The 56,536-nt window shown below is 56.5% G+C and carries 54 protein-coding genes and 2 pseudogenes (1 of these 56 running past the window's edge); 24 read left to right on the forward strand and 32 right to left on the reverse strand.

The features are described from left to right. Together ACVWXD_RS10905 and ACVWXD_RS10910 are read left to right on the forward strand one after the other, a co-directional pair. Positions 1 to 1,173 carry the 3' end of an efflux RND transporter permease subunit gene (locus tag ACVWXD_RS10905; RefSeq protein WP_032891294.1) on the forward strand. 2,007 nt of this gene lie to the left of the window's left edge, so only the last 1,173 of its 3,180 coding nucleotides appear in the window; the start codon falls outside the window, past its left edge; its stop codon occupies positions 1,171 to 1,173. Further along, positions 1,170 to 2,585 (forward strand): efflux transporter outer membrane subunit, encoded by a 1,416-nt coding sequence (locus ACVWXD_RS10910; protein ID WP_181643931.1) that lies wholly within the window; start codon positions 1,170 to 1,172, stop codon positions 2,583 to 2,585. Before ACVWXD_RS10905 ends, ACVWXD_RS10910 begins: the two co-directional genes overlap by 4 nt. A gap of 841 nt (positions 2,586 to 3,426) precedes the next feature. Here ACVWXD_RS10910 and ACVWXD_RS10915 read toward each other — a convergent pair. Beyond that, a pseudogene (locus tag ACVWXD_RS10915) lies at positions 3,427 to 3,617 on the reverse strand (hypothetical protein); the annotation flags it as partial. Positions 3,618 to 3,806: 189 nt separating this feature from the next. Between ACVWXD_RS10915 and ACVWXD_RS10920 the strand changes: the two are divergent. Then, positions 3,807 to 4,283 (forward strand): hypothetical protein, encoded by a 477-nt coding sequence (locus ACVWXD_RS10920; RefSeq protein ID WP_457370990.1) that lies wholly within the window; start codon positions 3,807 to 3,809, stop codon positions 4,281 to 4,283. A gap of 190 nt (positions 4,284 to 4,473) precedes the next feature. Here the strand turns inward: ACVWXD_RS10920 and ACVWXD_RS10925 are convergent, their stop codons facing one another. Beyond that, a complete protein-coding gene (locus ACVWXD_RS10925) occupies positions 4,474 to 5,496 on the reverse strand; it encodes an AraC family transcriptional regulator (protein ID WP_260368134.1) in 1,023 nt (340 codons plus the stop codon). 129 nt (positions 5,497 to 5,625) lie between these two features. On the opposite strand from ACVWXD_RS10925, the gene ACVWXD_RS10930 reads away from it, so the two are divergent. The 6 genes from ACVWXD_RS10930 to efeO (ACVWXD_RS10955) all read left to right on the forward strand — a co-directional run bounded on the left by ACVWXD_RS10930 (position 5,626) and on the right by efeO (ACVWXD_RS10955) (position 12,557). Beyond that, positions 5,626 to 7,224, forward strand: a complete 1,599-nt coding sequence (locus ACVWXD_RS10930; protein ID WP_401379613.1) for a J domain-containing protein — start codon at positions 5,626 to 5,628, stop codon at positions 7,222 to 7,224. After that, on the forward strand, positions 7,221 to 8,213 hold the full coding sequence (locus ACVWXD_RS10935) for a hypothetical protein (RefSeq protein ID WP_401379615.1): 993 nt from the start codon (positions 7,221 to 7,223) through the stop codon (positions 8,211 to 8,213). Before ACVWXD_RS10930 ends, ACVWXD_RS10935 begins: the two co-directional genes overlap by 4 nt. A gap of 115 nt (positions 8,214 to 8,328) precedes the next feature. Further along, positions 8,329 to 9,174, forward strand: coding sequence for an iron uptake transporter permease EfeU (gene efeU / locus ACVWXD_RS10940; protein WP_032891284.1), 846 nt, complete (start codon positions 8,329 to 8,331; stop codon positions 9,172 to 9,174). A 10-nt stretch (positions 9,175 to 9,184) separates the two neighbouring features. Further along, positions 9,185 to 10,387 carry an iron uptake system protein EfeO gene (gene efeO, locus ACVWXD_RS10945; protein WP_260368119.1) on the forward strand — a complete coding sequence of 401 codons (1,203 nt, stop codon included), beginning with the start codon at positions 9,185 to 9,187 and terminating at the stop codon, positions 10,385 to 10,387. Between the two features lie 15 nt (positions 10,388 to 10,402). After that, positions 10,403 to 11,707 (forward strand): iron uptake transporter deferrochelatase/peroxidase subunit, encoded by a 1,305-nt coding sequence (gene efeB, locus ACVWXD_RS10950; RefSeq protein WP_181643935.1) that lies wholly within the window; start codon positions 10,403 to 10,405, stop codon positions 11,705 to 11,707. Between the two features lie 28 nt (positions 11,708 to 11,735). Beyond that, complete coding sequence (gene efeO / locus ACVWXD_RS10955; RefSeq protein WP_032891279.1) at positions 11,736 to 12,557, forward strand: iron uptake system protein EfeO; 822 nt, start codon at positions 11,736 to 11,738, stop codon at positions 12,555 to 12,557. On the opposite strand, the gene ACVWXD_RS10960 is transcribed toward efeO (ACVWXD_RS10955), so the two are convergent. Both ACVWXD_RS10960 and pssA read right to left on the reverse strand, forming a co-directional pair. Next, complete coding sequence (locus ACVWXD_RS10960; RefSeq protein ID WP_457370991.1) at positions 12,455 to 15,349, reverse strand: hypothetical protein; 2,895 nt, start codon at positions 15,347 to 15,349, stop codon at positions 12,455 to 12,457. The genes efeO (ACVWXD_RS10955) and ACVWXD_RS10960 overlap by 103 nt on opposite strands. Before the next feature lie 122 nt (positions 15,350 to 15,471). After that, positions 15,472 to 16,815, reverse strand: coding sequence for a CDP-diacylglycerol--serine O-phosphatidyltransferase (pssA, locus tag ACVWXD_RS10965; RefSeq protein ID WP_032891275.1), 1,344 nt, complete (start codon positions 16,813 to 16,815; stop codon positions 15,472 to 15,474). A gap of 123 nt (positions 16,816 to 16,938) precedes the next feature. Between pssA and ACVWXD_RS10970 the strand changes: the two genes are divergently transcribed. Beyond that, entirely contained in the window at positions 16,939 to 17,502 is a 564-nt protein-coding gene (locus ACVWXD_RS10970) for a TetR/AcrR family transcriptional regulator (protein WP_095185029.1), read from the forward strand. A 41-nt stretch (positions 17,503 to 17,543) separates the two neighbouring features. Next, positions 17,544 to 18,023, forward strand: a complete 480-nt coding sequence (locus tag ACVWXD_RS10975; protein WP_260368115.1) for a nuclear transport factor 2 family protein — start codon at positions 17,544 to 17,546, stop codon at positions 18,021 to 18,023. Positions 18,024 to 18,079: 56 nt separating this feature from the next. On the opposite strand, the gene ACVWXD_RS10980 is transcribed toward ACVWXD_RS10975, so the two are convergent. Next, the gene (locus ACVWXD_RS10980) at positions 18,080 to 19,228 is read right to left on the reverse strand and encodes a PQQ-dependent sugar dehydrogenase (protein WP_181643938.1); all 1,149 of its coding nucleotides are present in this window, start codon (positions 19,226 to 19,228) and stop codon (positions 18,080 to 18,082) included. An 11-nt stretch (positions 19,229 to 19,239) separates the two neighbouring features. Further along, on the reverse strand, positions 19,240 to 19,554 hold the full coding sequence (locus ACVWXD_RS10985) for a hypothetical protein (protein WP_032891269.1): 315 nt from the start codon (positions 19,552 to 19,554) through the stop codon (positions 19,240 to 19,242). A gap of 184 nt (positions 19,555 to 19,738) precedes the next feature. On the opposite strand from ACVWXD_RS10985, the gene ku reads away from it, so the two are divergent. Together ku and ligD are read left to right on the forward strand one after the other, a co-directional pair. After that, positions 19,739 to 20,566 (forward strand): non-homologous end joining protein Ku, encoded by an 828-nt coding sequence (gene ku / locus ACVWXD_RS10990; protein ID WP_032891268.1) that lies wholly within the window; start codon positions 19,739 to 19,741, stop codon positions 20,564 to 20,566. Between the two features lie 24 nt (positions 20,567 to 20,590). Continuing rightward, positions 20,591 to 23,053, forward strand: coding sequence for a DNA ligase D (gene ligD, locus ACVWXD_RS10995; RefSeq protein WP_181643939.1), 2,463 nt, complete (start codon positions 20,591 to 20,593; stop codon positions 23,051 to 23,053). An 18-nt stretch (positions 23,054 to 23,071) separates the two neighbouring features. On the opposite strand, the gene lpxO is transcribed toward ligD, so the two are convergent. Further along, a complete protein-coding gene (gene lpxO / locus ACVWXD_RS11000) occupies positions 23,072 to 23,971 on the reverse strand; it encodes a lipid A hydroxylase LpxO (RefSeq protein WP_122681578.1) in 900 nt (299 codons plus the stop codon). A 240-nt stretch (positions 23,972 to 24,211) separates the two neighbouring features. Between lpxO and ACVWXD_RS11005 the strand changes: the two genes are divergently transcribed. After that, entirely contained in the window at positions 24,212 to 24,598 is a 387-nt protein-coding gene (locus tag ACVWXD_RS11005) for a TIGR03067 domain-containing protein (RefSeq protein ID WP_095184893.1), read from the forward strand. Positions 24,599 to 24,735: 137 nt separating this feature from the next. Here the strand turns inward: ACVWXD_RS11005 and ACVWXD_RS11010 are convergent, their stop codons facing one another. After that, positions 24,736 to 25,548 (reverse strand): class I SAM-dependent methyltransferase, encoded by an 813-nt coding sequence (locus ACVWXD_RS11010; RefSeq protein ID WP_032891262.1) that lies wholly within the window; start codon positions 25,546 to 25,548, stop codon positions 24,736 to 24,738. Between the two features lie 157 nt (positions 25,549 to 25,705). Here ACVWXD_RS11010 and ACVWXD_RS11015 point away from each other — a divergent pair, with 157 nt between their 5' ends. Beyond that, positions 25,706 to 26,944, forward strand: a complete 1,239-nt coding sequence (locus tag ACVWXD_RS11015) for an MFS transporter (protein ID WP_099602364.1) — start codon at positions 25,706 to 25,708, stop codon at positions 26,942 to 26,944. A gap of 54 nt (positions 26,945 to 26,998) precedes the next feature. On the opposite strand, the gene ACVWXD_RS11020 is transcribed toward ACVWXD_RS11015, so the two are convergent. The 4 genes from ACVWXD_RS11020 to ACVWXD_RS11035 all read right to left on the reverse strand — a co-directional run bounded on the left by ACVWXD_RS11020 (position 26,999) and on the right by ACVWXD_RS11035 (position 29,083). Further along, positions 26,999 to 27,196, reverse strand: coding sequence for a hypothetical protein (locus ACVWXD_RS11020; RefSeq protein ID WP_095184895.1), 198 nt, complete (start codon positions 27,194 to 27,196; stop codon positions 26,999 to 27,001). A gap of 145 nt (positions 27,197 to 27,341) precedes the next feature. Continuing rightward, a complete protein-coding gene (locus ACVWXD_RS11025) occupies positions 27,342 to 27,695 on the reverse strand; it encodes a hypothetical protein (protein ID WP_032891258.1) in 354 nt (117 codons plus the stop codon). A 60-nt stretch (positions 27,696 to 27,755) separates the two neighbouring features. Then, positions 27,756 to 28,388: a hypothetical protein gene (locus ACVWXD_RS11030; RefSeq protein ID WP_163034970.1), complete on the reverse strand. Its 633-nt coding sequence runs from the start codon at positions 28,386 to 28,388 to the stop codon at positions 27,756 to 27,758. 92 nt (positions 28,389 to 28,480) lie between these two features. Continuing rightward, positions 28,481 to 29,083 (reverse strand): hypothetical protein, encoded by a 603-nt coding sequence (locus tag ACVWXD_RS11035; protein WP_457370992.1) that lies wholly within the window; start codon positions 29,081 to 29,083, stop codon positions 28,481 to 28,483. 214 nt (positions 29,084 to 29,297) lie between these two features. Here ACVWXD_RS11035 and ACVWXD_RS11040 point away from each other — a divergent pair, with 214 nt between their 5' ends. Together ACVWXD_RS11040 and ACVWXD_RS11045 are read left to right on the forward strand one after the other, a co-directional pair. Then, a complete protein-coding gene (locus ACVWXD_RS11040; RefSeq protein WP_457370993.1) occupies positions 29,298 to 29,864 on the forward strand; it encodes an isochorismatase family protein in 567 nt (188 codons plus the stop codon). A 429-nt stretch (positions 29,865 to 30,293) separates the two neighbouring features. Next, positions 30,294 to 30,854 carry a fasciclin domain-containing protein gene (locus ACVWXD_RS11045; RefSeq protein WP_122753200.1) on the forward strand — a complete coding sequence of 187 codons (561 nt, stop codon included), beginning with the start codon at positions 30,294 to 30,296 and terminating at the stop codon, positions 30,852 to 30,854. 90 nt (positions 30,855 to 30,944) lie between these two features. Here ACVWXD_RS11045 and ACVWXD_RS11050 read toward each other — a convergent pair. Next, a pseudogene (locus tag ACVWXD_RS11050) lies at positions 30,945 to 31,145 on the reverse strand (phage tail protein); the annotation flags it as partial. A gap of 68 nt (positions 31,146 to 31,213) precedes the next feature. Between ACVWXD_RS11050 and ACVWXD_RS11055 the strand changes: the two are divergent. Beyond that, positions 31,214 to 31,468 (forward strand): Pathogenicity locus, encoded by a 255-nt coding sequence (locus ACVWXD_RS11055; RefSeq protein ID WP_032891253.1) that lies wholly within the window; start codon positions 31,214 to 31,216, stop codon positions 31,466 to 31,468. Positions 31,469 to 31,504: 36 nt separating this feature from the next. Here the strand turns inward: ACVWXD_RS11055 and ACVWXD_RS11060 are convergent, their stop codons facing one another. Continuing rightward, entirely contained in the window at positions 31,505 to 31,636 is a 132-nt protein-coding gene (locus tag ACVWXD_RS11060) for a hypothetical protein (RefSeq protein ID WP_256583473.1), read from the reverse strand. Positions 31,637 to 31,754: 118 nt separating this feature from the next. Continuing rightward, complete coding sequence (locus ACVWXD_RS11065) at positions 31,755 to 32,402, reverse strand: hypothetical protein (protein ID WP_095184900.1); 648 nt, start codon at positions 32,400 to 32,402, stop codon at positions 31,755 to 31,757. 456 nt (positions 32,403 to 32,858) lie between these two features. Between ACVWXD_RS11065 and ACVWXD_RS11070 the strand changes: the two genes are divergently transcribed. Then, a complete protein-coding gene (locus tag ACVWXD_RS11070) occupies positions 32,859 to 33,086 on the forward strand; it encodes a DUF6555 family protein (RefSeq protein ID WP_032891251.1) in 228 nt (75 codons plus the stop codon). 1,132 nt (positions 33,087 to 34,218) lie between these two features. Here the strand turns inward: ACVWXD_RS11070 and ACVWXD_RS11075 are convergent. From ACVWXD_RS11075 to ACVWXD_RS11100, 6 genes are all read right to left on the reverse strand, one after another. Then, positions 34,219 to 34,509, reverse strand: a complete 291-nt coding sequence (locus ACVWXD_RS11075) for a hypothetical protein (RefSeq protein WP_122681589.1) — start codon at positions 34,507 to 34,509, stop codon at positions 34,219 to 34,221. Between the two features lie 170 nt (positions 34,510 to 34,679). Beyond that, positions 34,680 to 35,873, reverse strand: a complete 1,194-nt coding sequence (locus ACVWXD_RS11080; protein ID WP_181640061.1) for a GAF domain-containing sensor histidine kinase — start codon at positions 35,871 to 35,873, stop codon at positions 34,680 to 34,682. Positions 35,874 to 36,280: 407 nt separating this feature from the next. Continuing rightward, positions 36,281 to 36,514 (reverse strand): hypothetical protein, encoded by a 234-nt coding sequence (locus ACVWXD_RS11085; protein WP_181640062.1) that lies wholly within the window; start codon positions 36,512 to 36,514, stop codon positions 36,281 to 36,283. A 447-nt stretch (positions 36,515 to 36,961) separates the two neighbouring features. Further along, positions 36,962 to 37,558 carry a DUF7832 domain-containing protein gene (locus tag ACVWXD_RS11090; RefSeq protein ID WP_241089496.1) on the reverse strand — a complete coding sequence of 199 codons (597 nt, stop codon included), beginning with the start codon at positions 37,556 to 37,558 and terminating at the stop codon, positions 36,962 to 36,964. Positions 37,559 to 37,763: 205 nt separating this feature from the next. Further along, positions 37,764 to 38,126: a response regulator gene (locus ACVWXD_RS11095; protein ID WP_032891247.1), complete on the reverse strand. Its 363-nt coding sequence runs from the start codon at positions 38,124 to 38,126 to the stop codon at positions 37,764 to 37,766. Between the two features lie 23 nt (positions 38,127 to 38,149). Continuing rightward, positions 38,150 to 39,592, reverse strand: a complete 1,443-nt coding sequence (locus tag ACVWXD_RS11100; RefSeq protein ID WP_457371583.1) for an ATPase domain-containing protein — start codon at positions 39,590 to 39,592, stop codon at positions 38,150 to 38,152. A 266-nt stretch (positions 39,593 to 39,858) separates the two neighbouring features. Between ACVWXD_RS11100 and ACVWXD_RS11105 the strand changes: the two genes are divergently transcribed. Further along, positions 39,859 to 40,068, forward strand: coding sequence for a hypothetical protein (locus tag ACVWXD_RS11105; RefSeq protein WP_095184905.1), 210 nt, complete (start codon positions 39,859 to 39,861; stop codon positions 40,066 to 40,068). A gap of 3 nt (positions 40,069 to 40,071) precedes the next feature. Here ACVWXD_RS11105 and umuC read toward each other — a convergent pair whose 3' ends face one another. Together umuC and ACVWXD_RS11115 are read right to left on the reverse strand one after the other, a co-directional pair. Beyond that, positions 40,072 to 41,346 (reverse strand): translesion error-prone DNA polymerase V subunit UmuC, encoded by a 1,275-nt coding sequence (umuC, locus tag ACVWXD_RS11110; protein WP_457370994.1) that lies wholly within the window; start codon positions 41,344 to 41,346, stop codon positions 40,072 to 40,074. Next, a complete protein-coding gene (locus tag ACVWXD_RS11115; protein WP_032891241.1) occupies positions 41,339 to 41,764 on the reverse strand; it encodes a LexA family protein in 426 nt (141 codons plus the stop codon). Before ACVWXD_RS11115 ends, umuC begins: the two co-directional genes overlap by 8 nt. A 101-nt stretch (positions 41,765 to 41,865) precedes the next feature. Between ACVWXD_RS11115 and ACVWXD_RS11120 the strand changes: the two genes are divergently transcribed. From ACVWXD_RS11120 to ACVWXD_RS11130, 3 genes are all read left to right on the forward strand, one after another. Further along, positions 41,866 to 42,588 (forward strand): SOS response-associated peptidase family protein, encoded by a 723-nt coding sequence (locus ACVWXD_RS11120; protein WP_457371584.1) that lies wholly within the window; start codon positions 41,866 to 41,868, stop codon positions 42,586 to 42,588. Positions 42,589 to 42,963: 375 nt separating this feature from the next. Next, positions 42,964 to 44,589 carry a methyl-accepting chemotaxis protein gene (locus tag ACVWXD_RS11125; RefSeq protein ID WP_457371585.1) on the forward strand — a complete coding sequence of 542 codons (1,626 nt, stop codon included), beginning with the start codon at positions 42,964 to 42,966 and terminating at the stop codon, positions 44,587 to 44,589. A gap of 86 nt (positions 44,590 to 44,675) precedes the next feature. After that, positions 44,676 to 45,185: a GAF domain-containing protein gene (locus tag ACVWXD_RS11130; protein WP_122681595.1), complete on the forward strand. Its 510-nt coding sequence runs from the start codon at positions 44,676 to 44,678 to the stop codon at positions 45,183 to 45,185. A gap of 32 nt (positions 45,186 to 45,217) precedes the next feature. On the opposite strand, the gene ACVWXD_RS11135 is transcribed toward ACVWXD_RS11130, so the two are convergent. The 7 genes from ACVWXD_RS11135 to ACVWXD_RS11165 form a co-directional block, all read right to left on the reverse strand. Further along, complete coding sequence (locus ACVWXD_RS11135) at positions 45,218 to 45,736, reverse strand: lysis system i-spanin subunit Rz (protein WP_421560648.1); 519 nt, start codon at positions 45,734 to 45,736, stop codon at positions 45,218 to 45,220. Then, positions 45,736 to 46,161 (reverse strand): cell wall hydrolase, encoded by a 426-nt coding sequence (locus ACVWXD_RS11140; RefSeq protein WP_122753964.1) that lies wholly within the window; start codon positions 46,159 to 46,161, stop codon positions 45,736 to 45,738. The genes ACVWXD_RS11135 and ACVWXD_RS11140 overlap by 1 nt, the downstream gene beginning before the upstream one ends. A gap of 56 nt (positions 46,162 to 46,217) precedes the next feature. Next, entirely contained in the window at positions 46,218 to 46,601 is a 384-nt protein-coding gene (locus tag ACVWXD_RS11145) for a phage tail protein (protein WP_457370995.1), read from the reverse strand. Between the two features lie 2 nt (positions 46,602 to 46,603). Continuing rightward, positions 46,604 to 47,086 (reverse strand): hypothetical protein, encoded by a 483-nt coding sequence (locus ACVWXD_RS11150; protein ID WP_164558481.1) that lies wholly within the window; start codon positions 47,084 to 47,086, stop codon positions 46,604 to 46,606. A 79-nt stretch (positions 47,087 to 47,165) separates the two neighbouring features. Then, positions 47,166 to 47,864, reverse strand: coding sequence for a hypothetical protein (locus tag ACVWXD_RS11155; protein WP_457370996.1), 699 nt, complete (start codon positions 47,862 to 47,864; stop codon positions 47,166 to 47,168). A gap of 334 nt (positions 47,865 to 48,198) precedes the next feature. Further along, complete coding sequence (locus tag ACVWXD_RS11160) at positions 48,199 to 51,795, reverse strand: host specificity protein J (protein WP_457370997.1); 3,597 nt, start codon at positions 51,793 to 51,795, stop codon at positions 48,199 to 48,201. 58 nt (positions 51,796 to 51,853) lie between these two features. Continuing rightward, a complete protein-coding gene (locus tag ACVWXD_RS11165) occupies positions 51,854 to 52,456 on the reverse strand; it encodes a tail assembly protein (protein WP_017528114.1) in 603 nt (200 codons plus the stop codon). Positions 52,457 to 53,002: 546 nt separating this feature from the next. Here ACVWXD_RS11165 and ACVWXD_RS11170 point away from each other — a divergent pair. Then, the gene (locus ACVWXD_RS11170) at positions 53,003 to 53,308 is read left to right on the forward strand and encodes an NIPSNAP family protein (protein ID WP_122681605.1); all 306 of its coding nucleotides are present in this window, start codon (positions 53,003 to 53,005) and stop codon (positions 53,306 to 53,308) included. Between the two features lie 660 nt (positions 53,309 to 53,968). Here ACVWXD_RS11170 and ACVWXD_RS11175 read toward each other — a convergent pair. Together ACVWXD_RS11175 and ACVWXD_RS11180 are read right to left on the reverse strand one after the other, a co-directional pair. After that, positions 53,969 to 55,171 carry a hypothetical protein gene (locus ACVWXD_RS11175; RefSeq protein WP_457370998.1) on the reverse strand — a complete coding sequence of 401 codons (1,203 nt, stop codon included), beginning with the start codon at positions 55,169 to 55,171 and terminating at the stop codon, positions 53,969 to 53,971. 724 nt (positions 55,172 to 55,895) lie between these two features. Beyond that, positions 55,896 to 56,456, reverse strand: a complete 561-nt coding sequence (locus ACVWXD_RS11180) for a hypothetical protein (protein WP_122753970.1) — start codon at positions 56,454 to 56,456, stop codon at positions 55,896 to 55,898. Positions 56,457 to 56,536: the final 80 nt, after the last annotated feature.

Below are 56,536 nucleotides of genomic sequence, written 5' to 3' on the forward strand. Positions count from 1 at the left end.
GCCTACATGGCGATCTTCCCGCCGCCACCGGTACAGGGCCTCGGCACTATCGGCGGGTTCCGTCTGCAGATCGAAGACCGTGGCAACCTGGGCTATGACGAACTGTACAAAGAAGTGCAGAACGTCATCACCAAGAGCCATGGCGTGCCGGAACTGTTCGGCCTGTTCACCAGCTACACGGTCAACGTGCCCCAGGTCGATGCCGCCATCGACCGCGAAAAGGCCAAGACCCACGGGGTGGCGATCAGCGACATCTTCGACACCCTGCAGATCTACTTGGGCTCGTTGTATGCCAACGACTTCAACCGCTTCGGCCGTACCTATCAGGTCAACGTGCAGGCGGAGCAGCAGTTCCGCAATGATTCGGACCAGATTGGCCAACTGAAAGTGCGTAACAACAAGGGCGAGATGATCCCGCTGGCAACCTTCATCAAGGTCAGCGACACCTCAGGCCCGGACCGCGTGATGCACTACAACGGCTTTATCACCGCTGAAATCAACGGCAACGCCGCTCCGGGCTACAGCTCCGGCCAGGCAGAAGCGGCGATTGAAAAACTGTTGAAGGATGAACTGCCCAACGGCATGACCTATGAGTGGACTGACCTGACTTATCAGCAAATCCTCTCGGGCAACACCGCGCTGTTTGTGTTCCCGCTCTGCGTACTGCTGGCGTTCCTGGTACTGGCTGCTCAATACGAGAGCTGGAGCCTGCCACTGGCGGTGATCCTGATCGTACCGATGACGCTGCTGTCGGCCATTACCGGGGTGATCATCTCGGGTGGCGACAACAACATCTTCACTCAGATTGGCTTGATTGTACTGGTGGGCCTGGCGTGTAAGAACGCGATTCTGATCGTCGAGTTCGCCAAGGACAAACAAGCCGAGGGCCTCGACCCGCTGGCCGCGGTGCTGGAAGCCTGCCGCCTGCGTCTGCGGCCGATTCTGATGACCTCGTTCGCCTTCATCATGGGTGTGGTGCCACTGGTGTTGTCCAGCGGTGCCGGTGCCGAGATGCGTCATGCCATGGGCGTGGCGGTGTTCTCCGGGATGATCGGTGTGACCTTCTTCGGTCTGTTGCTCACGCCAGTGTTCTACGTACTGATCCGTCGTTATGTGGAGCGCAGCGAAGCGCGCAAAGCGGCCAAGGCCTTGAAGCTGGAGACACAGCAATGAGTGTGAAAGTATTCCTGCCGAGCTTGCTGGTACTGGCGCTGAGCGCCTGTGCCGTGGGCCCGGACTACAAGACCCAGACCCCGGAGGCGGCGAACATCACCGCCGCCGCGGACGCCAAGCAGTATGACCACGCCAAGTTCGAAGGCATCTGGTGGCAGCAGTTCGAAGACCCGACGCTTAACCAGTTGGTGACTCAATCGCTGCAAGGTAACCGCGATTTGCGCGTAGCGTTTGCCCGCCTGCGCGCTGCTCGTGCAATCCGCGATGACGCCAGCAATGATGCCATGCCGACGATTACCAGCCGCGTCAGCAGCGACCAGGGCAAGGGCCAGATTCCGGGCCAGACCACCCGCCGGGTCAAGACCGAGCGTTACGACCTGGGCCTGGACATGGCCTGGGAACTGGACCTGTTCGGCCGCATCCAGCGCAACCTGGAAGCCACCGACGCCGACCAGCAAGCCGCCGAAGCCAATCTATACCAGCTGCAAGTCACCCTGATTGCCGAACTGGTGGACGCCTACGGTCAACTGCGCGGCGCACAACTGCGTGAAAAGATCGCCCTGGACAATCTGAAGAACCAGCAAGATTCGCGCACCATCACCGTCAGCCTGCGCGACGCCGGTGTGGGTGACCAACTCGACGTGGAACGCGCCGACGCACGCCTCGCAGCCGTTGAAGCCAGCGTGCCGCAACTGCAAGCCGAACAAGTGCGCGAACGTAACCGCATCGCCACCCTCCTCGGCCAGCGTCCGGACAAGTTGAGCGTGGACCTGGGCCCGAAAGACCTGCCGGCGATTGCCAAGGCGTTGCCGATCGGTGATCCAGGCCAACTGCTGCAACGTCGCCCGGACATTCTCAGCGCCGAACGCAAACTGGCCGCCGCCACCGCACGTATCGGCGTGGCCAAGGCCGACCTGTTCCCACGGGTCAGCCTCAGCGGCTTCCTCGGCTTTACCGCCGGGCGCGGTTCACAGATCGGTTCGTCCGCCGCGAATGCCTGGGCCCTCGGCCCGAGCATCACCTGGGCCGCGTTCGACCTGGGCAGCGTGCGCGCCCGTTTGCGTGGCGCAGACGCCGAAGCCGATGGCGCCCTGGCGACCTATGAGCAGCAAGTGTTGCTGGCACTGGAAGAATCCGAAAACGCCTTCAGTGACTACAGCAAGCGTCAGCAACGCCTGATCTCACTGATCCGCCAAAGCGAATCCAGCCGCGCCGCCGCCGACCTCGCTGCCATCCGCTACCGCGAAGGCACCGTGGACTTCCTCGTCCTCCTCGACGCCCAACGCGAACGCCTCGCCGCGGAAGACTCCCAGGCCCAGGCCGAAGTGGACCTGTATCGCGGGATCGTGGCGATCTACAAGGCACTCGGAGGTGGATGGAAGCCAGACACCGTTGTAGCAACGGCGAAGTGATGTAAAGAGCTCCTTTGGTTGGTCGCATCCAACCAATTTTTAGCCCCGTGGCCTGTTTGGTCATGGGGCTTTTTTTTGGTCGGATACTTTTCAGGCGTGTGCATTGGGACGTGCCCCCCACACTCCCCAGCGATATCGGTCAGAACATTCTCCATTCACATCGCAAACTAACGTTGACCGATTCATGGTCGACAAGGAATGGAATGCTTAATACAAACAGCAGATTGATATGGGTATGGTCGTTACGAATGCATTCAGTGTTGATGACGAAACTTGGAGAAAGGAAAAATGCGAACCAAGCAATGAACGATCTTGCCTACTTTGTCGCCTCTGCGAACTATAGTTCCTCCGTAGGTGAGCGTGCGTATGCGATGACAAAAGGGAGCGGCGTCAACAAAACTCTCTCCATGCCGCTCCCGATTCTCGCTCAACGCCCAACGACACCCAAGATACCGCTATAACTCTCAGAAACACTCAAACATAAAGCGGACACATGTAACGACAACCCCATTAACAATGCAAACGACAGCGCAACATACCTTTTCATACATTCACCCTCTTAAACTCAACTTCATAAGTTAATGATCAACATTTCCGCATGCAATACATGCATTAAAACGACCTCACTCTTTCAGCTACCCATACGTTCTCCTCATAGCAGGCGCAGTTTTTTTTGCATTGAGTGCTTATGCCGCGACACCTGAGTAGGAGTCAGCGAATACATCGGTGAGAACCGCGCCACCACTGTGCATGAATTATAAATCCATGTAAGCCAGACACTTCCCCAAAAGCCGTAGGATCGCACTGTCAGACGTCGACGAAGGATATAGCTAGCTACTTCTTAGTCCTTTATACCCCGGGCACAAATTCGAATAACCTCATTCAACATCAAATTCCGGTAATGCCCAGGATTCGACCCCGCCCACTTGCGAAACGCCTCATAAAATGAGCTCGCAACCGCAACCTTGCAGTAATCTCGACAAATATGATCTGCGGTTCCGCCACCCACACAATCGCCCGTTCTTTGCGCATACGGCCTTGGGGCCTTCGGTTTCCAGCCAGGTGCCAGCAGGCAGTCAGAGATACGCTTTAGGAAGTTGCCCTCACGCTACCTTGCAGTATCTGTCAGACCATTCTGAAATTACAGCGCTGACTAAGGTTGGCCGGTCCTAGGTCGATAAGGGATGGAATGCTTAATACAAACAGCAGATTGATATGGGAATGCTCGTTACGAATGCCGCAGCCACGCTATCGAAGCAAACTGATGCTCGCGTAGTCAGAAATCCGACGATGGTGACAAATGCGTCCACTGTGAATGAAGAGGCCAAGGCGGCGGAGACACTGAAGCTGAAGGGTCAAGAAAAAACCAATGACTTAAAGGCATTCTTAAAAAATTATGACATGACATCTATTAGCACGTACGAGCTGAAAGATGTAGGAGGAAGGCTATACGAGGCAGGTCTGATAGATGGGAACACATTTAGTATGTTCATTTCCGGCGATGGCGCATTCGATGAAAATGGGCACCAGACAAAACAGGACGTTAAGTTCAATGCTATAGCGCTATTCAATGAGAAATATGAAGATCAACTGGCATATTTCAGTACCGACCGCTACTCGAAACCCGGAGATGTCACCTATATTCTTGGTGGAATGAAAAGTGCAAATCAAGTGATCAATGCCTGGCCTATTTTGTAAACTCTGAAAATAACAACCTGTCGGTAGATGAGCGTGCCTGAGCCACGACTCGTAGAATTGCAGTGCAATCAACCGCGCATGAATTATCAATCCAAGTAAGCCGGGCACTTCCTAAAAGTTCGAAGGATCACGTTGTCGGACGCAAACGCAAGACACAGCCAGTTATTTCTTAGTCCCTTGCGCCCCGAACTTAAACGCGAGTGACTTCATTCAAAATCAAACTCCGATAATGCCCAGGATTGGACCCCGCCCACTTCCGAAACGCCTTATAAAACGAGCTCGTGTCCGCAAACCCTAACCGCGCGGCAATCTCGGCGAAGCTGATCTGCGGTTCCGCCAGCCACACTATCGCCAGTTCTTTGCGCACGCTGTCCTTGAGGCCTTGGTAGGTTTGCCCTTCTTCCGCCAGACGGCGGCGCAGGGTTGAGGCGGAGATGCATAAGGTGGCCGCAAGGCCTTCGGTTTCCGGCCAGGTGTCGGGGGGCATTTGGCGCAGGTCGTGTTTGATCCGTGTGGCGAGGCTGTCGGGGTCGCGGTATTTGACCAGGATGTTGGCCGGCGCGTGGGCGAGGAAGCGCTTGAGTTCTTCAGGGCTGCGCTTGATGGGCAAGTCGAGGCAGTCAGCGGAAAAGATCATACGGGTGCGCGGTCGGTCGAAGCGCAGGTTGTCGGAAAACATGACTTGGTAGTCGTCGTAAAAGTCTGGCTGTGGGCAGCGCAACTCAATAGCCAGGATGGGAATGCGCCGTCCCGCCAGCCAGCAGGCGACGCCGTGCACGATCATCCAATAGGTAAAATAGGTGAACGCGCGCTGCGGCTTAGGCTCGGGCTCGTGCAGGACAATCTCTGCCAGGCTCTGTTGGCGCACCAACTGGGCGGGCATGCGTTCCAGCATCAGCGAGAGGAACCCCAAACCGGTTTCCAGGCTGGTAGCAAGCGTTGGTTGCGCCACGCAGGCATGGCACAAAAACGCCAGGCTGCCGGACTTGAGCTTGCGCGGGTCCATGCCGAAGAATTCATCGTCCATGCGCCGTGCCAGCAAACGCCACAGCCGCGCATAAGCGGTAGCCGGAATGCGTGCGGTCGGCAGTTCGAGCAACCCAGGGTCAATCCCGACTTTGCGCAAGACTTCAATCGTGGCTGCACCGGTTGCACAGCTCTGCAACAAGGCCTCGCGTACGAGGTGGATGGAGATGGTGTCTTTTTCCAACATTGGCGCCGCCGTGCCCTGTGTGGCGTGAAGTGCGGCCATCTTAGGCAGTCGCGCGGCAAAAGAGTAGGCACCGAGGTATTGGTCTCGGGTATTCTGCGCCGGGATTTTTACCGACAGGGAGTGGAATCGATGAGTTGCTGGGAAGTACTTGGGCTGCCGTCCGACGCCGATGCTCGCAGTATCAAGCGCCAATACGCGGTGTTGCTCAAACAGCATCGCCCGGATGAAGACCCTGTCGGCTTCCAGCGCCTGCGCGAGGCCTATGAGCACGCGCTGCAATGGAGCCGTTATGAAGCGCCCGTCGAAGTGCCGCAAGCGCTCCCGGTCGACACAGTGCAGCCCGCTACGACCGAGCCCGACACGCGCTTGGACCAGGCGCAAGCCTTGGTGGACGACGCCACACCGGCCAATCTTGCGCGTCTCTATGAGCAAGCCCAGCACATTGGATGCGCCGAGGCTTTTGAGGCCCTGCTGCTGCAACGCTGCCTGAATGGCACGGAACCCGCGATTGCGGCCTGGGCCGTCACTCATCTGCACTGGCTCACGCCCTGGCAACGGGAAACACCCGTGCGACTGCCCGACTATCGTCTGGCTGCCTTGTTGGAGCAGATGTTTACCGACGTCGAGCACACGCTCACCGAATTACTCAATCAACAACAGGTCGAGGCCTTCACGGCGGCCTTGATCGAGTTGCATAACACCGAATGGCTCAAGCCCCTGGCGCGCCATGCGCGGCTCAATGACGTACTCGCGCGCACGCTGCTGGCCAGCACCTTCTGGTCCGAGCCGCTGTTCGAAACCCTGTGCACCGAGCAGGCCTGGTCCGATCAGTACCTGGAAAACCACTGCCCCGAGCCTGAGTGGTCGGCGTTAAAGGAACGCAATGTACTGGAGCGTTTCAGTGCACAGGTCTACCACCAGGCCAGCCTGGACAGCCGTGACCCCAAGGCGCGCGCGGCCAGGTTGCTGTTCGGCGACATGACGCTGGAACAACGCCAACGCCTCTCCCGGCGCTTCGGCGAATCCGACTGGAACGCCTGCCGCACCCTCAGCGAAACCCTGCTCAACCAGTACCCGGCCCTGTGCGCACACATGCCCGGTGAGGATCCCTACTTCTGGCGCGACTGGGAACGCATCAGCCGCCCCTGGCCGATGTTTGTGGCGTTGCTGGGCATGGCCGTCGGCTGGGCGATCCACGACCAGCAAATGACCGACCACACCCTGATGGAATCCCTCGGCATGGCCCCTACCTGGGCCTTCCTGATCGCTATACCGGCCCTGCTCATCCTCGCGATCTGGCGTCCGGTCACCGACGGTTTTGGTGAAATCGATGAGCGGCTTGCCGTGCACCTGTCGCCCTGGCTGAGCTTTCGCCGGCCGCCACCGTTGGTGATCCGCGAGATTCTGCCGTGCTGGGTGCTTGGCCTGTTGATCTGGATGATCCTCGGCAACTACGCGTTGGCGGGCTATGTGTTGACGTTGCAGGGCCTGGGCCTGGCGCAGCGCGTGCTTGGTCGGCCGGGATTACGTGCAGCACTGAGGTGGCGCTGGCCGGCGCGACCGTCGACGCGCCAATGGGCCATCGGCCTGGGCCTCGGCGCCCTGCTGCTGAGCGCCGCGCAGATGTACGAAAACAATCAACGTATCCACCGTGATGAGGGCTTGCAGCCGTTCTTGATGAGCCGTTGCAGCGGACTCAAAGCTGGCGCGCCGGGGTGTACACCATGAACCGCATCACCTTTGCTGCCCTCTGCACCTTCGTGCCCCTGGCGCTGAGCACCGTGGGCCTGCTGACGAATACCGATATGCTCGCCCCGCTGAAAACCTGGGCCAACCGCCCGGCAGCGCTTGAGCACCAGCAAGCCCAGGCGCTGCGTCCGGTGATCGACTGCCTCAACCGAGTCGACAGCAATTGGCGAGTGGCGTACTTCAACTACCGCAGCCGCAGCCCCCGCGCCAACGACCCGAATATGGCGTTCATCGAGCGTTTCCCCGAGCTGTATCAGCGCACACAAGGCCCGCAATTGAGCCTGCTGGACTACGACGCCAAACGCCCGGACCTGTGCCTGCTGACGTCCTCGCAAAGAAGCGCACTGCAAAAATACTTGCCGCAGATCGCCGCGCTTCGCAACGACTATATGGACCACCTGCTGCAGGTCTATTCATCGGTGAAAGCGTTCGACTTCTACCCCAGCGCAACCGTCCCTGGCCTCACCCCTGCGCAGCGGGCGATCAGCGATGCGCAGTTCTTCCCTGTGGCGGAAAAATTCCTCACGGTCTCATCCGAACTGCGCGCCGCCGTGGACGTAGCCGACCGCCGGATACGCCTGCAACAACTGCAGCAGTTGCAGGTACGTGACGAACACCAGATGGCGCTTATCGCCGGCCTGATCCTGCAGACCCGCGATACGATGCACAGCCTTGACCCACGATCCCCCAAGCAATTGGCGGACGCATTGAGCGACATACAGCAGACCTGGGATTACGCCCAGCGGTACCTGCGCCCCAACCTACCGACCTCCGAAGCCAAGGCCCAACAGTTGTGGCAGCGGATTAAACAACCCGGTTACGACTACCTTGGCGCGCTCCAAGCACTTGCCCAGCATTCCAGCGAAACCCCCGATCCAGACAGGCTAAACGCTGATTACTTTGAAACACAACGGCGCTTTGACTTGCTGGTGGACGCCTATAACCAGGCCGTCGGACAGGACTACTGAGCGGCCTTCTCCTGGTCGTTCAGCCACTGTTCAGCAAACGTCAATATTTCCTGTTTAGCAATGAGTATCATTATGTTACAACTTAGGCTCCTATCTAGTTACGCTCTGGTGCCGAATGCTTGTCCCCTTTCTCATCATGCTGCGCGAAGGCATTGAAGCAGCATTGATCGTTGGCATCATCGCCAGTTACCTGCAACAGACTGGCCGCGGCCAATGGATGCCCGCGGTGTGGATCGGGGTGTTCCTCGCCGCCGCGTTGGCTTTGTTGGTGGGCGGTGGCCTGGAGTTGGTCAGCGCCGAATTCCCGCAAAAACAACAGGAACTGTTCGAAGGCATCGTCGGCTTGGTCGCCGTGGGTATTCTCAGCTCCATGGTGTTCTGGATGCGCAAGGTCGCGCGCTCCATCAAGCATTCCCTGCATGCCTCCCTTGATCAGGCTCTGACCGGTTCCAAACACCAGGTCACGGCCCTGATCCTCATGGTGTTCTTCGCCGTGGCCCGGGAAGGCCTGGAAACCGTGTTTTTCCTGCTGGCGGTGTTCCAGCAAAGCGAAGGCCCGGGCGCGCCGATTGGCGCCTTGCTCGGCCTGGTCCTGGCGATCATCGTGGGTTTCCTGATCTACACCGGCAGCATGCGCCTCAACCTCGGCGCGTTTTTCCGCTGGACCGGCCTGTTCATCCTGGTGGTCGCCGCCGGCATTCTGGCCAATTCGGTGCAGGCCCTGCACGAAGCAGGCGTGTGGAACCACCTGCAAACGGTGCTGTTCGACTTCAGCGCCGCATTGCCGATGGACAGCCCTCTGGGTTCAGTGCTCGCCGGCATGTTCGGCTACCAGGAAGCGCCGACCGTCAGCACCCTGGGTGCCTACCTGATCTACCTGGTGGTCGCGCTGGTGATGTTCTTCCTGCCTGCCGCACCGGCCAAACCCGCCAACATGCCCTCTTCCGTTTCCAGCCAGTAAGGACCGTCTCTTGTCCAACCCAACGCCTCAACCCGCCTCGCCACCCCGCGCCCTGCGCTGGGCGGTGGCCGGCTCGGTGGTCGTGATGATCGCCGCCGGTGGCCTGTTCTATTACGCATCGCAATTGGCCGCCGCCAAGCGCCAGACCAACAGCAATGAGATCGCTGTAACGATTCATGGCCACGCCTGCGAGCCCAACGCGTTGACGGTTCCGGCCGGGCGCGCGAGCTTTCGTATCATCAACCGCTCCGACCGCGCGGTGGAATGGGAAATCCTCGACGGCGTGCTGGTGGTCGAAGAGCGGGAAAACATTGCCCCCGGTCTGAGCCAGGTGATCAACGCCAACCTGCTGCCGGGCGACTATGCGATCACCTGCGGCCTATTGAGCAATCCCCGTGGCACCCTGCATGTGACGCCAACGGCAGCCTCCGATGCCCAGGCCAAGGCCAAGCCGTCGATGGTGGCGTTTATCGGCCCGCTGTCGGAATTCCGCGTGTACTTGAGCGGCCAGGGCACCGCGCTGGTCAAGACTGCGACCGCCTTGCAACAAGCAATCGACGCCGGTGACCTGGCGCAGGCCCAGGCCCTGTATGCGCCGGCCCGTGAGGCTTACCAACGACTGGCGCCGGCGTCCCAACGCCTGGCAGAGCTGGACAACGCGATCAACGCCCGCGCCGATTACTTCGAGAAACGCGAACAGGACCCGGCCTTCAGCGGCTTCCATCGCCTCGAATACAGCCTGTTCCAGCAACGCAGCCTCGACGGCCTGGCCCCGGTGGCGCAGCGCTTGGTGACCGATGTCACCACGCTTAAGCAGCAACTGCTAGCTCAATCGCTGCCACCGGAGCAACTGGTGAGTATCGTGGTGCGCAACCTCAACAGTCTGGCCGATGTGCGCGCCATCAGCGGTGAGGAAGAGCGCTACAGCCACCTAGACCTGAACGGTTTCGCCGCCAATCTGCAAGTGGCGCACAAAGTGGTCGAGTTGATGCGTCCACTGTTGACCAAGTCCGCTGCCGACCTGTTGCCTGACATCGACAACGCCCTCGCCGCGTTCGATGCCGAGCTCGCGGGGTTCAAGGTCAATGACAGTTACAGCACGTACGACAGCGTGACCGCCGATCAGCGCAAGCAGATCGCCGACAAGGCCAAGGCTCTGGCCGATGCACTCGATGGAATCGACCCCGCCCTTGGCCTTTCCGGCCTGCAGTGAAGACGACCGAATTTTATGAGTGACTCAGAACAGTTTTCAGCCCAACGTCGCCGTGTCCTCTTGGGCATGGCCGCCACCGGCGCGGCCATCGCCGGCAGCACCCTGACCTGCCCGGCCATGGCGGCCGCCGCCGAGCAAGTCACTACCGCACCGCGCAGTGACAAGACCCAGGACCACCACGATTTTTTCGGCAAGCACCAAAGCGGTATCGTCACCCCGCGCCCGGCCTGCGGCATGCTGGTGGCGTTCGACGTATTGGCCAGCGACCGTGAAGACCTGGAGCGCCTGTTCCGCACCTTGAACGAACGCATCAGCTTTCTGATGACCGGCGGCACCGTGCCCCAGGTCGACCCGAAGCTGCCGCCCACCGATTCCGGGATCCTTGGCCCGGTGGTCACACCGGACAACCTGACCATCACCGTGTCTGTCGGCGAATCGCTGTTTGATGAACGCTTCGGACTGGGCGCCGCCAAACCGAAGCGTCTGAGCCGCATGGTCGGTTTTCCCAACGATGCGCTGGAGCCGGCGCAGTGCCACGGCGACCTGAGCCTGCAATTCAGCTCTAACACACCGGACACCAATATCCACGCCCTGCGCGACATCGTGAAGAACCTGCCCGACCTGTTGCTGGTGCGCTGGAAACAGGAAGGCAGCGTGCCGCCACAGGCGCCGGCCAAACCCGGCGAGCCGGCGCAGAGCGCGCGTAACTTCCTGGGTTTCCGTGATGGTTCGGCCAACCCGAATTCCAACGACAACAAGGCGATGGACCAGATTGTGTGGGTCCAACCCGGCAGCGACGAACCGGCCTGGGCCGCCAATGGCAGTTACCAGGCGGTGCGCATCATCCGCAACTTCGTCGAGCGCTGGGACCGCACGCCCCTGCAGGAGCAAGAAAGCATCATTGGCCGCGTCAAGACCACCGGTGCGCCCATGGATGGCCAGAAAGAATCCCAGGTGCCCGACTACAGCAAGGACCCGGAAGGCAAGCTGACCAAGCTCGATGCCCATATCCGCCTGGCCAACCCGCGTACCCCGCAGACGCAGGCCAACCTGATCCTGCGTCGACCGTTCAACTACTCCAACGGCGTCAATAAAAACGGTCAGCTGGACATGGGGCTGTTGTTCATCTGCTACCAGGCTGACCTGGAGAAAGGCTTTATCAGCGTGCAGACCCGACTCAACGGCGAGCCCCTGGAGGAATACCTCAAGCCCGTCGGCGGCGGGTATTTCTTCACCTTGCCGGGAGTCACCGGGCCCAAGGATTTCATCGGTCGCACGCTGCTTGCCGCCACGCACCCTCAAACCACTGCCACCACCTGAAACCAACCCCCACAGCGGAAACCGCCCTATGAAGAAGTCGACCCTCGCGTTGTCGTTGTTAGTGACCCTCTCACCCCTGGCCGCCTTCGCCGCCACCACGGCGCCGCTGGATCTGGTAGGGCCGGTGTCGGACTACAAGATCTACGTCACCGAAGAAATCGGTGAATTGGTCACCCAAACCAAAGCGTTTACCGACGCCATCAACCAGGGCGACCTGGCTACCGCCAAGAAGCTCTACGCGCCGACCCGCGTGCATTATGAGTCCATCGAGCCGATCGCCGAGCTGTTCAGCGATCTGGATGCGTCCATCGACTCCCGTGTCGACGACCACGAAAAAGGCGTGACAGCCGAAGACTTCACCGGCTTCCACCGCATCGAATACGCGCTGTTCTCGCAGAACTCAACCAAGGGCCTGGAAACGTTGACGGCCAAGCTCAACACCGACGTCAACGACCTCAAGACCCGGGTCGACGGCCTGACCTTCCCGCCGGAAAAAGTCGTGGGCGGCGCCGCAGCCCTTCTGGAAGAGGTCGCAGCGACCAAGATCTCTGGCGAAGAGGACCGCTACAGCCACACCGACCTGTATGACTTCCAGGGCAACATCGACGGTGCGAAGAAAATCGTCGACCTGTTCCGTGGCCAGATCGACAAACAGGACAAGGCCTTCCTGGCCAAGGTCGACAAGAACTTCGCCACCGTGGACAAGGTCCTGGCCAAGTACAAGACCAAGGACGGCGGTTTCGAGACCTACGATAAGGTCAAGGACAACGACCGCAAGGCGTTGGTAGGCCCGGTGAACACGCTGGCTGAAGATCTGTCGACGCTACGCGGCAAGCTGGGCTTGAACTGATCAAGACCTGACGCCATGTCCCGCGCTCCGGCGCGGGGCATCACCGGTTCGGCGCTGCTCGCCTGGCCCCCCGCAACCATCATGTACGTACGTAATTTTTCTTCAGCCGTGAGCAGATGCGGCGCCGTCTTGCCCCATTTCGTCGCTCCCCCCGCCAGCAGCACCGGCAGTTTTACCAGGCCCTTCGTCGCGGCATGGATCATCTGCGGATAACCATCCAGCGGGTTTAACGCGGCATTGGCAAACAGGCCGGAGTGTTTGATGAAGTCAAACGCGCGCTCGCTGAAACTGGCCGCGACTTTAGCCGTATTCGCCGTAGCGGCCGCGGGTGTGAACCGCGTGGCAAGTCGCTGCACCGGGTTGGGCAGCAAGGCCTTGGCCGAACGCAGCAGGCCACTCGCCTGACCGCCGGCGCCGATGGCCACGCCGATCATATCCACGGTCAAATTGCCCAGGCCCTGGGCGATATCGCCGCGCTTGAACGCCTGGTACGCACCGAGGAACGGCACAAACCCCAATAGAAACTCGTGCTCGCGGGCCCGGGCTTCCCGGCGTTTTTCAAGTGGTAACGGATCACGCGCGCGCTGCAAGAGAGCCTCGGCGGGCTCATAGAAATTCTCCTGAGCGATTCTGCCGGCAATGGCCGCGATCTTGCGCGAGCCATAAGTGTTGGGCGCGAAGCTTTGCAGCGTGTGGTTGGCAGGCAACTCGCCTGGCGCAATCGCTCCCCCCAGCGGTTCAACGATAACCGACGACGCCATCGCCTCCGGCCGTGGCGCAGAGCCGGTCGTGTAGGCAGCAAGATCGAAGGGCATCTGTGTGCCACGGACTATCGGCACATACACCGAACCATGGGGCGCGCTGATGCGCTGCTTGCGAATCACGCCGTCTAGCTCGATGGCGTCGGGCAGGTCTGTACGCTTGATCAGCTCGCCGCTGGCGAAGACCTCGTAATAGGCCACCGTCTGGTCATGCTCCACACGCATCAGGGTTGCGTGGCGACCGCGCTGCGCATCTTTGCGGGCCTGGGTCTCCTCGACCTGAACGACGCCAGTTTCGCCACGCAGGGTGAACAATTCGACCTTGCCCAGCTCGATCAACATGCGCTCGGCAAGGGGTAACTGGGCAAACATCAACTTGAGCTTCGTGGCATAGGCGCCCTGGAGCTGTTTGAGGTGACGGTTGACGGTGCTTTTGAGTAACGGTTCAAGCTCGGGCAGATGACGAATGCGTCGATCCAGTAACTCCAGGGCGCCCTCCGCCACCTGCGGCGCGCGGTCTGGCTGATAGGGCGTTTGCGCAGACGTCGGCGGTGCTAGCAAATGCTTGCTGAGCACCCACTTTCCCGGTGTGAGGTCGCCGGTCATGTAGGTTTCCAACAGCGAACGGCTGCGCGGTTCGGTGACCGGTGCGTTGCGGCGATCTTTGCCGTTAGCCAGTTCCAGGCTCATGCGCTCAAGCTCAGACGCCGTGCTGTCGGGGAATAATCGCAGCAACTCCCGGATGGCCAGCGCCTTGCGCGTCGGCAGTTCCACGCTGGCGCTGGCGAAGGCCTCAGCCGTCTCTTCTTGCTGTTTGAACAGTGCCCGCGACGCCTCCTGGAGGTCGTGTTGCGAATACTCGCCGTCACTGCGCAGCCTGACGGCGCCGTTCAACACGCCCCAGTCGGCGAGGATTTTCAGCGCATTGAGTTGCATCAATTCTGCTTGCGCCTCACTGGTGGGCACCAGGGTCGTCAGTGCACGGACCTGGTGTTCACTCATCATCCGTGACGTGCCCGGCGCAGCATGATCGGCCAGCGTGCAGCCCAGGCGTAGCTCCATCCAGGCCAGAGTGCCGATACGCAACGTGTCCGGCACTTCCTTGACCAGCATTTCCGGCGCCGCTTGCGCCAGGAATACCGGGGTGACCAGCGCCGCCAGGTCGGGCGTCAGCTTTTTATATTGCTGCAGGTGCTGCTCGATATCGCGCCGCACCTCGCTCAACGAACGGCCCATATTCGCCGGTTGATAGATCGAATAACCACCGATGTGGCCAGGTTTGACGTCGTCCAGGTTGATCCGCGCGACTTTAGTCAGTGTGGCCTTATCAGCCTCGCTCAATGTATCGGAGGAATATGGCCCGGTGTAGTCACCCACTGCGGGCGCCGGCGGCAGCGACAGCCGTAACCAGCGGATGACATTGCGTGTCTCGGCCACGGTGCGTGGCGACCCCAGCCCCTTCAATTCGAGGAGCTGGCGTGCGTCAACCCGTGGCGTCGAGTACACGGCATTCCCCAGTGGTTCGGTCAGTGGGGTCAACGCCGCAAGCTCATCACGCAACGTGTCTACGTCGTTGACGTAATGGGTCAGATTCACCCAGCCCCCCACCGGGCTCAAGCGTTCAAGGCGGCCTTCAGATACTCGAAAGGGCTTACCGTCCCAATCGAACCGTTCGCGCTGCAGCAGGGCGAGCATTTGCGGGCGAGACACAAATGCCTGCAAACGCTCCATCGCCGCTTGGCTGCGCGCGAGCAGTGACGATGTGAGTGGAACGTCCCAGGCCTCGGCGGACCAGTCGGTGCGTGCGCCGTCCGGCAGGTCTTCAAGCCCGGCTTCAAGGCGCTCGGCCAGCGCGTCCCGTTCCACCAGCTCAGGACTTAGGCGCGGCGCCTGGGCAAGGTTGGCGACGTTTGCCGGGGCGGCCCATAGGCGCGACTGCTGGACCGTGGGCTTGGCACTGTCCTCTCCGACTACGGGAGCCTGCACAGCATATTGAAGGGGCGAGCCGGTGCTCGACAGTGGCGTCAACATATTCAATCCTCTCTGCGCTAGGCCGTGGAATACGGCTTCGTCTGGAGAGGCAATCTAAGGAAAGCTTAAACGCGCTGAATGTAAGCCGAATCTTGCCGCCTTACGCGTTGCGTTGCGGCGGATTACAGGATCCGGTAAAGCAGTCGCTCGATCCGCACGCGGCTCACCCGACGCAGAAACTTGCCGACCGCCGGGGGGTAATCCACCAGTGTCTGCAACTGCGCGTACCCGTCGATGCGGGTGGTGTGCTGGAAAATCTGCTCAAGCTCGGTCCGCCGTGGTTCCAACCATTGCCCCTGGGGATCGTCGATCAACAAGGCGTTTTCCAAGTCGAGACGGAACGCCCGAGGGTTTAGGTTGTTGCCGGTGAGCAAGGTGTAACGCTGGTCGATCCACATGCCTTTGAGGTGGTAGGTGTTGTCGCCATCGCGCCATAGGTGCAGGTTCAATTGGCCGCTGTCGATCATCGGCTGGTGGCGCTTGGCAAAGCGACGCAGGCTGATTTCGTACAGGTATGGCAGTGCCGCGATGACCTTGAAAGGCTCGCTGGGTGGGATGTAGAAGTCGTTGGCGGTCTTGTCACCGACGATGATGTCGATCTTCACGCCACGCGCCAGGGCACGGTTGATCTCGCGCGTGACCGCCAATGGCAGATTGAAGTACGGCGTGCAAATGGTCAGTTGCTGCTGGGCGCTGGCGATCAGCTCCAGGATCACCCGGCTCAGCGGGTTGTTCTTGCCGACGCCGAGCAACGGGCTGACTGACAGGTGGCCATTGGGCAACTGCCCGGCTGTGGTGTCGTAGGTCGCGTGCTTGAGGCGGCTGCGCAGGTCGCCGATGTCGTTGCGCAGGCTGCGGGTGGTGGGCGGGTTGGGCAGGTCAAGGCGGTGCACCGCTTTGGACGCTACCAGGCCGTGTTCCACCAGGTGCTGCATCGAATCGGCCAGGGGCTTGCTGTGGATCAGGTGATAACGGTCAAACCGGTATTTGTCGAACTTGTGCAGGTACACGTTGTTCAGGCTGGCGCCGCTGTACAGCACGCTGTCATCGATCACAAAGCCCTTGAGGTGCAACACGCCAAACAGCTCGCGGGTTTGTACCGGAACGCCGTACACCGGCACTTCGCTGGCATGGCTCTGTGTCATGGCCTGGTACCAGGCGCTGTTGCCGGGCTGTTTGCCCGCACCAATCAACCCGCGTTGGGCGCGCAACCAGTCGACCACCACCACGATGTCCAGCTCCGGCCGTGCAGCCTTGGCGGCGTGCAAGGCGTCGTAGATCTCCTGCCCTGCTTCGTCCTGCTGCAAGTACAGCGCCACGATGTAGATACGCCGGGTGGCTTGGGAGATTTTTTCCAGCAGGCAGCGGCGGTACGCATCCGCACCGGACAGCACATCGAGCGCGTCGGGAGTGAGGGGGAAACCACGCAGTTTGGGCAACAGGGAGCGTTTGAAGAACGACGGCATAGGGCTCGCAATGGGTCGAATCCGAAGAGGCCCCGAGCTTACACCATGGGGTTGCTCAGGTCTCGTTGCCTCGTAGGAAAAAGCCCATTGACCATGAAGAACGATCGTTCTACTGTGTGCGACATGAACGACATTACTGGCAATGAAACCCGCGACATTATCCTCGACGTCACCGAGAAGTTGATCTATCGCCACGGCATCGCCGCCACCGGCATGGACTTTCTGGTGAAAACCGCTGGCGTCTCGCGCAAGAGTATTTACCGCTACTTCGCCAATAAAGACGAGTTGGTGATCGCGGCCCTGCAACGCCGCGATGAACGCTGGATGCACTGGCTGCGCGGCGAAGTGGAACGAGTCGACGGCAGCGGCGAACGCCTGCTCGCGCTGTTTGACGCGCTCAGGACGTGGTTCGGCTCGGCGGATTTTCGCGGCTGTGCCTTCATCAACACCAGCGGTGAAACCGGCGACCCGCACAGCCCGGTGCGCCTGCTGGCCAAAGCGCATAAACAGAAACTGTTCGAGTACGCACTTGAACTGTGCCAAGCCCATGGCACCTGCGACCCCGAACGGCAGGCAGCACACCTGCTGATCCTGATCGATGGCGCCATTACCGTTGCCCTGGTCATGGGCGATACAACCGCTGCTGATAACGCGCAATGCATGGCGCGAACGTTATTAGGGCTTTGAATGCACTGGCCGAGCCACTTTGTCTAAACAGGAGCGTTGAAATGTCATCCACCCCAGAAACACGCCCGCCGCTGCCGCCATTCACCCGCGAATCAGCGACTGAAAAAGTCCGCCTGGCCGAAGACGGTTGGAACTCCCGCGACCCACAACGTGTGTCCCTGGCTTACACCCTGGACACCCAGTGGCGTAACCGCGCCGAATTCGTCCATGGCCGCGAAGAAGCCAAAGGCTTTCTCACGCGCAAATGGGCCAAGGAGCTGGATTATCGGCTGATCAAGGAATTGTGGGCCTTCACCGACAACCGCATTGCCGTGCGGTATGCCTATGAATGGCATGACGACTCCGGCAACTGGTTCCGCTCTTACGGCAATGAGAATTGGGAGTTCGACGAAAACGGCCTGATGGCCAACCGTTTTGCCTGTATCAACGACAGGCCGATCATGGAAAGCGAGCGGCTGTTCCATTGGCCGCTGGGCCGACGCCCGGATGAGCATCCGGGGTTGTCCGATCTCGGCCTGTAAAACCTGGTGCGGTTCAAATGTGAGAGGGGGCAAGCCCCCTCCCTACGCTGAGTGCCTCAGTCCTGATTAAGGCCGACTCGATACAACGCACCATCATCCTCATCCGTCAGCACATACAAAAAGCCATCCGGGCCCTGCCGCACATCGCGAATACGCGCCTTCAAACCTCCCAGCAAACGCTCCTCGTGGATGACCTTGTCGCCCTCGAACTGCAACCGAATCAGCTCCTGGCTGGCCAGCGCGCCGATGAACACGTTGTGCTGCCACGCCTTGAACCGGTCACTGTCGTAGAACGCCATGCCGCTGATGCCCGGTGACTTTTCCCACACATGATGGGGCGCCACGGTACCTTCCGCCGTCTTGCCTTTGGCCTCCGGAATCGGCGTCAGGGAGTAGTTGATGCCGTGCGTCGCCAGGGGCCAGCCATAGTTTTTGCCACGTTCGACGATGTTGATCTCGTCACCACCACGGGGGCCGTGCTCGTTTTCCCAGATCGTGCCGCTCCAGGGGTTCAGTGCCAGTCCCTGTGGGTTGCGTTGGCCGTAGGACCAGATTTCGGGGCGTACGCCCGGCTGACCAACAAAGGGGTTGTCATCCGGCACGCGGCCGTCGGGGTAGATCCGTACGACCTTGCCTTGCAGCTTGTCCAGGTCCTGGGCAGTGGGTCGGTCGTTGTTTTCGCCCAGGGTCACAAACAGGTACCCATCCTGGTCGAAGGCCAGGCGCGAGCCAAAGTGATTGCCGGTGGAGAGCTTCGGCTCCTGGCGCAGGATGACTTTGAAATCGATCAGGCCGCTGAGGTCCGCCGCCAAACGTCCACGTCCCACCACAGTGCCGGCCGTGCCGCCTTTGCCGCCGCCTTCGGCGTATGACAAATAGACCGTGCGGTCCTCTTTGAAATCGGGCGACAGCACCACATCGAGTAAACCGCCCTGCCCCTTGGCCCACACCTCAGGCACGCCGCTCAGCGGAGCCGAGAGCTTGCCATCCGGGCTGACAACGCGCAGGTGGCCAGGGCGTTCGGTAACCAGGAAGCCTTGCTGGTCCGGCAGAAACGCCACGGCCCATGGGTGGTCCAGGCCTTTGACGATCGAGGTGACAGTGAGGCTGCCTTGTTCACTGGGGAACTGCTGCAAATCGGCGGCGTAGACCGTCGTCAGGGTCGTCGCGCACATAACGGCTAACAGGGTTTTGCGTATAAACATAAGACGAGTCCTTACCGGCGATTGCCGTTGGCATCAAACGTGGGGGCTTTAGTGTCGGTGGCCGGGCGGCTGGGCGCGGCCTCACGCTGGGGGTAACGGTTGCCGATGCCGCCGTTTTCCAGGGTCGGCGGGCGCGTGGCCGGCACGGTCTGGATACCGCGAATCGCCGGCGCATTGGGCTGCGTGCCCTGCATGCTGTTGGGGTTGGCCCGGTGAATGGGGCCATTGTTGGTGTTGTTGCCGCCAGGCAGGTTCTGCGCTTGAGCGGTGGCTGCAAGTGCCAGGCTCAGCGCCAGCACTGCAAGATGACGCACGCGGGTGATCATGACAAAGCCTCTCTGGGACGAGGAGTACCTGCTTTCGATACCACGCTACGCCTGGGGTTCGGCTTTGGTAACTAAATACTTCCTCATCAGGTGTAACACGATCTGTCCGCGCATCCATCCAGGGAAACTTTTTTAACCGCCCGCGAGTCACCCGAACACAGTCTCTTCTCAAGGAATCGCACTTATGCCACGGGCCATCTGGAAAGGCGCCATCAGCTTCGGTTTGGTTCATATCCCTGTATCGCTGGTCTCCGCCACGTCCGCACAGGGTGTGGATTTCGACTGGTTGGACAAGCGCAGCATGGACCCGGTGGGCTACAAACGCATCAACAAAACCACCGGCAAGGAAGTGACCAAGGAGCACATCGTCAAAGGCGTAGCGTTTGAGAAGGGACGTTATGTGGTGCTCAGCGAAGAGGAGATTCGCTCGGCCCACCCCAAGTCTACTCAGACCATCGAAATCATCGCCTTTGTCGCCAGCGACCAGATCCCGTTGCAGAACATCGACACGCCCTACTTCCTGGCGCCGGACAAACGCGGCGGCAAGGTCTACGCGCTGCTGCGGGAAACCCTCAAGAAAACCCGCAAGGTCGCCCTGGCCAATGTGGTGCTGCACACCAAGCAGCACCTGGCGGCATTGATGCCCCTGGAGTCCGCACTGGTGCTGGTGATGCTGCGCTGGCCCGCCGAGGTGCGCAGCCTGGATGAATTGGAACTGGGCAGCGACGTAACCAAACCCTCCCTGGCCAAAGGTGAACTGGACATGGCCAAGCGCTTGGTGGAGGACATGAGCGCCGACTGGCAACCGGATGCCTACCGCGACAGCTTTCAGGAAAAAATCATGGCGCTGGTGGCGAAGAAGGCCAAGGCCGGCAAGATTGAAGATGTGGAATCCAAGGAAGGCAGCGAAGAGCGCAAGTCGGCCGATGTGCTCGACCTGACCGAACTGCTCAAGCGCAGCCTGGCGGGTAAGCCTGCGGCGAAAAAAACCGCCAAGAAAAAGGCCTCTTGAGCCTGGCATTACTGGGAGAACGCCATGGCAAAGCCGCTGAGTGAATACAATCGCAAGCGCGATTTCGAGATCACCGCAGAACCTTCCGGCAAGGCGACCACGGGCAAACGAAAGACGTCAGCACTGTCGTTCGTGATCCAGAAGCACGACGCACGCAACCTGCACTATGACTTTCGCCTGGAACTCGATGGCGTGCTCAAAAGCTGGGCCGTGCCCAAGGGCCCAAGCCTCGACCCCAGCCAGAAGCGCTTGGCGGTTCACGTGGAAGACCACCCGCTGGGCTACGGCAGTTTCGAAGGCAGTATCCCGGCCGGTCAATACGGCGCCGGTGATGTGATTGTCTGGGACCGTGGGGTCTGGAAACCCCATGACGACCCACACAAGGCTTACGCCGCCGGCAAACTCAAATTCACGCTGGTAGGTGAAAAACTCTCGGGCGATTGGGCGCTGGTGCGCACTCGCTTGAAAGGCAGCGGTGACAAGGAACAGTGGCTGCTGATCAAAGAGCAAGACCAACAGGCGCGCCCTGCCGCCGACTACGACATCGTGCAGGCTGAGCCTAAAAGCGTGCTCAGTGATGCCTCCATAGCCCCCACCAAGAACCAGCCGAAAGCCAAGAAAGCAGCCGCTGCACTGCCCGAGCAATTCACACCGCAACTGGCAACCCTGGTAGACCGCGCGCCCGACGGGGACTGGCAGTATGAAATCAAGTTTGATGGCTACCGCATGCTGGCGCGGATTCGCGACGGCGAAGTCCGCCTGTTTACCCGTAACGGCCATGACTGGACCGAGCGCCTGCCGCGGCAGGTCAAAGCCCTGCACGCCCTCAAGCTCAAGGACAGTTGGCTGGATGGCGAAGTGGTCAGCCTCAACCCTGAAGGTTTACCGGACTTCCAGGCCCTGCAAAATGCCTTTGACAGCGGCCGTAGCCTGGACCTCGTCTATTACCTGTTCGATGCGCCGTTTCTGGATGGCGCAGATCAGCGCCAGGCCCCCGTAGAGGATCGCCGGGCCATGCTCAAGGCCGCGCTGTCTGGAAGCAAAAGTAAGTTACTGCGGTTTTCTGAAGCCTTCACCGCCCATCATCAGGACATTTTACAGAGCGCCTGCAACCTGGCCCTGGAAGGCGTGATCGGCAAACGCATGGGCAGCCCCTACACGTCCGCTCGCAGTACTGACTGGATCAAGCTCAAATGCCGTTTGCGCCAGGAGTTTGTGATTGTCGGACATACCCGTCCCCAGGGTTCGCGCAGCGGTTTTGGCGCATTGCTGCTGGCGGTGAATGACGACAGCGGGCTGAGGTACGCCGGTCGCGTCGGCACCGGTTTTGATCAAGCGTCGTTGGAGGCTATCTACACGCAGCTCAAAGCGCGGGCGCGCAAAACCTCGCCTTTGCACAAACCCCTGACCAGTGCCCAGGCGCGAGGCGTGCAGTGGGTGGAGCCGACGCTGGTGGGGGAAGTACAGTTTGCCCAGTGGACCCGTGACGGTGTGGTGCGCCACGCCACTTTTATGGGCCTGCGCAGCGATAAACCGGCCGCGCAGATCGTGCACGAACAGCCGCAGGTGGCTGAATCCATGAAAGCCCCGCAAGCCAAGACCCTGTTGAAGATCACCCACCCTGAGCGAGTGATCGATCCACTAAGCGGCACGCAAAAGCAGCAATTGGCGCAGTTCTACGAAAGTATCAGCGAATGGGTCCTGCCCTTTCTGCGGCATCGCCCGGTGTCCTTGCTCAGGGCTCCGGAAGGCATCGAGGGCGAGCAGTTCTTCCAGAAGCACTCGGAACGCCTGGCGATTCCCCATATCAAGCAATTGGACGCCGCGCTGGACCCAGGCCACGCGCCGCTGATGGAGATCGACAGCGTCCAGGCACTAGTCGGCGCTGTGCAAATGGGCACCGTCGAATTTCATACCTGGGGCGCCACCTCAGACAAGATCGAAACCCCTGACCTGTTTGTGCTGGACCTCGACCCGGATCCCGCGTTGCCCTGGAAAAGCATGCTGGAAGCGGCACAACTCACCTTGTCGGTACTGGACGAGCTGGGCCTCGATGCGTTCGTCAAAACCAGCGGCGGCAAAGGCCTGCACTTGGTAGTGCCGCTGGCACGACGGGACGGTTGGGAGCCGGTAAAAGCCTTCGCCAAAGCCATTGCCCAGTTTATGACCGCGCAACTGCCGGAACGCTTTACCGCCACCTCCGGGCCGAAAAACCGTGTGGGCAAGATCTTTATCGATTACCTGCGCAATGCACGGGGCGCGAGCACCGTGGCCGCCTACTCGGTACGGGCTCGGCCAGGGCTGCCGGTGTCGGTGCCGGTCAGTCGTAAGGAATTGCAGGGGTTGCGTGGCGCGCAGCAGTGGACGGTGGCCAATCTGCACCAACGCTTACAGGGACTGAAGGAGGATCCGTGGGAGGGTTATGCCCATCGGCAGAAGATCAGCAAGAAAATGTGGGACAAACTGGGCGCCCAGCCACCGCAGTGAGGACGCCCTGGCCGAGCGTTAGATGAGCACGAAGATCAGCGCCAAGGCCGCGAAAATCGCCCATTTTTCCAGGTAGTAACGGGTGCGGTTGCGTTTCTTCAGCTCTTTGCCGCGCAGGCGGATCTTGTACAGACGCGTAAACGCTCGGTTCAGTCCGCCGGTCTTGTCGCCAGCGTCGTTGGGCGAACCCGCCGCCGCCATCACTGTGCGGCTGAACCAGCGGTTGAACGCCGCAGCCCAGCGGTATTTCATCGGCCGCTCGACATCGCAGAACAGGATGATGCGGTTCTGCTGCGTGGTGTTTTCGGCGTAGTGAATATAGGTCTCGTCGAACATCACCGGTTCACCGTCACGCCAGTAGTAGCTCTCACCGTCCACATTGATGTAGCAGCCAGGATCATTCGGGGTATCCAGGCCCAAGTGATAGCGGTAAGAGCCGGCGTAGGGATCGCGATGGCGTACCAGTTTGGAACCCGGCGGCAGCTCGGCGAACATCGCGGCCTTGATCGAGCCGATGCTCTGCACCAGCTCGGTGGTGCGCGGGCACAGCTTCATTGCGGAAGGATGGCTGTCGCCGTACCACTTGAGGTAGAAACGCTTCCAGCCCGACTTGAAAAACGAGTTGAAGCCCACGTCGTTGTACTGGTCGGAGCGCTTGATCGCCCCTGCCTTCATGAGGTTCTGGCCTTCCTGGCGAATCTCTTCCCAATGCTCCTGCAACGGACTTAGGTCAGGGAAGTCGCTGGGCGAGAGAAACGGTCGACCGGGGAGTTTGGAGAACAGGTATAGAAAACAGTTGATGGGTGCCAGGAAGGTTGAATGGTCACTGAGCTGGCGACCCAGTTTGTGTCGCACCCGGCCACGCAGGTGTACATACGCAATGGAGGCGACATAGAGAACAACAATGATGAGCTTCAAGGGATTTCGTCACACGTCAGTAGAGAACAGGCTGCTCCTGCGTGCCCACGACGGCCGAGGATGAATAGCAGCACCTGAAATCACAATTCACAGACAGGCAACATGAGCGGCTTGATGACAAGCGGTTACATGGCCATTGGCAGTTATTTAGCCATATTCTGTAACGAAAAGTTAACTAAGAATTGTGAAAAGCTGTCTACTTAGGCAGGGTTCGCACCTGCACAACTACAAGGAATGGTTATGTCGCCCACTTTAGATCCGGATCATCAGGCCCTTCAGGGCGCCTGGGAGCAAACGTCACTTGAGGACAGCGGTGTCCTGAACCCGGTAGACGCTCACACTGCGCCCGGTGCCATCACCACCATTTCAGGCGACCGCTTCGAAGTGAAAACCGTGCAAGGCGACCTGTTGCTGGCCGGCCGATTCTCCCTGGACAGCAGCACTACACCAAAAAGCATTACGTGGGTCGATTCCATGGGCGATGACGCCGGCAAGCCGTTGCCTGCCAGCTACCGCCTTGATGGCGACGAATTTGTATTTATCGCGGCCGATGAAGGGATGCCCAGGCCCACCGTCTTCAGCACCGGCCCCGGTCAGACCATGCGCAGTTTCGTGCGGCGCGCTTGATCAATGCGCCGTCCGAACCTGCGACATGCTTTTCACACAGCCTTCACTTTCGGCGCGATAGGGTAAAGCCTACCTACTCCAGTGAATCCCTTGGCCCGCCTCTTTAAGCGGGCTTTTTTTTGCGTGGACAAACCGTATCAGGCAGGCCTTTTAGTGGCGGTCAAGGTAAAGCACAGCGGCAATTGCGCCGCTTGGTGCTCGTACTGATCGTAGAGTTCTTCACGATTGGAATGCGCATATTCCTGCAAGTGACTGATCTGCAGGTCTGCGCAAATCGCGGCGCTCACCACATCGCCCAACGTGTGCACGTACCAATAGGAAGTCGGTCCGACTACCTCACCCTGACCTTCATAGACAATCGACTCCTGCAGCACAAAGGGTTCGCGCTGAAAGTACGAGCTGGCAGGTAGCAGCGGGTTCTGCGCCCTGGGGTCGAACACTTCCAGGAACGGATGGGTTTCGTACATCACCAGCGAACCGCCGGGCTTCAGCGTGCTGGCGACATGGCGCATGAACAACGCCACATCCGGCATCCAGCCGAGCACGCCGATGGTGACCAGGGCGATATCAAAGCGCTCGTGTAACCGCTGCGGCAACTGGTGGATATCGCTTTCGATAAATTCAGGAGCATGAGGCGACACATCGGCAAGCTCACGCGCTTGCCGGAGAAACGCGGCGGACTGGTCCACCCCCACCACCGAGCGTGCGCCGAGGGCGAACAGCGACAGGCTTTCTCGACCGTTGTTGCAGCCCAGTTGCACCACGTCCTTGCCGGCGACACCCAGGTCCTGCAGAACCCCTGTAATGGTTGGGTCCAGGCAGGAAAAATCGGCGTTACCAACACCGGTCAGCAATGCGCTCCAGGTGTCGGTGGTTTTATGCAGGCCGGCAGATTGGTCCCAGGCGTCCTTGTTGCTGGCAATTGCCTGTTGGGCTGAGGGCATGTCCATTGCGTCTCCAGATAAGTCTTACGGCGGGGCACCGAAGATAAGCCACATGCCGGCGTATTGAAACTCCAGGCAACTGCGGAAACTTAACGCTCACCGCGCAGGTCATTAACGCAATGAGTGTTCAGCCGTTGAACGCCCCCTCTGCGAAGCCGTCATCGTGGCCAATCACTCCGACCTGCGAAATGCCTTGTCCCTGGACAGCCTGAACTTCTTTCTGGCGGATGTGCGCGACGGCCTCGGCCCGTACCTGGCCATCTACCTGCTGGCCGTGCACAAGTGGGACCCGGCCAGCATCGGCGTGGTCATGACCCTGGCGGGCATCGCCGCGCTGCTCACCCAGGGCCCGGCGGGCGCACTGATCGACCGCACGCGCAGCAAACGCGCCGTGGTTGCGCTTGCCGCCATCCTGGTGACCGCCAGCTGCCTAGTGCTGCCCTTCGTCAGCTCCTTCAGCCTGGTGGCGTTGACCCAAGCTGCCAGCGCCGTCGCCGCGTCCGTGTTCGCCCCGGCGATTTCCGCTATTTCCCTGGGGATCACCGGCCCGCGAGCATTTACCCGCCGCACCGGACGCAATGAAACCTTCAATCACGCCGGCAACGCCGTGGCCGCGCTGCTCGCCGGTGGATTGGCCTACCTGTTCGGACCGGTGGTGGTGTTCTACCTGATGGCGTTTATGGCGGTGGCCAGTGTGGTCGCGGTCAGTTGCGTGTCAGCCAAGGCCATCGACCATGAAGTGGCCCGCGGCTTCGACCCTGCCCACGCCACCGATCATGAACAGCCGTCGGGCCTGAAGGTATTACTGGCCAACCGTCCGCTGCTGCTGTTTGCCATTTGCTGCGCCTTGTTCCACCTGGCCAATGCCGCCATGCTGCCGTTGGTCAGCCAGAAGCTGTCCCAGATCAACCTGCAGATGGCCACCCCGCTGACCTCGGCCTGTATCGTCGCCGCGCAATTGGTGATGGTACCGATGGCCTGGCTGGTAGGGGTCAAGGCTGACGTGTGGGGACGCAAGCCGCTGCTGATATTCGGCTTCATGATTCTGCCGCTGCGTGGCGTGCTCTACACCGTGTCCAGCGATCCCTATTGGCTGGTGGCTGTGCAAATGCTCGACGGCATCGGCGCAGGGATCTTCGGCGCGCTGTTCCCGGTGATCGTCAAAGACCTGACCCAGGGTACCGGGCGTTTCAATGTCAGCCTGGGTGCGCTGTCCACCGTGTTTGGCTTGGGCGCGGCACTGAGCAACAGCCTGGCGGGGTTCGTGGTGCAACAGGCGGGCTACAACGCGGCCTTCTTAACCCTGGCGGGCGTGGCGGGCGCTGCGTTGGTGCTGTTGTGGGTGGCGATGCCGGAGACGTTGGAGAAACCGCTCTATGCGCCCCATGCGCCTGCTGCATGATAGAAGCGACACCGAAAACCCGGCACATGGCCGGGTTCCTTTCTCTACACATACTCAGTTGTCGGGATGTTCGCTGGCGACCGAATCGGCAGCATCGACATCGGACATGTCCTCTTCTAGAGGTGCATCATCGTCCGGCGGCAGAGGGATATTGTCCTCATCATTTCTCGGGTCGTGGCCTGTCTCGTTGTCTGTGCCACGTGTTACGGCCTGCTGTGAAAGATTGCCGGGGGCGTTCTCATTGATGTCCATGCTGGCTCTCCGTTCTTACGCTCGGGATATCCGCGCTTAAAGATGTGAGGCGGCAGATCCTGGCAAGTGCCAAGCATTAGACGAATGGCGAAAAAATACAGGCATCGTGTGCGGACCTTTTAGCTACCAACTGCGTACGCACTGATTACCGATAGCCGTCCGGACTCGTCTTCCTCAGGTTTTCACAAATATCACGCAGGACATCCGCAAGTGGAGGTTGGAGCAGAAAGGACTTCATTTCCGAGACTGCCGCTTTGTATGAAGGATCAGCGTTGACCCTCCGGAACTCGGACTTTCTCTCTTCGCTGAAGGTGGGATCACTGACCAGTCCTTCTAGGGTCAAGCCACGCTCGGGATTTCGCTCGTCGCATATCTCAAGTGCAGCGATGAAGCTGACGGCGACCTTTTCTTCGCGTATCGGGTGAGTTGCTGTAGCTGCCTCGACTGCAGTGGCAGCGGATAGAAGCCCCCACAACGCTGCGCTTTTTCCTGAGAACACTTATTTACTCCTGATTTGGGCAACTGAAACTGCCTCTCACTTATGGACCGTATGAGTCGTTCATTTGTCCAGATTCAGTAGTTCGTGCATCCGCTCGCCAATTATTCCTCGCAGCCAGGCAGCATGAAACTCCATCTCTTTCAGGGAAGTACCCTCAGCAAATTGGTATTCGAACACCTTGTCCTTCGGCCCCCGATATACAACGCTGAAATGACCATCGCGGTCATACGAAGCGACTACGTAGGGGCAGATGTAAATAATGTCGCTAAACAGCACGCGCACTTGGGTGGGTTTACGTGCGCGACGGATGACAGTGAGGGTAAGCAGTTGCTGGTTTTCGTCGAACGTAAAGGCCTGCACCCTAGGCTCAGAGAAAATCCACGCGAAGACCAATCCCATAACCACGACAGAGCCGAGCAGGAACAGGATGAGCGACGACGTTGTAAAACTCGACTCATCGCTGGACGGCACATCCTGCATCGCACCGAGCCCGATAACGAGCAAGATCGCCAGCCCGAAGGCAGGCAATAACATAATCACCGCAGCGCAAAAGCCCAAAATGGCCGAACCCGTGCTGCCAATGATCGGTAAGTCCGGACCACCCTGCCAAATAGATGGGTGGGCGGCGGGATTTTCAGTGCGTGGTGCGGCGGGTGGTGCGGCGACGTGGTGAGGTGGACTTGGACGATTCATTAGGCAGGCTCAAGGGTGCTGTATAGACGGTACCACTACTGCCACTTCTCTAACCCGCAGAGCGTATTGATTCAACGGGTATGAAGGCAGGGCTACAGAAGCTGTTTCATGAACTCCTGAGTCGGAACATCAAGCCCCATGCTCTCACCGAACACCACCTTAATCCCATCATTGGCAATTAGCAGCATCTCGCAGTGCATACCAATGGCAGTCGTCAAATGGTCGAAATCACGCAGTTCTTCCACATACTTGTCTTTATAGGATTGCAGCCGATGAGAGGCCAGGTCTCTGAGACTCGGGTCAGTTTCTTGAGCTAAAGCGCCCTCTTCTGCTAACAGGCGTCGCTTAGTCAACCCCACTTGTAAGTTGGACATCCGAAAGCGCGTGTATATGCGTATGACGCTTATGGCGCGAGATGTGAACTCGATTGCCGCGTCTTTTTTCGTCTCAGCACCCGACCAATCGGCAGATTGCATCTCCAGCAAATCCGCTGTTAGCGCCTTCTCGGCATCTTCACCGCGCGCCAAGAAGCTAGACAGGTCTAATGCCGGCTCAGCGTCAAAAGCAAGTAGGTGCGAGGCGACTAATGATGACGCTTTAGCCACATTGTCACGGCCCTGATATGCGCTCCATCCAGAACCGGCTATTCCACATCCAAAAACAATCAGCAAAAGCGCGACGGTAATTTTTCTCATGGATCCCTCCAAATCATCCAGAAAGGCTATCACGGCGACTTTCAAAAGCGGAATTGAGCCAATTGGCATCATGACAATGACTAGAGCGCGGGGCTTCTTGAGCGCGCGCAGTAAAGCCTAGGGCGCTCAGAACATCTTTCCTGTAATGCGTTGCTGGTGGAGGCCAGGTCCAGCACACTAAGTCCGCGCTTTTCACTTGAAGGAGTAGGTTCAAATGACAGCTCTACCAGGCTCGATCCCGCTTGTTATCCTGGACGTTCAAGATGCGATTGATAGAACAAACTGGGATGAAAAAAGTAATCCTGAATACTTGGCAGTGATCCAGCGCCTTCTAGGCCACTGGCGATCAAACGGCTGGCCAGTTATTCATGTGAAGCACGATGAGCGCACTTCTACATCCAGCTATTTCGTCGACGGCCCGTGGAATGGCATCAAGAAAGAGGTCGCCCCGATACAGGGAGAAGCCGTCATCATCAAACAGGAAAACTGCGCCTTTATTGGCACCGAATTGGATGCCACTCTCACACAGATGCAAGTAAAACGGTTGGTGCTGACGGGCGTTGTTATTCACAACAGTATGGACGCCACCGTCCGTGCGGGGAAAGCGCTCGGATACAGCATCATCTTACCGTCAGATGCAACGACCGCCGTGCCCGTTGTTGGGGCGAATGGAAAGTCTTGGGACGCGACAACCGTTCATGAACTGACCCTAGCAATACTCAATGATGAATACGCCGACGTAATGTCATCGGACGAAGTGATCGCACAATTCACGCTATGAACTATGAAGGTACCCAGTGCCGCAGAAGCATTTGACACGCATCAATCGCCAGCTATTTCGACAGGCGTAAGCATGTCCTTTGGGTACCGAAAATACCTAGCGCATATCGCAATTGGAGTGACCTTTATCTTTTCCCCACGCTGCTCCAAGCCAAACACCGGAGCAGACGATCATTCCAGCGTCTGCCAGTAATAGGGATGGCAACTTGCGCTTCGTTGCGTGATCCCTCACAACAGAGTCGAACCCCTAACATACCGTCCTGTCCAGGCATCCAGCGTGGGTGGCATTCCAGTGAAAGTAACCGACAGGTTTGAACAGGCAGGCACTGCGCTTAAAAAGTTATTTTATGAGGAGGTGCATCCACTTTGATCGTTGGCTCGTAGATTCAATACCCTCACCCGGAGGGCATAAGAGCCAAGGAGATACATCATGCACGCTTTTTTCAAAAAACTTGCTGCAACAGCCTGCTTCGCGATTCTCTCCGTAACTGCAACGTTCAGCTTTGGTGCCGACCCCGTAATGGTCGGAGGTGCAGCTATGTACCCGACCAAAACCATCGTTGAGAACGCGGTCAACTCGAAGGACCACACGACACTGGTAGCCGCTGTCAAAGCTGCCGGCCTGGTTGATACGCTCAATAGCAAAGGTCCGTTCACCGTGTTCGCCCCCACAAACGAAGCCTTTGCAAAGCTGCCAGCGGGCACCGTCGATACTCTGGTCAAGCCTGAGCACAAAGCCGACCTAACTAGAATTCTGACCTACCACGTCGTGCCGGGCACTCACACATCGGCACAGCTGATGGCCGAAGCCAAAAAGAACGGCGGCACCGTTGTGTTGAAAACAGTTCAAGGTGAGTCGCTGAATATCAAGCTGCATGACGGCAAGCTTTGGGTGGTGGATGCCAAAGGCGGTAAGGCTGGTATCAGCATCGCAGACGTAATGCAGTCCAACGGCGTAATCCATGTTGTGGACTCAGTGTTGATGCCTTAAGCGCTCTTTAAGCCCGGCAGACGCAAAGTTTGCCGGGTATTGGCAACCTGCATAGACACTTCAGTTAATCCGAATTCAAGGTATGGAAATTTCGCCGGGTGGCGCTGGGTGAGAGCCTAGGTAAATCTCGGCATGATGAGGGTGAACCGTGTGCCCGACCGGCATCACGATCATGTCGCCACGCTGCGGCCGTCTAAGTGAACGAACCTGCCAGCAGTCCCAGGCACCGTGAACAAACGAACGCTTGAGCAGCGGCGTCTGTCCGTTCGGCATGATCGTCCAAAGGTCACCGGCCTGTTGAGGCACCCTGTAGCGTCAGGCACACTTGCGCGGACTCATCGCCCAAAAAGGAATTTACGATGCCGTTTTCACCGGAGGAAAGAGCCGCTTTGCTCGCGCTCAAAGGCGTAGGACCAACCGTCATTACTCGGCTTGAGCAAATGGGTATCGAATCGCTCGCCGAACTCCGCAAATCAAATGTTAGTGACATCCTGGCTCAAGCATCCGCGGCATTAGGCTCGACTTGCTGGAAGAATAGCCCTCAAGCCAGAGCGGCCATCACCGCAGCAGTGGAGCTTGCGAAGCGCTCTACAGAGCAAATCCCGGCCCGGTAGGCACGTTCGATTGACTCCCAGTCGGGTTGCTTTTGGTCATGGAGAATCCCCTACCATCTGATGGGTCTGTGCATGGGCATGGAGCAAGCGTTGGGGCAGACCGGAAGCCTTTGCAGCGTCCACAGCATCGGCAATTGCCTTGTCGAGCAGGCGCAGCAGACAGTCCATGCGCTCGTCTCCGCGGGGAACGATTGAACAAAATGTCTTCTTAGCCAAAAACGAAAAAGCCCAGCAGTCGCGCTGGGCTCAGATATGAAAACTCAGTAAAAAATATGAGCCGTGCTACTTAATCCTTGCAACGCGTTTGCGGCGACTCCGTACCTGCGAGCCTTTTTGGCAATGCAAACGGCAGGTTAGGGATAGAGGTAAGCTCGACTACGCCAAACATGCACATAAGCACCGCATTCCCATCCGCGTTTGGTGCGCTGCTGAGTCCAACCAAGGCCTCATAGTCTTTCCCGGGCTCCAGAGTGAATACTTTCGCCTGGCCTGGGCAAACAGCGTAAGTGCTGCCGTAGCTGCCGGCGGACGCACCCAATGTTGCTATCTGAAAGGGTGCATCCGTTTTAACGCGGTACTCAGCCACAATCTCGGTGTATAAGCCTTCGGCCATCCGAACAGATCCGATGTACTGCTGAAGCTTGGGTGAAACCCTTCCCGGCATTCCAAGACTGGCGGGCTTAAGTGGGTACTGGGGGTAGTTAATGCTCGGCTGCCCTTCCTCTGAGAAGCGGCCAGCTTCAGCCATTTTGTGGCGAGTATCCGGGGCGCAGCTGCCCGTCACACTATCGCCAAACACATTAGAATTGGTGATCACACGAACGCGAGCCGTATTGTCGGCCTGAGGTGGATCGACATAGGGAACAGAGGGGAACCCGCCACAACCAGCAAGGGCGATAGACGAAGAAAACAGGAGCAACCAGGTATTACGCATGTACTACATCCTTGAACTTACCTAAGCGCCATCGTGTGCGAATCAGACTAAAAACTCTAGACATTAATCCTCAGTAAAAACCTGACAACGCGCTTTATATTTTATTGCTTGCCCGGTTTGTCCCGCCTCTTGGGCATCTAAAGTATCTGCGCTGCGACGGCAATAACAGTTTGCGTTTTTGAATCAGCTCAGGCATCACTCCCTGCTCAGAGCGGAAGATGTGGTGGGGTCGAAAAAGAAAGGACCTTAGTGACGGCTAAAGCCTCAAAAGTCTGCATGAAATTGATAGACCGAACGATCGGAAGGCTAACTAGTCCAACGCTTACCGGATCAGATAACGCAGCGTCCGCAGTTCGGCCATCACCCTATCTCTCGGTATCACCACCCGACAGACCTCTCTGAATTCCAGTTTCCAGGATTGACCCTTTTGGGTATGGCTTCGGCCAAGAGGCTCTAATGGAAAATTTAATACCCTATAAAATTCATTATCTACACGATGGGAAGCCGGAGCACTTCTATACGAATGCAACGGCGTTCAGCGAAAGCGATGCGATTCGCATGGCCACAAGACACGCTGGTGAGGGCCCTGAATATTGGATACCGATAGGTCTGTCTCGGGACTCAATATTAAAAATTGCCGACAAGCTGGGTATTACGAAGGTCCGTTGGAATAAAGCCGGGTAAAACCACGGGCGCCGCCGCAGTTCTAACTCGCAAAGTTCGCGAATAAAAAACCCGGCGCGGTGGCCGGGCTTAGTTGGATGATCTCCAGCGCAAGCTCGGCTGTTGAATAAGCCCGAACCGCCCTTGGATGAGATTGAAAAAGAGACGAAGACGGCCCACGTCTGTCGCGAGGTCGCCTGGGGGGAAGTGGTGGAGCGCACTAAAACGGGTGCAGACCGCTTGGTTTTGTGGAATGCCCCTGCCATGCCACCCCTTAAAATCGTCGGTGAATACGCAGAGCGTCAGAAAAAGGGAAAGCCACAGGGCCTTGAGACGCCTTTTATTTTCCTGCCGTCATGGACTCCAGAGCCCCCTAACTCGAACGTTACCTGCAAAGGCATTAATAGGGGCCCGGCGCCGAAAGTTCTTAATACCCGTCGTCCTCTGCCATACAACTGTCGTCACACATATGCGACAATGCGCGCCAAATTCCAACACACATCCCCATTTTTTTGCTCAGCGACCGGGTTTCGCGCCTTGATGTCGCTGTTGATGCATGCCTGACGGCGCCTGCTGCCATGCTCGCAACCCATTGATAGGTAAAGTAATTGATCTCCACAGCTAACATCACCATGCGGTATGAAACGCATTCTGATGATTACTGCTGATCAGTGTTTACTGGGCCAAGTCGTCATTAGTAATCAACGATAAAGCACCGAAATGCACCCGTTGGTCCCAAGATTGGTCCCAGCGGGCAAATTTCAGCCCATGCCGAAACTGCATAACCCTTCCCCGGCTTCCTGCCGACTGAACACAAACCACCAAATAGCCCCACTACTCCTGAGACATCTCACATCGCAGCATTCGGTCAAAAGCGGACCTTCGCGATGACTTCTCCAATCCTGAAACCCACGAAAGTCAGTTGCTGACCACAGGTATTGCCTCAATCAGTTGGATCGCCCTACGGCCGTTAAGCTAGCCCAGATGCGCAGCGCTTCACGGCGCGAGCTTATCAACAACCACCGACTGCCAGAGACTCCTAGGCGGATAGCCAGCGTCCACTTCTCTTCTTGTCGGCTGACCAGCGTATCGCGTACCCCGCCGCCCTACACCAAGGCGCACAGCACTTCTTCGTGAATTCCGTTGTGCATGATTAACCGTGCCTCCTGACTCGGTCGGTAAAGTCGCTCACCTGCGCGGGCGTCAGGCAATTCAACTTACCGAAGGTCACTAGATGCTGGATCATCGCTTCTTGACTGCCGGGTTCCTGGGCGACCATGCGCCAGCAGGTCTTGTCCAAGATTAACCGCGCCATCTGCGGGTTCTCAATCATAGATGCGTCGAAGGCCAGCGCGATGGCGGTGGCCAACTCGCCCAGGTCCGGGTCTTTCCGTTGCAAGGCCCTTAGCGCATTCATCTGCCGGGCGGTAATGGGTAGCGACACGTCTCTCGTCCTTAGCGGTCATGCTCAGCCATGATCAGCGATGATGGTAGACCAGACTCCCGGGATGTGGTTTCCGCCAATCGCAAAAAAGCCCGCCGGAGCGGGCCTTGTTATAGGGGGCCATTGATCATAATGCGGCGTTATTAGAAATAGAGGTACGCCTAACCGTATTAGCCTATCTCTAATTTGGCAGGTAGGCGTGCGATGAAACAAGTGCCACTTTCAATATTAGATACGACACTCAAACGTCCGTTATGGGCCGCCGCAATCTCGGAGGCGATGTAAAGTCCGAGACCTAAACCCTCCCCCCTAGCTCCAGTTTCAGAACGCGTGAACGGCTGAAACATTAGAGGTATCAACGCCTCGTCAATAGGCGGCCCAAGATTAGTCACAGAAATAACGATCTCAGGCCCTTCTGAGAAAGCTAGCACTGTGATCGGTGCGGAGATTGAGCCATGAGTAACAGCGTTACCTACAAGATTTGAAAGCAACTGGTTTATACGAAGAGCATCACAATAGACCCCGGAAGGAACGGCCAACGATGTGACTAGTTTGGCGCGGGGATGTGAAGCTCGAATCTCATCAAGTGTCATCTCTAATGTGCAGTTCAAATCATCTACAAGTGTGCGCCGAATCGGTATACCGCCACCCAGTCTTCCCCTACTCATGTCGATGACATTTTCGATCAGCATACTCATTTTCACTGAACTGGAGCGTATTGCAGAGATCAACCTCAAGAGCCCTACATCGTTCGTTTTGCTTTCCAGCAAATCAGCACTCATCCTGATGGCACTTAACGGAACACGCAGATCGTGGCCCAGAACTGCAACGAACTGCTCATGTAGTGTGTTATCGATTCGGGCGTCTGTCAGATCTGCATTTGAATTTTCCAATAAGCGCTGCGTATCAAGGCTCGCGGCAATCAACTTTGCGAACAAGGTTAAAGTGTTTGTTATCGCGGGGTTATCAAGGTCCGCCGGAATAGAGTCAATAGCGCAAAGCGTCCCGAAAAACTCACCGTCCGAAGTAATAATCGGGATCGAGACGTAGCTCTCCAACCCATAAATCCTGGGCGTGTGGTGCACAGACCAAATTGAATGAGTGCTTGCCCTGCCGAAAATGACAGGTTTTCTGTGCTGTCTGATCTCATGGCAAATCGTGGAATCTAGTACCAGTTCTCCACCAGGCTTTAGCCCGAAATCGATAGAGTCGTCTACGGCGCAAGCTACCCACTTTTTATCTGTGACCCTGGCAACAGCCGCAAATCGCATGCCGGTCAGATTCTTCACCATGCTCAGTATCATGGGAACGGCCTCAATGCGCAGGACAGCTTCAACCGTGGACATATGTTCGATGTTGATCATGACGCTGCCTGTAACCAAGGTTAGTAAGTAGCAAACTGGTGAGTTGTGCAGTGACAACGTGAAGGTATTGCCTTCAATTAAACGCCAGATACATCCGTAGCGATGGGTTTATTTTGCTCAGATTGCCATTTTTCCCCTATCCACTGTTCACCGCAGGCGACTACCCGTGGCTAAGTCGTCGGCAAGCGAATTTCCCCGATAATAATCCTCATTCTTCAGACGCTGTTTATGCACCAAATTGGCGCGCCAGTCCGATGGTAGTCCATGGGGCTATTTTTTGAACGCCAAAAAGCACAAACCCACGACTTTATCTAGTAAAATCAGGGGCTTGTGCTTTTTCAATTTCGCGGTCAGCGAGAGTTTCGAACACAGGAGCGTTATGTCGACCTAGAAGAGACCTAAATTATTCACTCGCTCAAAATTTCATAGAGTCGCTTCTCAAGCGCCAATCTGAAACAGATTCGTAGATTGTCTGCATCGATATTGGAAATAGTCTCTTCTAGTTGAAGCTTAAAAATCGGGTCATGCGTGCGAATCTCAAGCCTCCGTGCCTCAAGTGCGGTGGGTGCGTCCGCAATCCTGGCCAGTGAATGAGCTAACACTCTACTCGCAGGATGAACATCGCCGTCGGCAACAGACATGACTTTTTACCTCGGTCTCAAACGGTTAAAGACACGCTTACGAATCTGCGCTCACTTCTAGGGAGTAGTGGGTCTACCACTTAGTTCATAAAGGAACGAAGTGCACTCGGATTGCGAGTAAAAAACGCACCAAAAAGACGCGCCTGCCCCATGGTGGTCCCATGGGGCATTTTTTGGACGCCGAAAACCACAACCCCCCGACTTTTTCTAGGAAAATCAGGGGATTGCGTTTTCTTAATTTGGCGGTGAAGGAGAGATTCGAACCTGCAATAACTCAATCAGCTAAACAATTCACGCGGTGTCCGCGCAATGACTGCTTCCGGCCAATAGCCGCCATTTACGAAAAGCCGCTTTCGACTCCAAGCGGACACTCCACTGATGCCAGGCAGGTAGTGCGAGATGTGCGGCGTCGAGCCGACTAGCGAATGTTTTAGGCCAGAAGCGCGGTTAGGCCTCAGCTTTAATCAGCACGCCACTCTTAACCCGAGCGTCCAGCATCGCGGAAAATCCCTCAAAATCGTGCGCGGACTCCGGGGCAACGTACATCAAGTTGCCAAAGTGATCGGCGTAGTCGTGAAGGTAAAGGCCACGGCTCCCGTAATAGTGCTGTGCGATCGCATTCCCATCGTCGTTTAAGTCGTCCTCAGTAAATTTGCCATCGCAATACCTGAATAGAAATTCGGTGGCAGAAAGTTCGCCACTGATCACGCGGGCGACGGCTTCAGGCTCTTCCTCGACATGAAGGTCGCCAGCCCAGCCTCTAACAAAACACCATCTCATGAAAAGCGCTATGTGTGTGCCGCCATGCTCTTGTGGTTGGCCTGCTGGAAAGTCTCCGCCATGGTGCCAGCTTGCATCATCGTACTTCATGGGCGTCCTTGAGATGTTTTGCGTTGAAAAGGGGCTTGATTTATCACGTTCTCGCAGGGATCGGGTAGGTCTGTTTTCACTTTCATCAAGCAGGAAAACACAGAACTGTCGTTGCCCTACCTGGCCATAGACAACATCATTCGCCATTGCTGCCTGATGACTGCGAATGTCCACTTTTGACCGACCTCTGCCGAATGCGAGGGGCTGCAATAGGTCGATAGCTGCCGGTGGCGACTGGCAGTCATCGGCCAATAGCTGCCTGTCGGGACCGGCTGAAATCGACCCTTAGCGGCTTTTGATGAATTCTGTCGTCCAAAAACGGACACCAAGAATGTCTACGAAAACCAGGGTGATTCAAATTGCCTTGAGCGGCTGAGAGCTACTCGGAACCTAAGAGCTTTCTAACCTCGGCGATGATCAAATCGATATCGAATGGCTTTGCCAATACTGCATCAAACAGATCCGACCTCTGCATACCGATGTGTGCCTGAGCACCGCTCATCAAAATGATAGGCAAGTCGTTAGCGGAAGGAAGTGCTCGCACAGCTGTAGCGAACTCAAGGCCGTCCATGACTGGCATCATGAAATCTGTAATGATCAATGCAGGCCGTTCTCTTTCGAGCACGTCCAGCCCTTTTCGGCCGTTGCTGGCGGTTACCACCATGAACCCCTCATCCTCCAGCGCGAAACTGAGAATGTCAGCGATCAAATACTCGTCGTCGACGACCAGGATGGTGGTCATTTCAGTTCAATCCACGCAAAAGCTTAAGAAATCGAACCTGGAGGTGTCTCAGTGGGGACTGACGGTTCATGTCTTGAAGCCTTTGTCAGGAAAACATCTTTATCATGGATGACTACCTCAAAGCGCGAGGGGTCATAAGAGCTGTCTCGTACTTTAAGAATGGAAAGCGTCCTGCTTAGTTCAGAGTGATTCTCAGAGAAACGCATAAGCATCAGGTTGTCGACGATACTGGACAGGTCAGAGTTTGGCGCGCTTACCTCGGAGCCAAATAGATCACGCATCTCCCAGGATGCAAACACGGTTACGCCCCTCGATCGCAGCTCATTCATGAGCGCACTGAAGAAGTCAGTGATTCGTGCCGGATTTGTGGAGACTCGCGTCATACCGCTAAGGCTATCTATGAACAGGCGCTTGATACCCTTTTCTTCAACGATACTCAGCAGTCGTGCGCCCAGCCCATCCAGCAGGCCTTCAGTGGTGGGCTGCCAGGCAATGCTCAAGGCGCCGCTATCCTCCATACCCTTGATATCGATACCCAGTGATTGGCCTTTGAGTCGCAACCGTTGTGGGCTTTCGTAAAAGCCAAAATGCAGCCCTGGAGCATCGACGGTCGACTCTGCAAGAAATTTGAGACCCAGAGTCGTTTTACCAATCCCGGAGGGGCCCATGACCAGAGACACACTGGAACTGTAAAGGCCTCCACCCAATATGCCGTCCAGCGAACCAATGCCACTAGGAATACGCGTCATGTCTGCGCTGTCAGGGGCGGACGGGTGGCTGTAAAGACTTTCGAGTCGAGGGTAAACCACCAATCCTTCGTCGGTAATCTCACACTCATGAAGGCCTGTCATTGCTCCACTGCCGCGAGTTTTACGCAGTTGAATACGACGTACCGAGCGAGTGCCAAATAGCTCTTCGCCCATTTCAATTACGCCATCAACCATGGTGTGCTCAGGGCTGCCGTCGTCGAGACGGGAGCTGGTGAGAAATAGCACAGTGCAACCCGCGAAAGCAGCGTGCCCTTGCAACTCAGAAATGAATTTCTTGGTGTCGATGTGCGAATCGGCTTTTGAGCGAGCATTGAGCAGGCCATCTACCACCATCACTGTGGCTTTTTGGCGACTTATCTCGCGCCGAAGCAGTTTCACAACCTCGTCCAACCCTTCGTTTTCTAGGGTATCAAACGCGCTGACAAACTGAATTTCGGCGCCCACTTTGGAAGAGTCGAAAAAGCTCAGAGTAGAGAGAAACTGAAAAAGACGGTCGTGTGACTCGGCCAGCAGTGTGGCGACCAGAACCCGGCCTCCATTATTCGCATGATGGAAGCCAAGTTGGTTGGCTAGGATCGTTTTGCCAGACCCTGGCCGCCCTTGGATTATGTATGAAGCGCCCTTTACCAGCCCTCCCTTGAGCAGAGCGTCTAGCCCTTCGATTCCACTTTGGAGGCGTTTTAGCTTTTCCACGATGCGACCCTGATCTGAAAAACAGGCTGTTTAAGCCTAGTGAGGCGGAATGCTAACGCCATTTTCGCTCTGGGGCCATTCTCGCCTAAAGCATGGCGGTCTAAGAAAGTGACATGCCCAATTTTTGCCGCCTTTACCTCGGACTGAATCGCCCCGGGTTTCGTAGACGCCCTTGGTGTCCGTTTTTGGCCGAGAGCGAACAATCATAACTTTGACACTGGTTACTAAACACCTGCTGCTACGCTGTTGACTCCAACAGAGGAACGCCGATGCCAAACTCAGATCTACTCCCCTCCCTGCTCTCGAAGCTATACGAAAACCAATTAGCCCTTGAAGCCTCCATCATGGAGCTATCGAACTGGGTTGAGCAGCGTGGCTCCGCCGAGGTCGCAGAAAATATCCGGGGAGCGCTGCACACCATCGACGACAACGAAGAGTTCATCAAATTGACGCTCGCAGTTCTCATGGCACCGGAGTGATCGCTACTTGCAGGCCACTGACCAGAGTTGGTCCAGCTTGGTGGTGTAGCTCTGGCTCATCATCTCGCGCCGCATGCCCCAATCGGGGTTCGTAGGCACGCTGGCAGACCGTAGCGTTCCCCTTCCCCACCTGTCATTGATCTGGTCCAGTACGGTCATCACTCTGGTCGCCTCGGTCGGCTGAGACACCGCGAATAGATCATCCGTGTATTCACCTGGCTGGCACAGGTTGAGCAACATCACCTCGGCCTTGCTGTAGTTGAAGCCTGGACGGTAGATATGGTCGAGCGCATCAACCGCCGCCTTGGTGAGTAATCGCACATCGTCGGTTGGATACGGCATGTCCACCACAACCCCGTTCGCGTATTTCGCCTCGTCCGGATTGAACATGCCGGTGCGGATGCAGACCCGGACTTTCTTGCAGAGCGAGTTCTGTGCCCGGAGCTTTTCCGAGGCTCGCATCATGTAGGTGGCCACCGCCTCCTTGATCGGCGCAAGCTCGGTAAGGCGCTTTCCAAACATGCGGCTGCAGCAGATTTCCTGCTTGGGTGGGTCGGGCTCATCCAAATCGAGGCAGGAGGTCCCTGCCAGTTCCCGCGCGGTCTTTTCGATCACCACGCTGAATTTCTTGCGGAGCGTCCAGGGGTCGGACCTGGCCAAGTCCATCGCGGACTTGATGCCTAGAGCGTCCAGATGGAGCTTCATTTTTCGGCCAACACCCCAGACCTCGGCTACATCGGTATTGCGCAGCACCCAGTCCCGCTTAATCGGATCGGTGATGTTCACCACACCGCCCGTCTGCGCTTGCAGCCGCTTCGCGGTGTGGTTTGCAACCTTGGCGAGCGTCTTCGTGTTAGCGATTCCCACGCCGACGGGGATACCGGTGCACCGCAGCACCTGGGCGCGGATCTGCCGGCCGAGAGCGTCGAGCCCGCCAATTCCGGTGAGGTCGGCGAATGCTTCGTCGATGCTGTAGATCTCGACGGCGGGCACCATCGATTCAATAAGCGTCATCACGCGCTCGCTCATGTCGCCGTAGAGCGCATAGTTCGAGGAAAACGGGATGATTCCGTGTTGCTTGAGCTTGTGCTTGATCTGGAAATACGGCTCGCCCATCTTGATAAAGGGCTTGGCGTCGTAGCTTCGAGCAATAACGCAGCCGTCGTTATTGCTCAGCACTACAATCGGCGTTTTGGCGAGATCTGGACGGAACACACGTTCGCAACTGGCATAGAAACTGTTGCAGTCGATCAGGGCGAAGACTGGCGAGTTAGACATGGCTGCGGACTGTGCTCGTGATCACACCCCAGATCGATAGCTCGTCGCCTTCCAGCACATAGCGCGCCGGGTACTTAGGGTTTTCGGACAGTAAGATCACTTCCTTTCCGCGCTTGCAGAGGCGCTTGCACATGGGGTCGTTGTTTAGGAGCGCCACTACTATGTGGCCGTGCGCAGGCTCAATTGAGCGATCCACCACCGCCAGATCACCCTCGAATATCCCAGCGCCCTGCATGCTTTCACCTGTGATCATCACCAGGTAAACATGGGGCGCCCTGATGTTAAGCACTTCATCCAGAGAAATATGCTGCTCAATGTGATCGGCCGCAGGCGATGGAAAACCAGCCGGTACATGAAACGAGCAAAGAGGCAGTTTTGCGCCTCCTTCAGCTATTGGACCCAGGATGTTGAAGCTCATGGCGGTGCCTTATGCAGATACTGTACGAATATACAGTTAACTTTGTAAGCGGCTTGCGGTCAATTTCTCTATGGGGGATTTCGACAGGCGGAGGCGTATCTATGTGCGGTCGATTCGTGCAGTACGAGGGAATGGCGATCTACATGGAGGAACTGAGCCCTCAGATCGAATTGTTCAGTGGCTACGATGCACAGCCGATCAATCGGTTTAACGTGGCTCCCACGACGCGCGTGCAGCTGCTGCACAGCAAAGAGGATGGGTTGCACATTGACGCTGTGCAATGGGGGTGGGCGCCGTTCTGGGCGAAAGGAAAGCGCCCTGATCCGATAAATGCTCGGCTCGAAACCGTGACCACTGGCAAGTTCTTCAAACAGCTTTGGCCAACTGGCCGCGCGATTGTACCCAGCGAAGGCTGGTATGAATGGGTTAAAGACCCGGACGACCCGAGAAAGAAACAGCCCTACTTCATCCGACTGAAAAGCAGAAAGCCGATGTTCTTTGGAGCCTTGGCTCAAGTAAACCCAGGCCTTGAACCGCATGAGGACGACGGCTTCGTCATCATCACTGCTGCCAGTGACCAAGGCATGGTGGACATACATGACCGTCGGCCACTGGTACTTGCCCCGAAACACGCCAATGAATGGCTTGATCCAGATCTTTCACCGGCACGCGCAGAGGAAATCGCGAAAGAGCTGTGTCAGCCGACCGAAGAGTTTGAGTGGTTTCAGGTTGGGAGGGCTGTTGGCAATGTCAGGAACCAGGGATCGGAGCTTATCGAGCCGTATCCATCAACTGAAAAACCACATGACGAACACAACGGCTGAGACCCAGCCGAGAGTGAGCAGGAATGAAATGCCTGCAAGCCGCTTATCCATTGTTCCCTGCCCATATCCAATGATATCGGAGTGTTCTGCTGTGCGCTCTGCCTGTAATCGCTGGCACATAGCATGGCACGTCCCGGACGTCGCGCTACCAAAACGGGCCAAATTCAGCAGACAGAGTGCATACGCATTTACTTAGCGCGCAATTATTTAGCGCCTCTATCATTCCAATGCATTCTTTTGCGTTCCTCGTTTCAGCCTTAAGCCTGCAAGCTGTAAATGGAATTCACTGTGCCGCATGAAAAGGCTGCCTTTGTTCGTGATCAGCAAAATGACGTGGAAATGCCACGCCACCAAATCCGGCCTTCGGAGGCCTATATGAAATTGAGATCCTTAAGTATCGCGCGAAGAGCCTTCGCCTGTTTTGGCCTAATCACATTCCTGCTAATCAGCTTGGCAGGCTTCTCTTATCTTCAAATTGATCGGCTGCGTGCTACAGAGCAGAACATTGAGCAAAACTCCCTCCCAAGTATCCAAGTCATTGACGACATCCAGATCGCCCTCCTTCACGCCCGCCTTGAAAGTATCCGCATGCTCTCAAGTACCACGAAAGATGTGCATGATTTCTCACTGTCAAAGGTCGAAGAATCTATGCAGACACTTCAGGTAAAAACTGATTTTTATCGTGCACATTTAATGTCTGGTGAGCAGGACGAAATCCAGTTCGCGAAGGCTAACCAGGCTATGCATGCGTACATCGAAGGTCTCAAAAAAGTAATCGCTTTAGATTCATCCGATCATGATCAGGCTGTCATTTTTGCCAACACAGAGCAGGCAAATAGAGCCAACACCTATCAAGAGCAGCTGACGCTTCTGCGAGACCAAAATACACGCCAAGCCGAGGTATCTGGGGTCGACGCGACCGACGTATATAACCATAGCGTCAAAGTTTTGATAGCGGTGCTAATCGTGGCATTTATCTTAACTATAGCGCTGGCGATTTTGTTCACTAACAGCATCACTATTCCAATCAGCTCATCACTAAAATTGGCGGAGAATATCGCTGCTGGCGACCTTACTCATGATCTTGAAGTAACAGGTTCAGATGAAGCTTCGCGCTTGATGCATGCATTGAATCTGATGCAGAAAAATTTGCGACACACAATTCTAGAAATCTCGGGAGCTTCATCCCAACTGAGCACTGCTGCCGTCGAAATGACGTCGATCACTGAAAGCGCTGATCGCACACTTCAGCAGCAGAACAGTGAGATAGAGCAAGCTGCTACCGCAGTAACTGAAATGAGTGCGGCGGTTGAAGAGGTTGCAAGAAACGCCAACTCCACATCTGAAGCAGCGATGCAGTCGAGCATGGCTGCAGATCTCGGCAATCAAAAAGTCACTGAAACTTTGACGGCGATGCGTGGCTTGACGGGTTTGGTTGAAGTGTCATCAGATCAGGTGAGAGAACTTGCAGGCCAAGCGCAAGACATTAGCAAAGTTCTGAGTGTGATTAGGGCGATTGCTGAGCAAACCAACTTGCTAGCTTTGAACGCCGCAATTGAAGCGGCTCGTGCAGGAGAACAGGGTCGCGGTTTCGCCGTAGTCGCAGATGAAGTTCGAGCGCTGGCGCACCGAACGCAAACATCGACGCAAGAAATTGAACAGATGATATCCACGATTCAAGCAGGCTCATCTGCCGCGGTCGAATCAATGAAAAAAAGCACATCCGAGGTTTATAGCACGCGAGACACTGCGGAACAGGCGGGCCAGTCGCTGCGTCAAATCATTGATTCCGTGCTCGAAATTAACGATAGGAATATCCAAATTGCAACCGCTTCTGAGGAACAGGCTCACGTGGCGCGGGATGTCGATCGCAGCCTGATAAGCATCCGCGACCTTGCAGTGCAGAGCAGTGAAGGCACTCGGCAAACGCTTACAGCCAGCAACGAACTTTCTCGTCTGGCCGTCAACCTAAACGATTTAGTTCTTCGATTCAGAACATAGGAAATGGGTCAGCCAACTCTAGCTTTGTTGCCCAATCTCTCATAAGCCAATACGGCACGCCCAGCTAAACACAGCATAGGTGGAATATGGTTAGCCCTGAAATCACCTTGCACTCTATGCTCAGTTTAGATGAACGATCAGCTTTGGCTGAAATTGAGGCGATCTCCAGCATTTTAAAACTCGTAACACGTCTTACGGGAATGCGATTTGCTGGGATCGCGAAGTTCACCGAAACAGACTGGGTGGTCTGCTCAGCTCACGACCCGTTGCATATGGGGATAGAGGCAGGTGACACGCTAGAGCTGGAAATCACGCTCTGCAGCGAGCTCAGGAGAGACCCTAAGGCACTATTTATTCCTAAAATCAGCGAAGACGGTAGATACTCCAGTCGTGCAGTGGTTAAACGGTATGCGATAGAAAGTTATGCTGGTGTTCCTATATTCCTTCCCGATGGTAGGTTATATGGTGCTCTATGCGCCCTAGATTCGCGTTCGATACTATTTGAAGACCCGGAGCTGGAAGAAACTTTAGCTTTATTTGCAACGTTGATAGGGTGCGTTTTTTTCACTAACCCGCTGCTGAATGAATCCGAATAACACGGCTTATCTGACATGCGAACTATTGAATTTCAATGAGATTGGTTTATAGCTCGGACGTAATCTTGGCATGCTCGTAATGCTATCAACCCATTATCACCTTCATCGGTTATGGCGATAATTCTTTGAGCATGCGCTGGGTCAAGTTGGGCTCGACGGGTTGCATGAACCACGCTGAAGGCGCCGGGGGCGGAAGGCACGTCGCAGCCACTGGCTGGATCCTCGAGGAGGACTGACAGCCGGACATCAGCAGTGGCAAGGCGATCGCGCAGAACAGCCTGGTTACGTCGGGCATCGGATAACTCCTTCGTGTGTTGTTGGTCCTGCGCGGCAAGTTGCTGCTCAGTGGCCAGGCGTTTGTCCTGCTGGGTTCTGGCCTGGGCGGCGGCGGCACTGCTGATCGCTGCCAGGTCATCCTTGTGCAAGCCGGCCTGCTCGGCGAGTTTCTTGCCCATTCGCCAGTCCTGGACCTGCCAGGTGACGCCGGCGGCGCTGGCCATCAGCACCAGGATCAGCAGCGCCAGCCCGGCCAAGTTCTGCACGGGCGTCATCACGGCACATCCTTGAAGAAGACGTGGTGCCCGAGGCGCAGCGTCTGCTTGGCCTTCGCCACCCAGGCAGGTGCCTTGGGCATCGTGGTTGCGTAGTAGTGCGTAGCGCCGCCAGTTGGATCCGGTACCGAGCCAGCTATAACTTGGTCAGCAGCGCGCTGAGCCTGGGCGAACTGCGTAGCCGGGATCGGTTTGGCGCCGCTGAGGTAAGCATAGTTCGGGTCGTTCTGGTTCCAGCAGCTGAACTGCCATGGCTTCAGGCACACGCCCGCGTAGCCCTCACCCCACCAAGACTTGTCCTTGCCGTCGAACACACGGTTGCGGATGGTCCAGGCCACAGCGACTTGGCCGTCCGGGCCTTCGCCGCGGGCCTCGCCCCACAGCGTGCGCGCCAGGATGTCCCGGTCTTTTTCGGAAGTGGTCATACTTTTCTCCAGGCAATAAAAACCCGCTCAAGGCGGGCGTGGTGTTCAGGCAGGCTTTAGGTCTCAGTTTCTTCCGCCGGCGCTTGCTCGACGATATCGGTAGAGGCCTGAATTGATGGAGGTGGTGACGGCGCCGCATCTGGCACCAGGATATGCAGGGTTATCATGTGTTTCAGATCGTAAGGGACGCCGTCCTTGGTCACTGTCACAGTCAGCAGGCCGTCGGCAAACTCGATTTCAACGTCTGCTCGTGAATCCACTTGGTTGACCGTGTAGCCCCACCCGTCATCTACCGGCGGGAACGGAACCATGCCGAGACATCCGACAATCTGATAAACGCCCTTCGACAATCGCGCCGATTTAACAGTGGTGTCGCCCTGGGTTACAAAGTCATAGGTCGCGCCCGTTGCGCCAAGGATGTTGATTGCTGCTCTTGCCATGGTCAGACCGCCTTCAGGGTGCCGTCAGCAGCACGGGTTGTGTTTGCTGTTGTGTAAATCTGGACATATGGCTGCCAAGTACTTGCACGCTTTCGTCGGATCCATGTGCGGTCAGAGTCGTGACTAATAAGAAGCATCGCCATGGTTGATGCTTCTGCGCCCATAAAAGCGATACCTTCGCCATAATCTGCGCCACTTGGGATGTTCGCTGTTTGCCCCGCCCCCCAAAAAAACATCCTCGTGGATGCAATCAGGTTCAAATCAGATTCATATCCATTTGAAGTAGCCCCGAGGCCGCTATACCCAACAGTCAGGACCCTTCCCGCCGTCGTATCGGTTCTGCCGGTAACGAGGTCTGCCGTCACTGCGTTGCCAAGTGAGCTTCGCCCCGTGCCCCCTTTGGCCACTGGCAAAACTACTGGAAGCGAACCACCTTCAGCGCCGAGGGATGCAAACAACTCCAGTGTCATTGCATTAATCTTCATGCTCGCAGTGCGAGGTGGATCACCACCAATGCCCTGTGGTGGAGTACCGAGAATAATTTCTTGCCTAGCCATAGAATACCTATTGAATAATTTTGGCGATCATCACAGTTATACCGGTAAAAACCGTATTACCAGCGTTCGCGACAAGCGCAATCTTTAAAAGTCTTGACGGGTAATCCCACATAGCTCCGATTTGCCTTGCCCCTGAACCAGAACTTCCGGCAACTGCGGCCATTATGAAATTATTTATTAGGAAATATTCATGCTCCTGCATATTAAATGGCGCACTAAAATATGTAACCGAAAGCCCCTGACCTGTCTGTCCAGCACCGGTATAAGTCCATGAGTTGCTGGACCGAACAAAAAGAGCAGCGGGAGATCCAGAGTCATATATCAACGCTTTCTCAGCATTCCAAATTCGACCGCCGTATATGGCCGTGGGCTGAGCGACAAAATTAGCAACAAACCATCTACCCGAAGGCTGTATGGTGTATCTGTCATAGCGCCTTACCCTGAACCCAGTCCAATTTCCTGGGCTTCCGTAAATCTCCAAGTTACTCATACCGATAACGCCATTGGCGCTATCTGGTCGAATAAAAACCAGCGGCTGCTCCTGGGTCGTTATTGGGGCAGGAAACATAGTAGAGGATGAATAACCGTCTGATTCATTTGGAACGTAGCGCCCCTTATAAACCGTAGACATTCGAAAAAACTCGGAGTCAATGACAACACGATTATCATCTCCTGCCGTGAATAGTAAACCGTAAGTTTCAGCCATCACTTAAACCTCACTACTACCAGTCTTTGCTGGACACCAGTTCTTGAGGAGTTACCGTAGGGGTCACCTCGGATAGTTTTCCAAACTCTTACTACGCCGTTTAGAACTTCGGGCTCGACCTGAGCTGAATTCGCAGCGTCGACAGGCCCGACAGGGGTCGGAAATGCTGCTGCGTTCTGAGGCGTGATCCCAGCAATGGCTATATCAATGAACTTAGCGGTACCCCAAGTTGAAGGCGAAATAACAGCGCTGTATACGACCCTCATTGTAAGTGAAGCTGCGTTCAACTCTGGAGCGCCGGTTGCGCTCCAGGTCGCCATTCCAAACTCATCCATTACGAAAGCCTCCCGACCATGGTGCGGCGCACGTCACTACCGTCGTAAACCGCGAGACCATCGTTGTTGAGAAGAGAGGATCCGCCAGTGCCAGCACTACGCAGCGTGAATGTCCCGGCCTTGACGTTGATCTCCAACAGAGGTCGGCCTTTCGAATCGACCGCTTCAGATCTGAGATTCATACCCAGAATGATTTCTTGGATGAAGGCCTTGCTGATAATTGCTTGATTGAGGACTACCTGGTTGTTCTGCACCACGAACATCGGCACCAACTGACCGCTCACTTCATCGACCACAGCGAACCGCTGCGCGAATATGAGGAACTCCGCCTGCTCTCCATCCGACCCGAACGCAAACCCCGAGGCGACTTTTTTCCCGCCAGTTATTGTCTCCGCCTTGAAAGTCACCATCGACGAAACCTTCCCGTCAGTGGTCGCCTGGGCCCTGCTGACCACCTGAATTGCCGCAGAGTTATTGCCGGCTGTGGTCTTGAGGGTTCTGATTTCCTCAGCAGTCGCTGCCTTATCAGTGGCCACGGTGTTCTGCACGGTCGTGATGCTGGCCGCGTTATCTCGAACTTTTGCTTCGACGATGTCTGTGCGCTGTGACTGGGCAAAGTCCCGCTCAGCAATTGCAGACATAAGCGACCAAACGCCAGCGGACGAAGTGCTGTCACCGGCGCTCCCCTCCTCCGAACCTGCTGATTCGGATTTCACCAGCGCATAGACACCTTCCAGGCGCTCGGCGGTCGCAGTGACTTTCCCGTCGACGTCTTCGATAGCGGTCTTGTTCTTGCTGATCTCCAAGGCCATAGCTGCATTTGTTTCGGCGATGGTGCCTAGGTTGAACCAGTAGTTTGCGTTCGGCGGCGTCGTATTGACTGGGACCGCGGTGGTCGCTTGGAATAGCTGCTGACCCACGCGAACCATGTCGCCCTTTACATAAGTTTTGCTCGGCACGTATTCCAGCGCGTCGACCACTTCAGATATCAGATCTTCCAGTTCCTGCTTGGCCTTCTCAAGTCGATCATTGACCGACCCAGGGCCATCACCAGTAATAAGGTCGATCTCCTCACGCAAGCTCTGGTACAGCGCCCCCTTGCCGATCTTCTCAGCGAAGTACTTGTCGTATTCGGCCTGGTCGGAACTGGCCCGACCATTCACAGCCCCAGGGATAGGCCAGAAAGGCCCCACGTTACCGGTGCGATCCACGAGGCGGGCCCAGAAATATAGGCTCGCCCCTGCCAGGAGGCTGTGCATCTCGTGAGCGGCTTGCGGGTAGCTGAAGTCGCTCAACTTCATCGCGGTAGTCAGGTCAGCCGACTGGCTGTACCAGAGCTCTGTCCGCTGAGTGTCCTCCGAGCCAGTTTGGAAGCCCCACTGAATCCCAATGCCATAGACCAAGCTGGTGGTGCGCAGGAACGCCACCGCCGGCGGCAGGCCGACCTTCCCTTCCAGGTTGGTCAGATTGGAGCTCTTCCAGATCGAAGAGATCTCGAAGGCGCTGATCGATCGAACACGGGCCAGATAGGCGCCCGAGTAAATGCCGGTGACATCCACACTTGTCGCGCCCGTGCGCTGCAGCTTGATCCAGTTACCGCTGTCCTTACGCCACTCCACTTCATACGCGACCGCGCCAGCCACAGCTGGCCACGAGATGTTCATGGTGCTGATCGCCAGGCCCTGGTCCACCGAGTAGTTCGACGTGATGGTGACGCTCGCCGGCGCCGGAACGACAGTGATCGGCACAACGCTGATTGGCCGCTCTTCCAACCGGGCCCCGGTGTCGATGTGATCGAACTTGCTCGGATCGTACTGAACGGCCGAAATTTCAAACACGCCCGGCTCTGGCCGCGCCACGCTGACCACGCGATAAAGCGGGATAGCCAGGTCGTCAGCATCCAGCGCCCACACCAGTTCGCGCTCTGGCGTAACGGAGTAGGCAACGGTCACCGTGATCTGCCGGCCACTTACCAACTGCACCGTGCGGCCCTCGCACTTGCCGTCTGGCAGGTTGAGGATCAGCCGATCGCCGGGCTTGGCCTGGGTGTCGCGGTCCAGGGTGATGACCTTGCCATTAACCGCCGAGATGCGCCCGCCCACCGGCCGGCCCGCAAGTAATTCGTCAGCGATCGGGATCACGTAGCCAGGCAGCGGAATGCGTCCATCGAGGCCGACCTTGAAGGTAACGGCCCGATCCTTCGAGTTGGTAAGCAGCGCCCACTTGCCGCGGCGCTGCGCCTCGGATTCACGGGTGCAGCCAATGGCGCTGATCTCAAGCGGATTGTCGCCGTAGCGCCGCTGCAGCTTCTGGTCGGTCACGGCCGTGACGTCGGTGTCGTAGTTGTTCGCCGGATTGTCGTAGCTGATCAGCGCCCGCGTGTAGCGGGTGCGCTCCGACGCGCTCGAGTAGGTGAACTTGCCATCGATGACGTTCGCCCGGGTGTAGGCAAAGTCGAAGTCGGTAGCGCGCGGCATATCCGCGAGTGTGAACACCTGGCCTTGGGCCCAGTAGGTCATGCCTCGGTAGATTGCCGAGATATCTTGCAGCAGTGACCAAGCGTCAGCCTTGCTCTGCAGGTTCAGGTTGCATATGAAGCGCGGCTCCTGGCCGCCCTTCCCGTCTGGCACCAGTTGGTCGCAGTATTGGGAAACCCGATACAACTCCCAGATATCGACCATCCACGGCTTAATGCGCCGTCCAAGACCGAACCGATCATTTGTGGTGATGCCGTGGGTGTGCCAAACGGGATTATCCGTCCACGCCTCCTTGAACGTGCCATCCCAAATTCCGGCATAGCTGCGGGAGCGCGGATCGTAGTTACTTGGCACTTGCCACTTTCGGCCATCACACTCAACGGTGACAGCCGGGATATTGCGGAACTGCTCGGCCGAGAACTCGATGTAGAGCAGGGCTGTGTTCGGGTAACGAATCTTTGCGTCAATCACCTCGGTAAACCCGGCGATCTGCATGGTGTCGGAGATTTTGTTGTTGTTTTGGTTGATCGTCAGGCGCGTGATGCGCATCAGCCAGCCAGAAGTAGCCTTCGGCAAATCGATGCGGCGGGTGCGCTCGTACACGCTGGTGGTCTTGCCGTCGACAGCTTCGCTCAGAACTTGCTGGTAGGCGCCGCCGTCGGTAGCCAATTCGACCTTGTACGCGATGCGGTAGCCATTAATGTTGCCGCCAGAGTCAACAGATTGAAGGGCTGGCCACGCAAAACGCACACGAACAGCGGAAAGCTGAGTGTTGGTTATGGCGCGCACCCAAGGTGTTCCGCTGCGCAATTCTGTGCTGATCGTCGTCTCGTTTTCGACTGAAGGAATTCCACCAATCGAGGTTTGATCAACGGCCCCGGTACGCCACTCCCACTTCACGTTCGGGAAGTTCATGTTGCCTTGAGGATCTTGCAGCGGGGTGTTGTCGAGACAAATATCGCGAGCAGTCGGCGTGCCTTCAAACTCACCCTCGCCAACGGCAATCAGCATCTTGGCAATTGCTACAGAGCGCAGGCTATCCGGCGCCTCGGTCGGCGTCTTTGGCTTGTCTTCCCCGCCTTTGGATCCGTGAATATCCAGCTTCTGTGCTGCGCCCATGCTTTTCTCCAGGCAATAAAAAACCGCCTCTTGGGCGGTGCGGTGCTACATCCTATTTCTAGGCCTTATCTTCGGAATAAATGGCGGCACTGATGATTGCGCCACCCCATCGCCGCCTACCAGCGCAAAGCGGTACAGGATTGCCGGAGGCGGTGGTATTTCTCGCCGATCCAAATGCGTAAGAAGGTTGGTTTTCCGGGGCTGCACTCATCTTCAGGCCACCAGCTTGAGGACTGAGCATCTGAATAGCGCCACCAATAGCCATTGAGCCGCCGCCCATCCCTACCGCAAGCGCCGTAGCTGCCGACCAGCCAAGCGGGTTCCACCACGCCAACGCAACGATTACCACCCCAATAATGGTTTGTAGCAAGCCTGCACGTTTTGAGCCGGTAATGACGGGGACGATCCTGATTTCCCCTTTGCCCTGAAAGCAGAGTTCATCCTCGCCGATGTTTTTCTTCCCTCGGAAAACAGCGAACTCCATACCCCTAGACTTGGCGTTAGACAGGAACCTTTCAAAGCCTGGTATTTGTACACAAAGCGCCTTTATCGCTTCTGCCGGGGTACGAATAGAAAGCCTGTACTGTTTTCCAAACTGCCGCAGCATTCCCCCGAGCCGGATCGTTTCCATCGGCGAGTAGTAGATAGCAAGTGCAGCCATAGCTTTTCTCCAGATAATAAAAAACCACCCGGAGGTGGCTTATTTGTTTTCCTTGCCTATTTGGCGCAGGACTTCACTACATCGACGACTCTCTCAAGCGGAGACTGCCAGGTTCTGTAGAAGTGATAGCGGACGCTTGATCCTCCTTTTTTCGGGATCACATCCACCAAGTGCAGTGGGGCCTGAGCATCTGGCGCCAAGATCGTATAGCGGTCACCAGATGTCTGCAGAATCCCGCCAATTCCAGCGCCCAGCACGGTAGTCCCCTGCCAGCCGTCGCGTATGCATTCCGCGACAACTTTCGCTGGCTTACTTGATTGCAGCGATAAGAGCGGGGGGTTGCTACGGGTGTCACCTACACTTGCGCAACCTGCCATCGATACGAGCGCCAATACCCCTACAAAAACTTTCATGTCGTTCCCTCTATGGTTTGGCGGGACTGTAGCACTGGGGGGCAGATGCAAAAAGCCCAGCACCTTGTCGAGTTTTACCAATCACATGGATGTCCAGTAAGCTGCGCATTCAAACTGGACAAGGACGACTCGCGTGATCACCTGCCACCTGAAGTATCAGATTGACCCTTATCAAATCGAAGCCTTTGAGCACTATTCGAAACTGTGGATTGGCATAGTCAACCGCATGGGAGGAACCCACCACGGTTACTTCCTTCCTGCCGAGGGCGCCAGCAACGTCGCCTATTGCCTTTTCAGCTTTCCGAGCCTTGCGGAGTACGAGCGTTATCGCGAAGAGTCCAAAACTGACCCCGAATGCATCAGCACTTTCGCCTTGGCAGCGGAGAAGAGATTCATTGTCAGCTCCGAGAGAAGCTTCATGCGTCCAGTGCTTGACTGAAAACAGCAAGCCCGGCCAGCCGGGCGTTTTCATGCCCGCCAGATGCAAAAAGCCCAGCGCGGAGCTGGGCTTTTTGTCCCGACAAGCAAACTAGTTCAGTACACCCTCAAAGACTTATACTTGTCTGCCGGAATATTCAGAAGAACACTTTTCTGCCCTTCTCTGACTGCAATCCAAAGTTCAGCATCAGTCTTATAAATCACACACCCGGTAAACTCTCCCAGGTCAGCCTGCACGACGCCTTTCACACATGATGCTTGTCGTGCAAAAGAATCACCGGCCTTTTTTCCAGCAGTGAAAGCGTAGGAGGTGACCATCGTCATGAGCAAAAACAAGAGGGCCTAATGTATTTTTCGCAAAGCGTTTGAAAAATTACAGCGCGAAATGCAAATAACAAGCAGCCGTAACCACCTAAACTTCGTCTTCTTCGCGATGCCGGCTACAAATACCGCCAAAATTACAGCCAGCGATAGGTACAAAATAGGCCAAAAAGCGATGTATGCTAGCTGCCTACCGCCCTCAAATAATACCTTCTCCAGCGGAACAGTAAACAGATCAGGATTACCATTCAACCCACGAAAAAGAGCGTTATAGTAAGCAATTCCTGTCGCGTACGAAATTGCCGTAGCAACGAACGTTACGCCCGCAACATCTATTACACTACTTCTCATTGCCCTTCACCCCGACGACATCCAACCTGCCTTCTCTCTCTAAAATTTCCGTGTCGTATGTTGGTATTGTGATTTTAAGATTTGAATTGACTTCCTGAACCTTTTTCTCATCTGCAATTTTATTCAGTTCGGGGGTATTTTGTTCAAGAGCTTCCCCTAGCATCCTGTCCAAATTGGAGGTTCCCACGCGCGGAGAATTTCGCTCGTCAATTAAAGCGGACGGAGAGTAATCCGCGCTACTTTTAGTGTTCCCCGTCATTTGCTGAGAAGCATCATTAGCCATCACCACACCAGCATTAAGCAGAAAGATAATTGCAACTAATTTTATTGCCGCAAGCAGATCCCCTATTAAGGGCACCTCTGCAGAGCTATAAATATCCCCAGGTGACATAAACTGGGCTTTGGTAGTTACCTTATATTCGTCCCAATCAAAATCATCGGAAAGCAACCTTTTGACGAAGTCAGCATCCAGATTATTCTCAAGAAAACTTTTTGCAATGAGTTCAACGTTCGACAAGTTTTCAAATAGCTTACTTATCACTTTCCCATTGATTGCAGTACCGAGGCCAATATGTGTAGAGAAGTGAAGACGACTTCCATCAAAAACAAAAGGATATATCAACCCAAAAACATCGATCCAGTGCGTACTGAGATTAACAACTGTCTGTCTGGATTGAAAAGCCTTCTTCAATCCTCCACTGATGGATGAACGGGGTACAACAGGCCCCCACATGACGTTCCGTCGTAGTCGCTGATCCAGTTTAACCTTTACTTTGGATTCGGCCCCCTCTGAAGGCTCTAACTCATCCGACGAAAAGAAAGCATCATCAGAGGTGCAAACTCCGACCAAAATCGAAGCACCATTAAGCGTTACGATTAAATCGCCTTTTTTTACATCATGTAAAAAATGAACGATTTGATTATAGGTTGAGGTACCGTGCCCATTTAGCTTCTTACTCGCAGCGCCCTTACCCTCGTCACGAAACTCCGGCTTGCGGAGCATCAACTCCAATAGTTCCTCTTTGCTCGGAACCCCGCGGCCATCATTAACATGTTCGTAAAATCCGTCGAGATGACCAATCGACAAAACATTATTATATCGAAAATGCTGAAAGTACTTTCCTTGGGAGGCTCGAACCATCCAGATCTTTTGACCTGAGTATTTAGCAATTTTTACCGTCGACAAATCCATAATGGTCCCAAAGTCCGTTTAGACGCCGCGCAAGTGGCAGCACGGCCTGCTTATACCCTCAAATGGCCATTATCTGCAAATTTGCCGAGGACCCGATTTCTGGTCCCCTAACCTCACCCGGTCCAAAAAGATCAACAGCAAATCTGGAACTGCTACAGACGTCGTCTTTACAGAGATCCAGTCAAAAAGCCCCACGCGGGCTGGGCTTTGATGTCATTGGTTTCTCTGGTCGATAACTATGGCGGCCGCCTCGCCTTTCGCAGCATCCTGCACCTCCTTCAAGCTTTGGATCATCTGAGCCTGCAGATACGATTTTGCTTGAGTCGTAACGTTTTTAGATTTTGCGCTGGATGCGTCAATAGGGAAGCTATCTACGATGTTGGCCTGATAGTAGCTTCTGAACTCTTCAAACTGCTTTTGACACCTAACATTCGAGGCGTCTGCAATCTCAGTCGGGGATGTGCCTGGGCCGAGTGAGCACGAGCATATGACTCTACACATTCACGATAAGCGAGAGCCCGAGTAAGAACCTGCACCTTGAAGTCGTCAGAGGCCATCGCCGTTGAGGCTGCCGAATAAGATGCAGCCACCGCTACCGCCGCTATCAAAGTCCGCATGTCGTTCCCTCTTTGGTTTGGCGGGACTGTAGCACTGAGGGGGAGATGCAAAAAGCCCAGCGCGGGGCTGGGCTGCCAGATCTGCCATCGACTTTCTCGGAAACCTGCTACTTCAAAATCTCATACCAGATCTGGGCATTAACCAGCATTCTGACAGCGTTAACTTTGTCGATCGCATACTGCGGGGCTGTCTCCCAAGGTAGCGAACTGCCTGTAAAAACAAGCAGCGGCTCCCCCGTGCCGCGCTCAAGAACAAGTCGAGCTTTAATCGACGTGAACTCAGGCTTGGCATTCAACGTATCGCGCATATTCAAGCGCTGCATTGGCGGAAGCTGACTCCAGGCAACAAACTCTTTAATCGGCTCCAGCCCAGCTGGAAATGTGTCGCGATGTAGAGTATTTCCAAACGTCTTTATGACTCGCCCCATGTCATCGTTGAAGTCCATCCATTGATTGTTATCGGCTATCCGTGCGGGCAGCATTCTATTCCGAAAGTTGGGATTAGAACTCAGCATGCCTGACTTGCCATCAAAGTAATTGTACTGAACGTTCGTTCGATTCCACTCATAAAATTGCAAGGTTGCATACTTATTGAACGTCGACACAGAGCAGCCAGACAGCAGGAGCGTTGGAATAGTTAGCCACAGAGCTACCAAGATTTTACGCATGGGGCATCCTTGCGATTCAGGTGGATAGGGAAACTCGAAATCCAAGCACTGTACCTCGTGCCTGTCCAGGCATCCAGCGT

The organism is Pseudomonas sp. TE3911 (genome assembly GCF_054062775.1).

Excerpts from the sequence above, each read along its gene's own strand:
- ACVWXD_RS10920 (WP_457370990.1), top strand. The coding sequence starts at position 3,807 with ATGCTCGTTACGAATGCCGCAGCCACGCTATCGAAGCAAACTGATGCT.
- ACVWXD_RS11060 (WP_256583473.1), bottom strand. The coding sequence starts at position 31,636 with ATGGACTGTCTGCTGCGCCTGCTCGACAAGGCAATTGCCGATGCTGTG.
- ACVWXD_RS11165 (WP_017528114.1), bottom strand. The coding sequence starts at position 52,456 with ATGGCTGCACTTGCTATCTACTACTCGCCGATGGAAACGATCCGGCTC.
- pssA (WP_032891275.1), bottom strand. The coding sequence starts at position 16,815 with ATGCCGTCGTTCTTCAAACGCTCCCTGTTGCCCAAACTGCGTGGTTTC.
- ACVWXD_RS10925 (WP_260368134.1), bottom strand. The coding sequence starts at position 5,496 with ATGTTGGAAAAAGACACCATCTCCATCCACCTCGTACGCGAGGCCTTG.
- ACVWXD_RS11140 (WP_122753964.1), bottom strand. The coding sequence starts at position 46,161 with ATGACCACTTCCGAAAAAGACCGGGACATCCTGGCGCGCACGCTGTGG.
- ACVWXD_RS10960 (WP_457370991.1), bottom strand. The coding sequence starts at position 15,349 with ATGTTGACGCCACTGTCGAGCACCGGCTCGCCCCTTCAATATGCTGTG.
- ACVWXD_RS11010 (WP_032891262.1), bottom strand. The coding sequence starts at position 25,548 with ATGGACATGCCCTCAGCCCAACAGGCAATTGCCAGCAACAAGGACGCC.
- ACVWXD_RS11125 (WP_457371585.1), top strand. The coding sequence starts at position 42,964 with ATGAAATTGAGATCCTTAAGTATCGCGCGAAGAGCCTTCGCCTGTTTT.
- ACVWXD_RS10980 (WP_181643938.1), bottom strand. The coding sequence starts at position 19,228 with ATGTTTATACGCAAAACCCTGTTAGCCGTTATGTGCGCGACGACCCTG.
- ACVWXD_RS11160 (WP_457370997.1), bottom strand. The coding sequence starts at position 51,795 with ATGGGCGCAGCACAGAAGCTGGATATTCACGGATCCAAAGGCGGGGAA.
- ACVWXD_RS10975 (WP_260368115.1), top strand. The coding sequence starts at position 17,544 with ATGTCATCCACCCCAGAAACACGCCCGCCGCTGCCGCCATTCACCCGC.
- ACVWXD_RS10930 (WP_401379613.1), top strand. The coding sequence starts at position 5,626 with ATGAGTTGCTGGGAAGTACTTGGGCTGCCGTCCGACGCCGATGCTCGC.
- ACVWXD_RS11130 (WP_122681595.1), top strand. The coding sequence starts at position 44,676 with ATGGTTAGCCCTGAAATCACCTTGCACTCTATGCTCAGTTTAGATGAA.
- ligD (WP_181643939.1), top strand. The coding sequence starts at position 20,591 with ATGGCAAAGCCGCTGAGTGAATACAATCGCAAGCGCGATTTCGAGATC.
- efeO (WP_032891279.1), top strand. The coding sequence starts at position 11,736 with ATGAAGAAGTCGACCCTCGCGTTGTCGTTGTTAGTGACCCTCTCACCC.
- ACVWXD_RS11175 (WP_457370998.1), bottom strand. The coding sequence starts at position 55,171 with ATGGATTTGTCGACGGTAAAAATTGCTAAATACTCAGGTCAAAAGATC.
- ACVWXD_RS10935 (WP_401379615.1), top strand. The coding sequence starts at position 7,221 with ATGAACCGCATCACCTTTGCTGCCCTCTGCACCTTCGTGCCCCTGGCG.
- ACVWXD_RS11145 (WP_457370995.1), bottom strand. The coding sequence starts at position 46,601 with ATGGCAAGAGCAGCAATCAACATCCTTGGCGCAACGGGCGCGACCTAT.
- ACVWXD_RS11045 (WP_122753200.1), top strand. The coding sequence starts at position 30,294 with ATGCACGCTTTTTTCAAAAAACTTGCTGCAACAGCCTGCTTCGCGATT.
- ACVWXD_RS11135 (WP_421560648.1), bottom strand. The coding sequence starts at position 45,736 with ATGACGCCCGTGCAGAACTTGGCCGGGCTGGCGCTGCTGATCCTGGTG.
- ACVWXD_RS11020 (WP_095184895.1), bottom strand. The coding sequence starts at position 27,196 with ATGGACATCAATGAGAACGCCCCCGGCAATCTTTCACAGCAGGCCGTA.
- ACVWXD_RS10910 (WP_181643931.1), top strand. The coding sequence starts at position 1,170 with ATGAGTGTGAAAGTATTCCTGCCGAGCTTGCTGGTACTGGCGCTGAGC.
- ACVWXD_RS11180 (WP_122753970.1), bottom strand. The coding sequence starts at position 56,456 with ATGCGTAAAATCTTGGTAGCTCTGTGGCTAACTATTCCAACGCTCCTG.
- ACVWXD_RS11120 (WP_457371584.1), top strand. The coding sequence starts at position 41,866 with ATGTGCGGTCGATTCGTGCAGTACGAGGGAATGGCGATCTACATGGAG.
- ACVWXD_RS11115 (WP_032891241.1), bottom strand. The coding sequence starts at position 41,764 with ATGAGCTTCAACATCCTGGGTCCAATAGCTGAAGGAGGCGCAAAACTG.
- ACVWXD_RS11055 (WP_032891253.1), top strand. The coding sequence starts at position 31,214 with ATGCCGTTTTCACCGGAGGAAAGAGCCGCTTTGCTCGCGCTCAAAGGC.
- ACVWXD_RS11065 (WP_095184900.1), bottom strand. The coding sequence starts at position 32,402 with ATGCGTAATACCTGGTTGCTCCTGTTTTCTTCGTCTATCGCCCTTGCT.
- ACVWXD_RS11105 (WP_095184905.1), top strand. The coding sequence starts at position 39,859 with ATGCCAAACTCAGATCTACTCCCCTCCCTGCTCTCGAAGCTATACGAA.
- umuC (WP_457370994.1), bottom strand. The coding sequence starts at position 41,346 with ATGTCTAACTCGCCAGTCTTCGCCCTGATCGACTGCAACAGTTTCTAT.
- ku (WP_032891268.1), top strand. The coding sequence starts at position 19,739 with ATGCCACGGGCCATCTGGAAAGGCGCCATCAGCTTCGGTTTGGTTCAT.
- ACVWXD_RS11040 (WP_457370993.1), top strand. The coding sequence starts at position 29,298 with ATGACAGCTCTACCAGGCTCGATCCCGCTTGTTATCCTGGACGTTCAA.
- ACVWXD_RS11085 (WP_181640062.1), bottom strand. The coding sequence starts at position 36,514 with ATGTCTGTTGCCGACGGCGATGTTCATCCTGCGAGTAGAGTGTTAGCT.
- ACVWXD_RS11005 (WP_095184893.1), top strand. The coding sequence starts at position 24,212 with ATGTCGCCCACTTTAGATCCGGATCATCAGGCCCTTCAGGGCGCCTGG.
- ACVWXD_RS11095 (WP_032891247.1), bottom strand. The coding sequence starts at position 38,126 with ATGACCACCATCCTGGTCGTCGACGACGAGTATTTGATCGCTGACATT.
- efeB (WP_181643935.1), top strand. The coding sequence starts at position 10,403 with ATGAGTGACTCAGAACAGTTTTCAGCCCAACGTCGCCGTGTCCTCTTG.
- ACVWXD_RS11030 (WP_163034970.1), bottom strand. The coding sequence starts at position 28,388 with ATGAATCGTCCAAGTCCACCTCACCACGTCGCCGCACCACCCGCCGCA.
- efeU (WP_032891284.1), top strand. The coding sequence starts at position 8,329 with ATGCTTGTCCCCTTTCTCATCATGCTGCGCGAAGGCATTGAAGCAGCA.
- ACVWXD_RS11080 (WP_181640061.1), bottom strand. The coding sequence starts at position 35,873 with ATGATCAACATCGAACATATGTCCACGGTTGAAGCTGTCCTGCGCATT.
- ACVWXD_RS11070 (WP_032891251.1), top strand. The coding sequence starts at position 32,859 with ATGGAAAATTTAATACCCTATAAAATTCATTATCTACACGATGGGAAG.
- ACVWXD_RS10985 (WP_032891269.1), bottom strand. The coding sequence starts at position 19,554 with ATGATCACCCGCGTGCGTCATCTTGCAGTGCTGGCGCTGAGCCTGGCA.
- ACVWXD_RS10970 (WP_095185029.1), top strand. The coding sequence starts at position 16,939 with ATGAACGACATTACTGGCAATGAAACCCGCGACATTATCCTCGACGTC.
- ACVWXD_RS11150 (WP_164558481.1), bottom strand. The coding sequence starts at position 47,086 with ATGAAGATTAATGCAATGACACTGGAGTTGTTTGCATCCCTCGGCGCT.
- ACVWXD_RS11035 (WP_457370992.1), bottom strand. The coding sequence starts at position 29,083 with ATGAGAAAAATTACCGTCGCGCTTTTGCTGATTGTTTTTGGATGTGGA.
- ACVWXD_RS11155 (WP_457370996.1), bottom strand. The coding sequence starts at position 47,864 with ATGGCTGAAACTTACGGTTTACTATTCACGGCAGGAGATGATAATCGT.